Below are 44,512 nucleotides of genomic sequence, written 5' to 3'. Positions count from 1 at the left end.
CTGCGCCTGCCCAGGCGCCGGGCGGCCCGGCGCAGGCTTATGGCGCCGCCGCCGATATTGGCGGATTGACGACGCAGCCCACGGCGATTTCCGCCGGGACGACAAGCATTTATTCCACTGTGGCGCCCGCCGGTGCTGCAGGTGCACCCGGCACGGCCGCCGCCACGGGCGCTCACTCTCACAAAATCATTCCCGCGGTCAGCAGCGTCTATTCGGCGCCCATGCAGGCGGCGCAACCGCAGCCTCAGCCGGTATCAGCGCCGGTTCAGGTCCCGCCAGCCGGACAGGTGCCAGCGGAACAGCATAGCGAAAACCGTCAGCCGGTTCCTGTGCCCGCGCCGCAGTCCGCCTCGGAACAGCTCGCGGCTGTTGCGGCGCAGCCGGCCGTGGACGCTGCCAAGATGGTGGGCGAGGCGCAGGGAGGTGACGGTAAGGGCGTGACGCTTGCGGCATTTTTTGCCGGCGCGGCCAAGAAGCGCCTGCCCAAGATGATTGAAAGCGGCACGGCGGACAATACGCAGGTCGCATCATTGCCCGGAGCCGCGGACGGGACGATGGGCATTGCGCTTTCCGGCCGCTCTGTCATGTCCGACGAGTTTGACGATGCCCATCTCGATGAAGAGGATGACCAGCCGACAGGCCTGATGAAACTCGCCTCGCTCTCCGGCCTGAGCCGCGTCGCCCCGAACGGGCTTTTCCTGCAGACGGATCGCGTCGAAGTTGGCTGCTTCAAGCCGGAACTGGTGCGGATGATCAAGGATGTGGAGCGCCACTATAACAGCCCGGCGATCGTCACTTCGGGCTATCGCCCGCCAAAGGGCATAAGGCAGGGCTCCAAGCACTATACCTGCGATGCCGCCGACATCCAGATCAAGGGCGTCTCCAAATGGGAGCTTGCGACCTATCTGCGTTCCCTGCCGGAGCGCGGCGGTGTGGGCACCTATTGCCATACCGAATCGGTCCATATGGACACGGGTGAGCCAAGAGACTGGAACTGGCGCTGCCGCCGTACCGCCCAGCGCAAATGATCTTTGGCCGGGTTTGTCGGAATATCAAACCCGATGCTTTCCGAGCCTGAAACTTTATGCCTGAGGACTGTTCCAAACGTTTTAGAGACGGTCCGGTCGTCCTGGGGAGTTGGTGTTTGAGCCGATAGCCCTGATTGTTGCTACGGCGGTGTGGGGGCCGGTTGCCTGATTGATGCGCGCAGCGGGTATTCTGAAACCAGGCTTGCCATGGATACAGCCTAAGACTGCAAACGCATCTTTTCCGCTCACATCAGAGTCCTGTCACTCGTGGTGATAACTCTTTGCAGAATATCAGAAAGTGTAGATTTGAGGTGGTGAGAGCGCAGGGATTCGAACCCTGGACCTACTGATTAAAAGTCAGTTGCTCTACCGGCTGAGCTACGCTCTCCCGTGTCGGGGCTTGGTTGCCCTTCGGAAGTGCGCGGAACATATGTAGAGCGATCCGTTCGGTCAACCCAAAAAAAGCGCTTTCTACAATCAATCCGGTTTTTTTTGTCGCACCCCCGAAAAGGTGATTGGAGAGAGGGGCCGGCTGGGGATAAAACCGGCTGCAGACATGTCGGCCAGACGGGTGAAATCCTTTTGCAGCAATGACATGCATGAAAATGAAGCGTGAGGCGGCGGCGAATCCTAGGAATCGCGGCGGCTTTGCGGGATGCGGAGTTCTTTCTTGTCGATTGCCGATATTTCCCTGTTCAGCGCGCTTCTGGCCGGCGCTCTTTCCTTTCTGTCGCCCTGCGTCCTGCCGCTGGTGCCGCCCTATCTCTGTTATATGGCGGGCGTTTCGGTCGAGCAGTTCAGGACGGAAGATACAGCACCCCGACCGGAGATTCGCAGGGCCGTGCTGTTTTCGGCCTTTTTCTTCACGCTTGGTTTCGCGACTGTTTTCGTGGCGCTTGGAGCAGGGGCCTCGACGATCGGTACGCTCCTGCGTCAGAATCTGGATATTCTCGCCAAGATCGGCGGTTTCATCATCATCCTTATGGGCCTGAATTTCCTCGGTGTCTTCCGCATCGGCCTGTTTTCGCGCGAGGCGCGGTTTCAGGGGGCGGGCAAGCCGGCCACGCTTTCGGGGGCCTATGTCATGGGCCTTGCCTTCGCTTTCGGCTGGACGCCCTGTATCGGTCCGGTGCTGGGTGCGATCCTGGGTGTCGCTGCCGCGCGTGATACGGTTGGTGATGGTGCGGCGCTGCTTGCGGTCTATTCGCTCGGCCTTGCCGTGCCGTTCTGGATCGCGGCTGCGTTCTCCGGCTCTTTCATGCGTTTCCTCGTCCGCTTCCGCCGCCATCTCGGCCTCGTGGAAAAGCTGCTGGGCGTATTGCTGGTGCTGACCGGTCTCGCTTTCATGTCCGGTTTTATCACCAATGTGGCGATCTGGTTCCAGGAGACCTTTCCGATCCTCATGAAAATCGGTTAAGCCTCCCGCCGGAGTTGCTTGCGGGGGAAACATAGTGACCGATATCGTCGGATTGCTTTTGCCGTTTTTCGGCCTGATCTTCATCGGTTATGGTGCGGCGCGCATAACGAAACAGCCGGTCGAGGCGATGGGCTGGCTGAACACCTTCATCATCTATGCGGCGCTGCCGGCGCTGTTTTTCAAGCTGGTGTCGAAAACGCCAGTTGAAGAGCTGGCGCGCATGGATTTCGTCGCTGCCAGCCTTGCCTGCACCTATGGCATTTTCCTGCTGGTATTTCTGATCGGCCGGTTCGTGCGGAAAAACAGTCTTGCCGAAACCACTATCCAGAGTTTTGCGGCCAGCTACGGCAATATCGGCTATATGGGGCCGGGCCTTGCGCTTCTGGCGCTCGGCGAAAAGGCGGCAGTGCCGGTGGCGCTGATCGTCTGCCTTGAAAACGCCGCCCATTTCATCGTCGCCCCGGCGATGATGGCGGTGGCGGGCGGCGACAAACGCTCTCCGGCAAGGCTTGCGCTGGATGTGGCGCGCAAGGTCATCACCCATCCCTTCATCGTATCCGTCATCGCCGGTTTTCTGGCCGCATCGCTGTCATGGCAGCCGCCGGAGGCGGTGCAGCGGCTGGTGGATTATCTGGCGCAATCAGCAGCACCCTGCGCGCTATTTGCCATGGGCGTGACGCTGGCGCTTCGGCCGATGAAACGGGTGCCGGTGGAAATCAGCTATATCGTGCCGGCAAAGCTGATCCTGCATCCGCTCGCCGTCTGGCTCGTGCTCTCGTCGCTCGGGCGATTCGAGCCGGTGTGGATCTATTCGGCCGTGCTGCTGGCAGCGCTGCCGACCGCAACGAATGTCTTCGTCATCGGCCAGCAATATCACGTCTGGCAGGAGAGGGCGTCTGCGACGATCCTGATTTCGACGGTGCTGTCGGTCTTCACGCTGACCGGCGTGGTGTATTTCATCCAGCCTTTTTGAAGCTGCCGAACAGCAGTGAGGGCAGGGCCTTCAGCCCGCGTCCGGGCTCGATGCCTTCGCGCATGACCATGCTTCGGAGCGTGCCGATGCCGGAAAGCACGTGCAGGCCCGCCGCGCGCGCCATCTGCACCGGCAGCAGGTCGGAAAGCAGCGAACGGTTGAGGAGATCGACGCTGAGCGTGCGGCTATAGACGTCCGCACGCCGCCTGCGGTCGAAGCTGCTGCCGGCATCGGCCGCAATCGGGCGGTCGGAGACCGCGCCCAGCAGTTCCGTCAGCGCGATGATGTCGCGCAGGCTGAGGTTCAGCCCCTGCGCGCCGATGGGTGGAAAACCATGCGCGGCCTCGCCGATCAGGGCCACGCGGCCCTTGCCGAAGCGGTGTGCCGTCATGGAAGAGAGCGGCCAGGCCTGCACGCTGTCCTCTACGGTTACCGCGCCCAGCATGGACTGCATGCGCTCCTCGATCCGGAGGCTGAGTGTTTCCAGCGGCAGCGCCGTCAATTCCTCCGCTTGTTGCGGGGTAACGACCCAGACGAGGCTGGAGCGGTTGCCGGGCAGGGGAACCTGGGTGAAAGGACCGGTTGGCGTGTGGAATTCCGTCGAGACATTGCCATGCGACCGGCTATGGCCGAAGTTCAAAACAATGGCCGTCTGCGGATAGGACCAGGATTTGACGCCGATGCCGGCTGCATCCCGCACCATCGACTTCCTGCCATCAGCGCCGATGAGGAAATCGGCCGAGAGTGTTTCGCCGTCTGCAAGTGTCACCGATACGCGGTCGTTGCCGATGTCGATCGTCTCGGCCGTGGCGTCGAGGCGGGTAATATTGTGTTCCTGCTCAACCGCTTCGCTCAGAACGCCAAGCAGCGCTTCGTTGGGAATGTTCCAGCCGAAGGCATCGAGCCCGATTTCGGAGGAGCGGAACTGCACGGTTGGCGCGCGTAGAAGCCGGTCGGTGCCGTCAATGATCTGCATGGTGGAAAGACGTGCGGCTGATGGCGCGATGCGTGACCAGAGGCCGAGACGGTCCATGAAGCGGATGGACTGGTCCATCAGCGCCGTGGTGCGCTGGTCCTTCCTGTCGCTTGAAGGTGCAATGAGCGCCACGTGGCGGCCCGCCCGCGCCAGCGCGATGGCCGCGATCTGGCCCGCAAGTCCCGCACCTGTTATGGCGATATCGAAGTGTCTCATGGTCCTGATCCGTTGTTATTTCCAAAGCATCATAATGGCTTTGCGCGGGTAAATCCACTTCGGCTCCGGAACATCCGGTTGCGAAGATTCGTTGGTTGCCCTGTTATATTAGTCTTAGGATAAGCGGATTGAGCCGGTTGCAAAGCGTGGTGAATGGCCGCATACCGGAATAAGCAGGGCGGATGAAAAACGGGGCGCAGACGCTGACCATGAAAATTTTCAACTACAAGCGTGTTCCCTACGCGGAAATCCGCGCCTTTTCCGTTCATATGCTCACGGCTTCCGGTTCGTTTCTGGCCTTTCTCGGCGTCGTTGCCGCGGCTGAACACCGTTTCGTCGACATGTTCTGGTGGCTAGGGCTTGCGCTTCTGGTCGATGGTATCGACGGACCCATCGCCCGTAAGGTTCGGGTGAAGGAAGTTCTGCCCAACTGGTCCGGCGATACGCTCGACAATATCATCGACTACGTCACCTATGTGCTCTTGCCCGCCTTTGCGCTTTACCAGAGCGGCATGATCGGCGAGCCGCTGTCCTTCGTGGCGGCCGGCATGATCGTGGTGTCCAGCGCCATCTATTATGCCGATATGGGCATGAAGACGGACGAATATTTCTTCTCCGGCTTTCCGGTGGTGTGGAACATGGTGGTGTTCACCCTGTTCGTCATGGATGCCAGCGCAACGACGGCCATGATCGTCGTTACCGTCTCGGTGTTCCTGACATTCCTGCCGATCAATTTCCTGCATCCGGTGCGGGTGAAACGATTGCGGCCGCTCAATCTGGCTGTCGTGTTCATCTGGTGCGCGCTTGGCGGTTATGCGCTGCTGACGCACTTCGAAACCCCGAGCTGGGCCGTGATCGGCTTCGTGGTCAGTGGCATCTATCTTTATTGCGTCGGTGGAATATTGCAGTTTTTCCCCTCGCTCGGTGCGAAATAAGAAAAAGGTAAAGCCGTTTATTGCTTGTGCAAATCGCATTTAAGCGACTTCTTTTTCAGTTGTGCGCAGCAGCAAAACCGTTATCAATAAGTCTTGATTGGATGAAATTGCATACGCATTGGCGTCCGATTGGGAACAATGACCGCGATCGTTAGAAACGCCTCGAAGAAGGCATGGATGGTCGGTGAGAGAGGGAACTCGTGACTGGAACTTTGGCGCCGGAGGCCGTGCCTCTCCTGTCCGTTCGCAAGCTGACCAAGCTGTTCGGCAATTTCGCCGCCTGCAACGGCATCGATCTCGATATTGCGCCGGGCGAAATTCATGCGCTTCTGGGTGAAAACGGTGCGGGCAAATCCACGCTCGTCAAGATGCTGTTCGGTGTTCTCGCACCAACCGAGGGTGATATTATCTGGCAGGGCCAGCCGGTTTCCGTGGGCTCGCCAAGCGAGGCCCGCCAACTCGGCATCGGCATGGTCTTCCAGCATTTTTCCCTGTTCGAGGCGCTGACGGTCGCTGAAAACATCGCCCTGTCGCTCGACCCTAAAATTTCATTGAAAGAAATCGCCAGGGAAGCGGAAACGCTGTCGCGGGCCTATGGCCTGCCGCTCGATCCCTATGCGCATGTAGCCGATCTTTCGGTTGGTGAGCGCCAGCGGATCGAGATCGTCCGCGCCCTGCTGCAGAACCCGCGCCTCATCATTCTCGACGAACCGACCTCGGTGCTGACGCCGCAGGAGGCTGACAAGCTGTTCGAAACGCTGGAGAAGCTGAAGGCCGAAGGCCGCTCTGTGCTTTATATCAGCCACCGTCTGGAAGAGGTGCAGCGCATCTGCGACCGCGCCACTGTTCTGCGCCATGGCAAGGTGACCGGCGCCTGCGATCCGCGCAAGGAAACGCCGGCATCGCTGGCGCGCATGATGGTCGGCAGCGATGTCGCAAGCGTTTCGCGCCCGACGGGCGAGGCGCTCGGCCAACCGCAGATCGAGGTCATGGGGCTTTCCGTTGCGCCACGCACGCCCTTTGCCGTGGCGTTGAAATCGATTTCCATGCAGGTGCGCGCCGGGGAAGTGCTGGCGATTGCCGGCGTGGCCGGCAACGGGCAGGGCGAGCTGTTCGATGCGCTTTCGGGCGAATATCCGGTCTATAACAACGATGCTATTCACCTGCGCGGCAAGCCGGTCGGTCGCATCGGCATCAATGGCCGTCGCCTGATGGGCGCGGGTTTTGTGCCGGAAGAACGTCACGGCCACGCCGCCGTTCCCGGCATGAGCCTTTCCGACAACCTGCTGCTGGCGCGGGCGCGCTCCGACCGCAAGGCGTTTCTGACCGGCGGTTTCCTGCGCATCGTCAGGGGCTCGGCGATCAGGGCGGCGGCGCGGCGCATTTCGGAAACGATGGATGTGCGCAAAAGCGGGGCCGATCCGCTGGCGGGCTCGCTTTCCGGCGGCAACCTGCAGAAATTCATCGTCGGGCGCGAGCTTGATCGTCAGCCGACCGTGCTTGTTGTCAACCAGCCGACCTGGGGTGTGGATGCCGGTGCCGCAAGCCGCATTCGTCAGGCGCTTGTCGATCTTGCCAAGGCGGGCTCGGCCGTCATCGTCATCAGCCAGGATCTCGATGAAATCTTCGAGGTTGCCACCAATATCGCGGTCATTTCCGACGGCAAGCTTTCCGAGGCCTATCCGGTGGAAGACATGACGCTTGAAAAGATCGGCCTTTTGATGGGCGGCATTAACGCGTCACATTCGGGAGCCGCCCAGCATGCGCATTGAGCTTGAAAAACGGGCAGGGGTCTCGAAGCTTTTCACCCTTATTTCGCCGCTTCTGGCGCTTGTGCTGACGCTGCTCGTCGGCGCCGTCATGTTCGCCATGCTCGGCAAAAATCCGGCTCATGCGCTTTATGCCTTTTTCGTTGAACCGCTGCTCGAAGTCTGGTCGCTGCACGAGCTGGCGATCAAGGCCGCACCGCTGATCCTGATCGGCGTTGGGCTATCGATCTGTTATCGCTCCAATAACTGGAACATTGGCGCGGAAGGGCAATTCACCATCGGCGCGATCACCGGTTCCATTCTGCCGGTTCTTTATCCCGACTGGCATTCGCCGCTCATCCTGCCGTTGATGATGGTGATGGGCGCCATCGGCGGCGCGCTTTATGCCGGTATTCCGGCGCTGTTGAAGACGAAGTTCAACACCAACGAAATCCTCGTCAGCCTGATGCTGGTCTATGTCGCGCAGCTTTTTCTCGACTGGCTGACGCGCGGCATCTGGCGCGATCCCGGCGGCTACAACTTCCCGCAGACCAAGCCCTTCAACGAAAGCGCCGTCTTGCCGGAAATGCTGGCGTCGGGCCGTGCGCATTGGGGTTTCGTTTTCGCCATCGTCGCGGCAATCGCGCTGTGGTTCATGATGCGCTACATGCTGAAAGGCTTCGAGGTCACCGTGCTTGGGCAATCGGCGCGGGCCGGGCGTTTTGCCGGTTTCTCGTCAAGCCGCATGGTGTGGTTTTCGCTGTTGCTGTCAGGTGCACTGGCAGGGCTTGCGGGCATATCTGAGGCCTCCGGCTCCATCGGCCATCTACAGCCCAGCATTTCGCCGGGCTATGGTTTCACCGCCATCATCGTCGCCTTTCTCGGCCGTCTCAATCCGCTTGGCATCATTCTGTCAGGGCTGGTGCTGGCGCTGACCTATCTGGGCGGCGAGGCGGCGCAGCTTTCGATTGGTGTGTCGGACAAGGTGACGCGTGTGTTCCAGGGGCTGATGCTGTTCTTCGTGCTGTCCTGCGATACGCTGATTTTCTACCGCATCAGGGTCGTCTTCACCGGCAAGGCGCATAACAGCCAGGGAGCGGCATGATGGATATGCTTCAGGCCATTCTCCTCACCGTCATTACCGCCGCGACACCGCTGGTCATCGCCGCCTCCGGCGAGCTGGTGACGGAGCGATCCGGTGTCCTCAATCTCGGCGTAGAGGGCATGATGATCATGGGCGCGGTCTGCGCTTTTGCCACTGCACATATGACGGGGTCTCCCTATCTCGGCATTCTGGCCGGCATCGCCTCCGGCGCGGTTTTCTCGCTGCTGTTCGGCTTCCTGACGCTGACGCTCGTCACCAATCAGGTGGCGACGGGCCTTGCGCTTACCATTCTCGGCCTCGGTGTTTCCGGCATGCTGGGCGAAAGTTTCGTTGGCCTGCCGGGCGTCAAGCTGCAGCCTATCGTCTTTCCGCTGCTGTCGGAGATTCCCTTCTTTGGTCCGCTGCTATTCCGGCAGGATCTGATCTTCTACATGTCCATCGCGCTGGTCTTTGGCACTGGCTGGTTTCTGTTCAAAAGCCGCGCGGGCCTGAAAATCCGCGCTATCGGCGACAGTCACGCTTCCGCCCATGCGCTTGGCATCAACGTCATCCGCACGCGTTATCTGGCTGTCATGTTCGGCGGCGCCTGTGCCGGTCTTGCCGGGGCGCAGCTGTCGCTCGTCTATACGCCGCAATGGGTGGAAAACATGTCGGCCGGGCGCGGCTGGATTGCGCTGGCGCTCGTCGTTTTCGCGTCATGGCGTCCATGGCGGGTTCTGGCGGGCGGTTATCTGTTCGGCGCCGTCTCCATCGGGCAATTGCATGCGCAGGCATTCGGCATCGGGGTGCCGTCGCAACTGCTTTCGGCGCTACCTTACCTTGCAACTATTGTCGTGCTGGTCATCATCTCGCATAATCGCCGCACGACCTTGATCAATACACCGGCATCGCTGGGCAAATCCTTCGTGCCGGACAGGTGAAGCATTCTCACGTCTCCAAACCAACAGGGGTAAAAATGAAAAAACTGGTCATCGCACTTGCCGCTTCCATCGCGGCGCTTGGAGGCGTTGTTTCCTCCGCTGAAGCCGCCGACGCCAAGAAGGTCTGCTTCATCTATGTCGGCAGCCGCACCGATGGCGGCTGGACGCAGGCGCATGAAATCGGCCGCGAAGAGCTGCAGAAGCACTTCGGCGACAAGATCGAAACGCCGTTCCTCGAAAGCGTTCCGGAAGGCCCGGATGCCGAACGCGCCATCGAGCGCATGGCCCGTTCCGGCTGCGAACTGGTGTTCACCACCTCCTTCGGCTTCATGGATGCGACCGTGAAGGTTGCCCAGAAGTTCCCCAAGGTGAAGTTCGAGCACGCCACCGGCTTCAAGACCGCTGAAAACGTCGCGACCTACAATTCGCGTTTTTATGAAGGCCGTTACATTCAGGGCCAGATCGCCGCGAAGATGTCGAAGAAGGGTGTTGCCGGCTACATCGCGTCCTTCCCGATTCCGGAAGTGGTGATGGGCATCGACGCCTTCGTTCTCGGTGCGCAGTCCGTCAATCCCGAATTCAAGGTCAAGGTCGTCTGGGCCAATACCTGGTTCGACCCCGGCAAGGAAGCCGATGCCGCCAAGGCGCTGATCGACCAGGGCGTCGACATCCTGACGCAGCACACCGACACGACAGCACCGATGCAGGTTGCAGCCGAACGCGGCATCAAGGCCTTCGGTCAGGCTTCGGACATGATCAAGGCCGGTCCGGAGACGCAGCTGACCGCGATCAAGGACACTTGGGGCGCATATTACATCAAGCGCACGCAGGCTCTTCTGGACGGCACCTGGAAGTCCGAATCCATCTGGGACGGCCTGAAGGACGGCATCCTGACCATGGCGCCCTACACCAACATGCCTGATGACGTGAAGAAGATGGCCGAGGAAACCGAAGCCAAGATCAAGTCGGGCGAGTTGCATCCTTTCACCGGTCCGGTGAAGAAGCAGGACGGTTCGGAATGGCTGAAGGCTGGCGAGAAGGCTGAAGACAAGGTTCTGCTCGGCCTCAACTTCTACGTTGCCGGCGTGGACGACAAGCTGCCGCAATAATGCGGATTATCTATCCTTATTGAGGCAAGGCCGCACATGTGTCATGTGCGGCCTTGCTTATTTTCATGCGTTTTACTGCATGGATGAAGTTTACCTTTGCTTTTCACGCGACTTGATGTTTTTCACTATAATCTGACTTGAGATACACACGTCTGGCGCGATTTTTTCGAGATCGCCAGCCGAACGGAAGGATATGGCACTTGCAGCGCGGAATGCTCGATGCGGCGATCGGTTTTCGAAAGCTGCGGACAAATCATGCACAGGTCGTTCACAAGCTCGGTCTCGATATCGTCTCCGGCACCTTCAAGACGGGTGACATCCTTCCCGGTGATGCCGAGCTGATGGAGCGGCTGAAAGTGTCGCGCACAGTGCTGCGCGAAGCGATGAAGACGCTCACCGCCAAGGGCATGATTTCACCCAAGGCGCGTATCGGCACCCGGGTGACGGAGCGCGAGAGCTGGAACATGTTCGACAGCGAAGTGCTGCTCTGGCATTTCGAGGCTGGTGTCAGCGACGAGTTTCTGCTGCATCTTTATGATATCCGTCAGGCTTTCGAACCCTATGGCGCGGGCCTTGCCGCTATCAGGGCAAAGGACACCGATATCACCAAGCTCGCCGCCTATGCTAACGAGATGGGCAACACGGCCTATTCCAAGGAAAAGCGCGCTCTTGCGGATATGAACTTCCATGTGCTCATCACCGAAATGTCGGGCAACCCGTTCATGCGCACCGTCGGTTCGCTGATAAAGGCGGCTCTGGTTGGTATTTTCCGGATGAGCAACCCGGATACCGATCCCAATGAGATTTCCGACGTTTCCGCCTCCCACCTGAGGCTCGTCGAGGCGTTTCGCCTGCGCGATGAGGCCGCGGCGCGCCGCGAAATGGAAAGGCTGATTGAGAACGGCCGCCAGCAGGTGCTGGAATTCACTGCCCGCAATACCCCGCGATAACTCAAACTGCGGGAGCGGGATGCGACCCTCTTCCAATCACGTTTGATGAAAATCGGTGCGGAAATTTGGTGCAGATTTGCATGGTTTCTTAAGTGGGCCGCCGTTATAGCAATTCCGGAATGAAATTACCGATGCGCCCGTTTGTTTGCCGGACGGCGTGAAGTCAAACATATGCCGCCGTCCTGGCCGCCATGCGGCCGGCGACAGGGTGTTGGAGGTCTTATGGAGCGCAGCTCTCTAGCCATTATTCTCGCAGCGGGCGACAGCACGCGCATGAAATCGTCGAAGTCCAAGGTGCTGCATCCGGTCGCCGGGCGTCCGATGATCGCGCATGTGGTGGAGGCGGTGGCTGGATCTGGCGTCGGCACGGTGGCGCTGGTGGTCGGGCGCGATGCCGACAATGTCACTGCGGCCGCAAGCATGAAGGGCATTCAGGTCGAAGCTTTCCTGCAGACGGAACGCAAGGGCACTGGCCACGCGGTTCTTGCCGCACGCGCCGCCCTCGAACGCGGTTTCGATGATCTCATCATTGCCTATGGCGATGTGCCGCTTATCACCTCCGCAACGCTCGACCGGGCGCGTGAGGCGATTGCCGCCGGCGCCGATGTCGCTGTCATCGGTTTCCATACCGATCGCCCGACCGGTTACGGCCGGCTTCTGGTCGAGAATGGTGAACTTGTCGCGATCCGCGAGGAAAAGGACGCCACCGATGCGGAGCGCAAGGTCACCTGGTGCAATAGCGGCCTGATGGCCATCAACGGCCGCAACGCGCTGGACCTGCTCGACCGGATCGGCAACAGCAATGTGAAGGGCGAATATTATCTGACTGACGTCGTCGAGATCGCCCGCTCTCTCGGACGCCGCGCCGTCGCCATCGATGCGCCGGAAGCCGAGCTGGTCGGCTGCAACAACCGCGCCGAACTGGCCTTTATCGAGAAGCTCTGGCAGGAGCGCCGCCGCCACGAATTGATGGTGGACGGCGTTTCGATGGTTGCCCCCGAAACCGTCTTCCTCTCCTTCGACACGAAGATCGGTCAGGACGTTCTGATCGAGCCGAATGTCGTCATCGGTCCCGGCGTCACGATCGAGCCGGGCGCCGTCATCCACGCCTTCTCGCATCTGGAAGGGGCCCATGTCGCGGAAGGTGCGGCCGTTGGTCCCTATGCGCGGTTGCGCCCGGGCGCGAACCTGCATGCCAATTCCAAGGTGGGCAATTTCTGCGAGGTCAAGAAGGCCGAGATCGGCGAGGGCGCCAAGGTCAACCATCTGACCTATATCGGTGACGCCTTTATCGGTGCAGGCAGCAATATCGGCGCGGGCACCATCACCTGCAATTACGATGGCTACAACAAGGCCGAAACGCGCATTGGTGCGAACAGTTTTATTGGTTCGAACTCGTCGCTGGTCGCTCCTGTCACCATTGGAGAGGGGGCCTATATCGCCTCCGGCAGCGTGATTACCGATGACGTGCCTGATGATGCGCTGGCTTTTGGACGCGCGCGTCAGGAAGTGAAACCGGGCCGGGCAACCGTCGTGCGCGAGCGGGCAAAAGCGCTGAAGGAAGCGAAGAAAAAGTCCTCTTGAAAGACGTTACCAAGCGATACCGAAAGTGACCGGCGGCGTAATTGCCGATTTCAGGGAAACAATTAGTAGTTGCGGCGAAGAGATCGCCGTCTGGAGAAATATATGTGCGGAATTGTCGGAATTGTCGGAACCCAGCCCGTTGCTGAACGGCTTGTCGATGCGCTGAAGCGTCTCGAATATCGCGGTTACGATTCGGCGGGTGTCGCCACCATCGACAATGGCGCGATGGACCGCCGCCGTGCGGAAGGCAAGCTGTTCAATCTGGAGAAAAGGCTCTCTGAAGAGCCGCTGCCTGGTGTCGTTGGCATCGCACACACCCGCTGGGCGACCCACGGCGTTCCGAACGAAACCAACGCCCACCCGCATTTCGTCGATGGCGTTGCCGTCGTCCATAACGGCATCATTGAAAACTTCTCCGAATTGCGCGACGAACTGAGCGCCGAGGGTGCAACCTTCACCACCCAGACCGACACCGAAGTGGTGGCGCAGCTTCTGGCGAAATATACTCGCGAAGGACTTGGCCATCGCGAGGCGATGCTGAAGATGCTGAACCGCGTGACAGGCGCCTATGCGCTGGTGGTGATGTTCAAGGACGATCCCGGCACGCTGCTTTCGGCGCGCTCCGGCCCGCCGCTTGCCGTCGGTTACGGCAGGGGCGAAATGTTCCTGGGGTCCGATGCCATCGCGCTGTCGCCCTTTACCAACGAGATCACCTATCTGGTGGATGGCGACTGTGCCATCGTGACCCGTCAGGGTGCTGAGATCATCGATTTCTCGGGCAAGCCGGTGAAGCGCGAGCGTCAGATCTCGCAGGCGACGGCCTTCGTGGTCGACAAGGGCAACCATCGCCACTTCATGGAAAAGGAAATCTACGAGCAGCCTGAAGTCATTTCCCACGCGCTCAGCCATTACGTGGATTTCGCCTCCAAGACCGTGAAGCAGGCCGACACGGCAATCGACTTCGCCAAGCTTTCCGGCCTTGCGATTTCCGCCTGCGGCACGGCCTATCTGTCCGGCCTGATCGGCAAATACTGGTTCGAACGTTACGCGCGTCTGCCGGTGGAAATCGATGTCGCCTCGGAATTCCGCTATCGCGAAATACCGCTTGTTCCCACGCAGGCCGCGCTGTTCATTTCGCAATCGGGGGAAACTGCCGATACGCTGGCGGCCTTGCGTTATTGCCAGCAGGAGGGCCTGAAGATCGGCGCGGTGGTCAATACGCGTGAATCGACCATGGCGCGTGAATCCGATGCGATCTTCCCGATCCTCGCCGGTCCGGAAATCGGCGTGGCCTCCACCAAGGCCTTCACCTGCCAGCTTGCCGTGCTCGCTTCGCTTGCCGTTGCCGCCGGAAAAGCGCGAGGCACCATCACGCTTCAGCAGGAAACCGAGCTGGTTCGCCATCTCACCGAGATGCCGCGCATCATGAGCAAGGTTCTCAACAGCATCCAGCCGCAGATCGAGGCGCTGTCGCGCGATCTGTCGCGTTTCAAGGACGTGCTTTATCTCGGCCGCGGCACCAGCTTCCCGCTGGCGCTGGAAGGCGCGCTGAAGCTCAAGGAAATCTCCTATATCCACGCCGAAGGTTATGCCGCCGGCGAGCTGAAGCATGGGCCGATCGCGCTGATCGACGAAAATATGCCCGTCATCGTCATCGCGCCGCATGACCGCTTCTTCGAAAAGACCGTTTCGAACATGCAGGAAGTCGCTGCACGCGGCGGCCGCATCATCTTCATCACCGACGAGAAGGGGGCCGCCGCCTCCAAGCTCGACACCATGGCGACGATCACGTTGCCCAATGTCGACGAGCTTATTGCTCCGATGGTTTTCTCGCTGCCGATCCAGCTGCTGGCCTATCACACCGCCGTCTTCATGGGCACGGATGTGGACCAGCCGCGCAATCTGGCGAAATCGGTAACGGTGGAATGATTGTCCGACCGGAACAGCAGGGCGACGAGGAAGCGATCGCTCGCGTTACGGAAGATGCTTTCCGTGACGCCGAGCACAGCAGCGGGACAGAACAGCTGATCGTCGCGCGGCTGCGGAATGCCGGCGCACTGACGGTTTCACTGGTGGCGGAAGACAGCGAAGGCGTCATCGGCCATGTCGGCTTCTCGCCGGTGACGCTGTCGGGCGGCGAGACCGGCTGGTTCTGCCTCGCGCCGCTCTCCGTGACACCGGAAAGGCAGGGAGAAGGTGTCGGTTCGCGGCTGGCGCGTGAAGGGCTTGCCGCACTGGAGCGGCTGAGCGCTGCCGGCTGCGTCGTTGTCGGTGATCCCGCCTATTACGGCCGCTTCGGTTTTCGCCATGTCGAAGGGGTGAGTGCGGAAGGGATTCCTGACGAATATTTCACAGTTCTTCGCTTGCATGGTGGAACTCCATCCGGCATTGTCGGTTTTCATCCGGGTTTCGATGGCGACAACGCTTAATTCCGAACGGTAAATGACCGATATTCCAGTCAAAATTTCATTCGCAGCCCGCCTGCGCAACAGTTTCCTCACGGGCGTTCTGATCCTCGCGCCCGTCACCATCACCATGTGGCTGGTGTGGAGTTTCCTGCAATGGGCGGATAGCTGGGTGAAGCCCTATATTCCGGCCCGTTACGATCCCGAGCAATATTTCGATGTGGCAATCCCCGGTTTCGGCCTGCTGATCGCCGTCATTGGCATCACGCTCATCGGCTTTCTAGGTAATAACCTCATCGGCAAATGGATTTTCGGCGTCGGCGAATCCATCCTTAATCGCATGCCGCTGGTGCGGCCGATCTACAAAAGCATCAAGCAGCTGTTCGAATCCGTCCTGAAAGAGCATTCGAACTCCTTCAAAAAGGTCGGCCTGATCGAGTTTCCATCGTCAGGGACCTGGGCCATGGTTTTCGTCGCCTCCGAGGCCAAGGGCGAACTTGCTCACCGTTTCAACGAAATGGGCCAGCAGATGGTCGCCGTCTTCCTGCCGCCCACACCGGTGCCGACGGCAGGTTTTCTGCTCTTCGTGCCCAAAAACAAGATCGTGATGCTGGACATGACACCGGAGGATGCGGCGAAACTGCTGATTTCCGGCGGTCTGGTGGCGCCCGATTTCACGCCGCCCAAGATGATCGCGCCGGTTTGACGGTTAGAGAGCGCCGAGGATGTCCGTCTGCGAAAAGTCGTTGCCGACATAAAGCAAAGGGCAGCCCTCGGTTTTCGCCAACTCGTAGGCAAAACAGTCACCGAAATTCAGCCCTGCGGGATGAATGCCTTTGCCCCAGATACGATAGGCTTCGGAAATGCCTTGTGCTGATTTCGGGGTGACATTCCTGATTTCAACTACGAGTCCTTCGATCAGCATGTCCAGTTCCTGACCGCGCCCACGGCGCTGCGCCACGATCATCGCTTCTGCCAGGGTGCCTGCGGAAATGAGGAGAGGTTCGTCCGTTTCGAGCGCCGCCGCGCAAGCATCCGCTTTGGGTTCGTTTAGCAGGATCGCCATCAGTGCTGAAGTATCGATGACGATCATTCAGGCAGGCCGTTTTCGTCATAGAGGAAATCCTGACTATGCGCGGCATCGGGGCCATCATTGGTTTTGTTTGCGACTGCCTTGCGCACCTTTTCCAGCGTGGCACTGCGGGATTTCTTGTCCGCTACGGCAGCGACCGGAACAAGCAGCACTGCTGCATGACCATGCCGGGTGAGAATGATTTCATCTCCCGCCTCGGCGCGGCGCACCAATTCGGTCAGTTGGCCCTTTGCGTCAGTGACAGAAATCTGCATGGCTTGCTCCAGGAATTAAGGCACTCCGCAGACTAGTCCATTCAATGGACCATATCAATCCTCGTCATCCAGATCATCCACTTCCGTTCCCGCATTGGTCGCGTGGAAAACGGGAACGAAAAGCCGCATATAGACTAGGCGCACGCTCCAGCCTGCCTCCAGCGCCTCGCTCCAGGCCTTCTTGCGGCCGGGCTTCTTGAACGCCTTGCCGATCGCCTTTTTCTCACTCTTCGCAAATGTCTCGGGTTGCAGGATATTCTGCGGCGAGCACAGCGCATAACCCTTGCGGAAGGCGGGTGGTGGGCGGCGGGGGTCGATCATGTTCATGACAGGTCACTTTCAGCCGGCGTGCAGGAAGCGGATCGCTTCGTCGCGGCGGTGCAGGTAGAGCAGGGTGCGCAGCGCATTGCCGCGCGGGCCCGTCAGTTCGGGGTCGCGCTCGATGACGTAGGCCGCGTCCTTGCGGGCGATTTCCAGAAGGTCGGCGTGGGCTTCCAGGCTGGCGATGCGGAATCCCGGCGTGCCGGACTGGCGGGTGCCGAGCAACTCGCCTTCGCCGCGCAGCTTCAAATCCTCTTCCGCGATCAGGAAGCCATCCTCGCTGTCACGCAGGATGGAAAGCCGGGCGCGGCCGTTTTCGCTGAGCGGGCCTTTGTAGAGCAGGATGCAGGTGGAGGCCTCGTCACCGCGTCCAACCCGGCCACGCAGCTGGTGAAGCTGGGCAAGGCCGAAACGTTCGGCATGTTCGATGACCATGATCGTCGCGTCAGGCACATCGACGCCCACTTCCACCACCGTCGTTGCCACCAACAGCCGGGTTTCGCCGCTCTTGAAGGCGAGCATGGCGGCGTCCTTCTCCGGGCCGCTCATGCGGCCATGGATGAGGCCGATATTGGCGCCCAGCATCTGCGAGAGAACTGCGTGCCGCTCCTCCGCCGACATAAGGTCGGATTCTTCCGTTTCTTCCACCAGCGGGCAGATCCAGTAGGCCTTCTTGCCATCCTTCAGCGCGGAACGCAGCCGCTCGACAATGTCGCCGATCCGTTCGGTGGGGATCGTCACCGTCTGGATAGGCTTGCGGCCGGCCGGCTTTTCGGTGAGCTTGGAGACATCCATGTCGCCGAAGGCGGCCAGAACCAGCGTGCGCGGAATGGGCGTGGCAGTCATGACCAGCATATGCGGGGTGATGCCCTTGGCGGTGAGGCGCAGGCGTTGATGAACGCCGAAACGGTGCTGTTCGTCCACCACGGCCAGCACGAGGTTCTTGTAACTCACGCTGTCCTGAAACAACGCATGGGTGCCGATGACGATCTGCGCTTCACCTGATGCGACGCGCTCCTCGATCTCGCGCCGCTCCTTGCCCTTGGTGCGGCCGGTCAGCACTTCGACGGTAATGCCCGCGGCCTGAGCGAGCTTGCAAATGGTGGCGTAGTGCTGCCGGGCGAGGATTTCGGTCGGGGCCATCAGCACCGCCTGTCCGCCGGCCTCCACGGCCGTTGCCATCGCCATCAGCGCCACCAGCGTCTTGCCTGCGCCGACATCGCCCTGCAGCAGGCGAAGCATGCGGTCTTCGCCGGCCATGTCAGTCAGAATATCCTTCACCGCAGCGCTCTGGCTCGGTGTCAGCGAGAAGGGCAGTTGCGACAGGATTTTTGCGGCGACATCACCCTTGGCGCGGATCGGCTGGCCCGCCACTTTGCGCAGCCGCTGACGCACCAATGCGAGTGACAGCTGCCCGGCGAGGAATTCGTCATAGGCAAGCCGCCTGCGCGCTGGAGCCTGCGGCTCGATATCGGCGCTGTCACGCGGGTCGTGCAACTCACGGAAGCTCGAAGCGACATCGCCGAAGCCTTGCCGGGTCTTCAGCGTTTCATCGATCCACTCCGGAAAGACCGGCAGCTTCGATAGCCCGCCTTCGATCGCCCGCCGCAGCACCTTGGGGGACAGTCCGGCGGTCATGGGATAAACGGCTTCCACAAGTGGCAGGTTTTCGGCCTCGGAAAGCTTCACCATGAAATCCGGATGCACCATGGAGGCGCGGCCATTAAACCAGTCCACCTTGCCGCTGACGAGAACCTCCTCATCGACGGGCAGCGCCTTGGACAGCCAGTCGCCCTTGGCGCGGAAGAAGGTCAGCGCCAGTTCGCCGGTCTCGTCATGCAGGAAGACGCGATAGGGCGCGGAGCGGTTTCCCGGCGGTGGCGGCTGGTGGCGGTCCACTCGTCCCTGAATGGTGACAATGGCGCCGGGTGCGGCAAGCGCGATGCCGGGGCGGTTGCGGCGGTCGATGACGTTGGACGGCGCGTGGAACAGGAGATCGATCACGCGGGTGTCATCGGCGTTTTCCCGGCTCAAGAGCTTGGCCAGAAGATCGGCAAGCTTCGGCCCCACACCGGCAAGGGTGGAGACGGAAGCAAACAGCGGATCGAGAATGGCCGGGCGCATGGTCAGCAAAATCGGGGAAGGGCACGGCTTATGCAAGACTTCGCAGGTCACAAAGGCGGGTTATCACCGGCAGTTTTTAGCGGCCGTGGCATTATTTCGATAAAAACTGGTTCCCAAGCGTTCGCCTCCTGTTCTATAGGAGGTCGCAGTCAACATCCTGTTGAATAGCCAACCGAAAGGTGAATGCGATGACTGGACTGGTGCGCACGAGTGCCGACCTCGATCCGAGACGCCGGCGGATTCTTTACCGCTGCTGGCACCGGGGCATTCGCGAGATGGATCTGGTGCTCGGGCAATTTGCGGAAGACAATATTGCCGGGCTTTCCGATGATCAGCTCGATGAGCTTGAGATCATCATGGCGGAAGAGGATAACGACCTCGTCAAGATGGTGACGGGTGCCCTTGCCATACCGGAAAAATTCCAGACCCCGCTGTTTGAAAAGATCGCCTCCTACCGTCCCGATTTTGATCTCGTCACCGCCGAAACCCTGAAGGCCTGAAACATGATAGCCGGATTCGATGCAAAGCTGGTGGCGTCGGCAGATACGCCGCTGACCATCGGAAATGTGCCCTCCGGCATGGAAGCCCTGCTTCTGGCTGATATGGCGCGGGCAGGGACGTCGGTCGCCTATGTCATGTCGGATGGCCAGCGGGTCGCAGATATCGAACAGATCCTCGGTTTCGTCGCGCCTGACATTCCGGTCATGACGCTGCCGGCCTGGGACTGCCTTCCCTATGACCGCGTGTCACCGAGCGCCGACACCTCGGCGCGCCGGCTGGCGGCGCTTTCCGGTCTCATCAGCCACGCCAGGAAACCGCATCCGGCCATCGTTCTCGTCACCGTCAACGCCATGCTGCAGAAGATGGCGCCGCGCGACATTATCGAGAGCCTCGGCTTTTCGGCGAAGCCCGGCAACCAGATCCGCATGGACGACATCGCCGCGCGGCTGGAGCGCAACGGTTTCGACCGGGTGGCGACGGTGCGCGAAGTCGGTGAATTCGCCGTGCGCGGCGGCATTCTGGATGTCTTCGTGCCGGGCACGGAAGAGCCCGTGCGGCTCGATTTCTTCGGCGATACGCTGGAAAGCATCCGTACCTTCGATCCGGCCAGCCAGCGCACCATCGGCCAGGCGCGCTCGCTCGATCTGAATCCGATGAGCGAAGTGACGCTGACGCCGGATACGATCAGCCGTTTCCGCAAGAATTACCTGTCGCTCTTCGGTGCCGCGACGCGCGACGACGCGCTTTATCAGGCCGTCTCTGAAGGCCGCCGTTATGCCGGCATGGAGCACTGGCTGCCGCTGTTTTACGAGAGACTGGAGACCGCATTCGATTATCTCGAGGGTTTCCGCATCGTCACCGATCACACGGCGCGGGAGGCGGCAAAAGAGCGCTCCAAGCTGGTGCTCGATTATTACGATGCGCGCCGCAGCTCCGGCGAAACCAAGGGATCGACGCAGGGCGCGCCCTACAAGCCGGTTTCGCCCGGCCAGCTCTATCTCGACGGCAAGAGTTTCGATGCCGCACTGGCCGCCGTCAATGCGGTGCGTCTGACACCCTTCAACGAGCAGGATAGCGAAGGCCGCCCGGTTGCCACGCTCGACGCCCATGTCGGGCCGCGCTGGGCGCGTCCGCCAACCGAAGGCGAGAGCGAAGAACGGGTCAATGTTTTCGATCTGGCGGTGAAGCATATTGCCGAGCGCCGGGCCAAGGGCTGGAAGGTGCTGATAACAGGCTGGTCGGAAGGTTCGCTCGACCGGCTGCTGCAGGTGCTGAACGAGCACGGGCTTGAGAAGATCAAGCCGGTCGCCTCGTTGAAAGAGGTGGAGAAGCTCGGCAAGGGCGAGGCGGCCTCGGCGGTGCTGAGCCTTGAGGCGGGTTTCGAAACCGGGACGCTCGCGGTCATCGGCGAGCAGGATATTCTCGGCGACCGCATGGTGCGGCGCTCGAAACGCCGCAAGCGCGGTGCGGATTTCATCTCGGAAGTGGCGGGGCTGGACGAAGGCTCGCTGGTAGTCCATGCCGAGCATGGTATCGGTCGCTTCGTCGGCCTGCGGACAATCGAGGCAGCGGGTGCGCCGCGCGCCTGCCTGGAACTGCATTATGCCGACGATGCAAAGCTGTTCCTGCCGGTTGAAAACATCGATCTTCTTTCCCGTTACGGCTCCGATGCGGCGGAAGCCACGCTTGACAAGCTCGGCGGCGGCGCATGGCAGATGCGCAAGGCCAAGCTCAAGAAGCGCCTGCTCGACATGGCCGACGAGCTTATCCGCATCGCGGCCGCGCGCCTGGTGCGGCACGCGCCGGTTCTGGCGGCACCCGATGGGCTTTACGACGAATTCGCCGCCCGTTTCCCCTATGACGAGACGGAAGACCAGCTGAACGCCATCGAGGCGGTCCGCGAGGATCTGGGTGCAGGCCGGCCGATGGATCGCCTCATCTGCGGCGATGTCGGTTTCGGCAAGACCGAAGTGGCGCTGCGCGCCGCCTTCCTCGCTGCCATGAACGGCGTTCAAGTGGCGGTGGTGGTGCCGACTACTTTGCTCTCTCGCCAGCATTTCCGCACCTTTTCCGAACGTTTCCGCGGCCTGCCGATCCGGGTGCAGCAGGCGTCGCGCCTCGTCGGCTCCAAGGAACTGACGCTGACGAAAAAGGAAGTGGCTGACGGAAAGACCGATATCGTGGTCGGCACCCATGCGCTGCTCGGCGCAGGTATCAACTTTGCCAATCTCGGCCTGCTCATCATCGACGAAGAGCAGCATTTCGGGGTGAAGCACAAGGAGCGGCTGAAGGAACTGAAGAGCGATGTGCATGTGCTGACGCTCTCTGCGACGCCCATTCCGCGCACCCTGCAGCTGGCCATGACGGGCGTGCGCGAACTGTCGCTCATTACCACGCCGCCGGTGGACCGCATGGCGGTGCGCACCTTCATTTCGCCGTTTGATCCGCTTGTCATCCGCGAAACGCTGATGCGTGAGCATTATCGCGGCGGCCAGAGTTTCTATGTTTGCCCGCGGCTTGCCGACCTCGCCGATATCCATGCCTTCCTGCAATCGGATGTGCCGGAGCTGAAGGTGGCGGTGGCGCATGGGCAGATGCCGGCAGGCGAACTCGAAGACATCATGAACGCCTTCTACGACGGCAAGTATGACGTGCTGCTTTCGACCACCATCGTCGAATCCGGCCTCGACGTGCCGACCGCCAATACGCTGATCGTGCACCGCGCCGACATGTTCGGTCTTGCCCAGCTTTACCAGCTGCGTGGTCGCGTCGGTCGTTCCAAGGTGCGCGCCTTCGCGCTCTTCACCCTGCCGGTCAACAAGGTGCTGACGACGATGGCGGAGCGGCGGCTGAAGGTGCTGCAATCGCTCGATACGCTCGGCGCCGGTTTCCAGCTGGCGAGCCACGACCTCGATATTCGCGGCGCGGGCAATCTGCTCGGCGAAGAACAGTCCGGCCATATCAAGGAAGTCGGCTTCGAGCTTTACCAGCAGATGCTGGAAGAGGCGGTTGCCGAAGTGAAGGGCGACGAACAGGTGCAGGATAGCGGCTGGTCGCCGCAAATCTCGGTCGGCACCTCCGTTATGATCCCGGAGGATTATGTTCCCGATCTGCATCTGCGCATGGGCCTTTACCGCCGTCTCGGCGAGCTTGCGGATATCAGCGAGATCGACGGTTTTGGCGCGGAAATGATCGATCGTTTCGGCCCCTTGCCGAAAGAGGTTCAGCACCTGCTCAAGATCGTCTACATCAAGTCGCTCTGCCGTATCGCCAATGTCGAAAAGTTGGACGCCGGGCCGAAGGGCGTCGTGGTGCAGTTCCGCAACAAGGAATTCCCCAATCCGGCAGCGCTTGTTGGCTATATCGGCAAACAGGGCACGATGGCGAAGATCCGGCCGGATCACAGCCTGTTCCTCACCCGCGATCTGCCCACGCCTGAAAAGCGGTTGACGGGTGCGGCGATGGTCATGACGCAGCTTGCGGAACTGGCGCGCTCCTGACCATGGCACCGGCAGAGTGCGGGCTGTCGTCCATATTACAGCGATGTAACTAAACGGACATGTGCCGGTAGTTTTCGCGGGCGTAATCTCCATTTCATACCCGGTGCGGCGGATCTGTAGATGCCGCCGGGTCATGAAGGAGCAGGACGATGTGGACCAACATCAACAGGTTTGCCACCGCTGGTCTGGTTGCTTTGACAATTGCGGGCACCACAATTGCCACCACCAGCCAGGCGGAAGCGCGCAATAATTTCGGCCGCGGCCTTGCGGCCGGCATTGCCGGCACGATCATTGGCGGAGCGCTGATTGCGGGTGCAAGACACCCGGGTTACGCCTACGCTCCGGCCTATGGTCCGGCTTACGGTCCTCCCGTCTACGCTGCGCCTGTTTATGGCCCGCCGGTCGCGTATGAACCCGTCTATCCGCGCTGCCACGTTGCCTGGCGACAGAATGCCTGGGGCGACATGTATCGGGTCAGGGTTTGCGACTGACAGCTGAGAGCGCCGGCGGCAGGAACAGTCGCCGGTCGTTCCGTATTCTTGTGACCTAAGTCTCGTCTTCCGGTGTGATGCCGACGGCCACGTTCTGATCGGTTGCGGCGATCGAGGCGGGCAGCGGCACTTTTCTCTGCTTCTCGCGGATCAGCGTCAATAGGCCGGAGCCGACGATGAGGGCGATGCCGAAGAGCATCCAGCCATCGATACGGTCGCCGAAAATCAGATAACCGAAAAGGATGGCCCAGAGCATCTGGCTATATTGCGTCGGGCCAATCATGGCGGCGGGCGCATATTGGGCGGCATACATGACCAGCACGTTGCCAAGTGCGCCGAGCAGGCCATACCCCGCCAGCAGCAGCCATTGCTCACCGCCCGGCATGATGAAGGTGGGGACCATGGCGATGCCGCTGATGGTGAGACAGCCCAGCACGCCAGCGCCATAAAGCGAGACATTTTTTTCCGAGGGCCCCATGGCGCGGAAGATGACGATGCTGAGCGCGCCGCTGAAGCCGCCGATGATGGCGCCGAGATGGCCGATACCCAGTTCACGGAAGCCCGGCCGCAGGATGACCAGTACGCCGAGGAAACCGATGATGACTGCGGACCAGCGACGGATGCCCACCTGTTCCTTCAGAAATACCACCGACATGATGGTGACGAAGGAGGGCAAAAGGAAGATCAGCGCAAAGGCTTCGGCCATGGAAAGATGGGTAAAGGCGGTCACGCTGCCGACAGCACCGGTGCCGGCGGCAAAAAAACGGATGATCCACAAAGGACGGTTCGTCGTCTTCACCACATCCACCCAGCGATCGTTGCGCTTGCGGATGAAGGGCAGGGCGACGAGCCCGAACAGGGCGCCGAAGAAGGCCGATTCGATCGGCGAAATCTGGCCTTCTATGAGTTTAACGCTGGCATCGCTCCAAGCGTAGGCAGCGAAGGCGGCAAAGGCGAGCAGAATGCCTTTCAGGGTCTGGTCGGACACGGAAACACCGGGGGAAAATCGAGTTGCAGAAAACCGCCGGTGGTTTGGCCGTCAGTTCATCGATCTATGCTCGTCCGCCTTGATTTTTGCAATATCCCGCAATGCAGCAATCAGGACATCAGGCGTTTGTGCACCGCTTATGGCGTATTTCTGGTCGATGATGAAGAAGGGTACGCCGGCGACGCCCATCTGCTGCGCCGCATCAATTTCGGCGATGACCGTGTCCTTGTCCGCCTCCGAAGCGAGAAGCCGTGCCACCACCTGCGCGTCCATACCCGCCTTTTCGGCCACATCGATCAGCACGGCGTGGTCGCCGATATTGCGGCCTTCTTCGAAGTTGGCCCTGAACAGCCCGGTCACGACCTTCTCCTGGACGTCGCGGCCTTCGGAATGGGCCCAGAGCGACAGGCGGTGTGCATCAAGCGTGTTCGGACCGATCTTGATCGCATCAAAATCGTAGTCGATGCCGACTTCCTTGCCGAGCTGCACCAGTGTGGCGTGGGCCTGTTCCAGACGCTCCTTGCCGAGTTTTTCCTCGAGAGCTGCTTTCTGGTCGACGCCTTCAGGCGGATAGTCGGGGTTGAGGCGATAGGGACGCCAGTTCACGTCGACGCTGATTTCATCCTGCACCTCGGCTATGGCAAGATCGAGCCTTGCCTTGCCGAGATAACACCAGGGGCAGACCATATCCGATACGACGTCGATAACGATGCGTTCCATGGCTTTATCTTCCCTTGTCCTGGACCGGGCAGGGGCGGGTTACTGCGCCCGCGCATCCCACCAGGTCTGTTTCTGATTGCCTGATATTGGCGTCATATCCGGGCGGTCGATATATTTCCAGCGCGCAACCCATTGCGCGCCGATATAATAGAGCGGAATGATGTAGTGGCCGGCAACCAGAAGGCGGTCATAGGCGCGCACGGCGGCCTGAAAATCTTCCGTCGAGCGCGCCTGCAGCAGCGCTTCGATCATCCGGTCAATATCGGGATTGGCGGCGCCCGCATAGTTGAAGCTGCCCTGCGCATCGCGTGAGAGCGAATTCCAGCGGTTGAGCTGCTCCATGCCCGGCGAAAGCGACGACGGCAGGGAGCGGATGATCATGTCGTAATCGAAGCTGTTCGAGCGGGCCTGATATTGCCCGTCATCGACCGAGCGGATGCCCATGGCGACGCCGATCAGATTGAGAGAACGCTGATAGGCAAGCGCGATGCGCTCCTGAGCGGGGTTCTGTGTCATGATCTCGAAGGCGAGCTGGCGGCCGTTGGCGTCGGACATCCTGCCGTTCCTGATGCTGTATCCGGCCTCTTTCAGCTTGTCGACGGCCATTTTAAGGACCTTGCGGTCCGCACCGGTGGCGTCGGTGGTCGGCAAGGCATAGGTGCCGGTCAGTAGCTGCGGAGGCATGGTCTTAGCCGCGTCGCCGAGCAGCGCCAGCTCGCGTTCGTCTGCGGCATTGCCATAGGCGCCGAGCGGCGAATTCTGCCAGTAACTCTGTGTGCGCTTGAAGGAGCCGCCGAGAATGTTTCTGTTCATCCACTCGAAATCGAACGCGTAGGTAAGGCCTTCGCGCACCTTCTCGTCGGCGAAGACGGCGCGGCGGGTGTTGAAGACGAGACCGAACATGCCTGTCGGCAGGCGCGGCTGGAAGACGTCCTTGACGATGTCGCCGCGATGGACGGCGGGGAAATTGTAAGCCTGTCCCCAATGGGAGGTGTCGGAGGTGCCGTTGATGGCGTCGCCTTCGGGATAGATGTCGATATCGCCCTTCTTGAAGGCCTCGAACATGGTGGTGACCTGCAGGAAATAGGTCACGCTGATCTCGTCGTAATTGTCGAAGCCGACCTTGCCCGGAATGTCCTTGCCCCAATAATCCGGATTGCGCTCCCAGATGATTCGTTCGCCCGGCCGCAGGGTTTTGATTCGGTATGGACCCGAGCCGACGACTGCGCCGAGGCCCGCCTGTTCGAATTTTTCCGGATCGATCGCATGTTTTGGCAGGATCGGGGTGGAGGAGGCGAGAATGAGCGGCGTTTCGCGGTTGGCCTTGTCGTTGAAGGTGAAACGCACGCTGCGATCACCGATCTTTTCCAGCTTCGCCACACCGTCCAGACGACTGTTGAAGGGCGGGCGGCCTTTTTCCTTCAGAAGATTGAAGGTGAAGATCACGTCATCTGCGGTCACCGGCTCGCCGTCGGACCATTTTGCCTTCGGGTTGATGTTGAACTGGACGAAGCTTCGCTCCTCATCCCACTCCACTGTTTCGGCCAGCAGGCCGTAAAGGCTGAAAGGCTCATCGCTGGAGCGCAGCATCAGGGGTTCGTAGAGAAGATTGCCGAATTCCGGGTCCCAGACGCCGCGCGCCGTGGTGCGCATTCCCTTGAGAACGAAGGGATTGAGGCTGTCGAAGGTGCCGACGACGCCATAGGAGATGCGGCCGCCTTTCTTCACATCCGGATTGACATAAGGAAGGTGCCTGAAGTCTGCGGGGAGCTCCGGCGTGCCGTGCATGGAAATGCCGTGCAGCGGCTGCGCCAGGGCGTTCCCGGCGGGAAGCAGGGATGATCCCAAAAGGAACAATGCGGGGATGAGGGCCGCAAGGTTGCGCATGTCACTGTCCTGTCTCAACTGTCCGTCCGATGTGCGTCACGACCGTTTATCATCATGATTCTGGCAGATATGTAGCACACGGACATGGTGCGACCCATCCAAGCGCGGGAAATCTTGGGTCAGCTCAAGAAAAAGTTAAAGAAGTGCTGGATATCGCCGCGATCGGCATGTAACAGGGTGGCCGGAAGAGACGGGTCACGCATTTGCCTCATTTAAACGACAGTTGAACGGGCAGAAGGATACCGCCATCGACGAACAGGGCCTTAACGGTTCTGTTCTGGCAGACATTCAGGAGACGGAACTCTTATGATGCAAAAGGCAAACACATTCACCCGGACGGCTCTGTCCGCTCTGGTCCTCTCTCTGGGCGCGGTTTCCGCTCCGGCCATCTCGCAGGCACAGGATGCTGCTCCCGCCGCTCAGGGCGCCGGCGCTCCGCCGCTCGGCTGGTTCAAGACCTGCTCCAAGCAGGAAGACAACGATGTCTGCGTCGTGCAGAACGTGGTTCTCGCCCAGAACGGCCAGATGATCACTGCCGTTGGCCTCATCACCGTTGAAGGCAAGGTCAACCGCAAGCTGCTGCAGGTTTCCGTTCCGACCGCGCGTCTCATTCCTCCGGGTGTGATGATGCAGATCGACGGCGGCAAGGGCCAGAAGCTCGATTACGCCGTTTGCCTTCCCGACAAGTGCACGGCTGAAGTTCCGCTGACGGACGCCATGATCGCTTCCCTGAAGAAGGGTAGCGAGGTGGTCTTCACCTCCATCAACTTCCGCCGCGCGCCGAACCCCATCAAGATCGCGCTCTCCGGCTTCACCGGCGCCTTTGACGGTCCGGCGATCACCCAGTCGCAGCTGGCCGAAAGCCAGCGCAGCCTGCAGGAAGGCATGCAGAAGAAGGCTGAAGAGGCTCGCAAGAAGCTGGAAGCCGCTCAGGATGCCGCCAAGGGCGCTCCGAAGCCCTGATTGCAGCGTAAGCGCTAAAAACAGAAAACCGGTCTGGCGACAGACCGGTTTTTTTATGTCCCTGGGAGGGTGGGGAGATGGTTGGCGGGCGTCAATGCGCCGTTGACATTTTCGGGCGCCATTCGCCGTTCGGCGCCTTGTCGAAGATGCGGCCGATATTGGGGTTTCGGAGCGGCGTCTCGTTTTCGTCGTGGACGAGGTTCTGCTCGGAAACATAGGCGACATATTCCGTCTCCTCGTTTTCGGCCAGAAGATGATAGAAGGGCTGGTCGCGATCCGGCCTGATTTCCGCGGGAATGGCGTTCCACCATTCCTCGGTATTGGCATATTCCGGGTCGACGTCGATGACCACACCGCGGAACGGAAACACCTTGTGGCGGACGATCTCGCCAAGCGTGAATTTTGCGTCTCTTTGTTTCATGGCATGAACTTCCTTTCCCACTAATAGTTGGGTGCGGAACGCAAAATATCAAGGGCTAGGGGGTATCCCGGCCCTTTCTCTCTATATGGGCTCAGGCCCGGCGGCCGAGCGGCGCGGTGGCGATGATGACGCCGCCGGTGACCAGCACGATGCCGATGGCGTGGTAGGTCTCGAACGTCTCCCCGAGGAACAGCGTGGCCATCAGGATCGAGACGGGCGGCATCATGTAAAGCGTGATGCCGGCCGTGGCGGGGCCGAAGACGCGCACCGTGTGGGTGAAGCAATAAAAGGCAAGCAGCGAAGCGAACAGGATGATGCCGCCGATCTTCGCCCATGCCATTGGCGTAGCGGGCAGCATGCCGCCCTGCGCCAGTTCCAGCGCCGCCGGCGGCAGAAGCACCAGCGCGCCGGAAAGCGCGATCAGACCGAAAAGGCTGAAGGACGCCATCTGCCGCGCCGCCGGCTCGCGCAGCAGCAGCGAATAGACGGCAAAGGCGATGGCCGCCGTCAGTATGGCGAAATCGCCGATGTTGAAGTTCATGTGCCGGAGAGCTGCGATATCGCCCTTGAGCACGATGGCCGCCACGCCGGCAAAGGCGATGATCATGCCCGCCACTTCGAGCTTTCTGATGGGACGGCCCTGAAAGATGCGCTGGAACAGGATGATGAACAGCGACGAAGTCGTGTAGATGAGCGTGCCGTTGGCGGCCGTGGTCATTGTGAGGCCCCAATAAACAACGCCGCCGCAGATGCCCATGCCGAGAACGCCGAGAACGAGCCAGAGCAACGTTTTCCGGCGCAGGAAAGCGATGCAGTTGCGCCAGTCGGCGATCATGAACGGCGCGATGATGAGTGTCGAGCCCATCCAGCGGATGAAGGCGGCGATGAAGGGCGAGACTTCGCCGACGACGCCACGGCCGAAAATGACATTGCTGGAGAAAAAGAACGGCACCGCCAGAAAGATGAGCCAGTCCGTGAGGCGTGTTTGCTGAGTGGCTGGCTTGATTGACATTCTTCGCGACATGGCTGGGCTTCAAAAGAAAACGGCGGCTTTCCAGGGAAAACCGCCGAGATGGATCGAGCGCCCCGGAGAGCGCTCGAAAGGCCGATCAGGCCGAGTAGTACATGTCGAATTCGACCGGATGCGGGGTCATTTCGAAACGCATGACTTCCTGCATCTTCAGCTCGATGAAGCTATCGATCTGGTCGTCATCGAACACGCCGCCGGCGGTCAGGAACTTGCGATCCTTGTCGAGGCTTTCAAGCGCTTCACGCAGCGAACCGCAGACGGTCGGGATCTTCTTCAGTTCCTTTGCAGGAAGGTCGTAGAGGTCCTTGTCCATCGGCTTGCCGGGGTGGATCTTGTTCTTGATGCCGTCGAGGCCGGCCATCAGCATGGCCGCAAAACCGAGATAGGGGTTCTGGGTCGGGTCCGGGAAGCGGACTTCGACGCGCTTTGCCTTCGGGTTGGAGCCGAAGGGAATGCGGCAGGATGCGGAACGGTTGCGCGCGGAGTAGGCGAGCAGAACCGGCGCTTCATAACCCGGCACCAGACGCTTGTAGGAGTTGGTGGTGGGGTTGGTGAAGGCGTTGATGGCCTTGGCGTGCTTGATGATGCCGCCGATGTAATAGAGGCAATTCTCGGAGAGGCCCGCATATTCGTCGCCAGCAAAGGTCGGCTTGCCGCCCTTCCAGATCGACTGGTGAACGTGCATGCCCGAGCCGTTGTCGCCGAAGATCGGCTTCGGCATGAAGGTTGCCGTCTTGCCATAGGCATTGGCGACCTGGTGCACAACGTACTTGTAGATCTGCATCTTGTCGGCGCTGGAAACCAGCGTGTCGAACTTCACGCCCAGCTCGTGCTGTGCGGCAGCCACTTCGTGGTGATGCTTTTCAACAACGACGCCCATTTCGGCCAGAACCGTCAGCATTTCGGAGCGCATGTCCTGAAGGCTGTCGATCGGCGGAACCGGGAAATAACCGCCCTTGACGCGCGGACGGTGGCCGAGGTTGCCGGTTTCATAGTCGGTGTCGTCGTTGGACGGCAGCTCGGACGAGTCAAGCTTGAAGCCGGTGTTGTAGGGGTCTGCCTTGTACTTGACGTCGTCGAAGACGAAAAATTCGGGCTCGGGGCCGACGAAGACGGTGTCGCCGATGCCCGAGGCCTTGAGGTAGGCTTCGGCCTTCTTGGCGGTGCCGCGCGGGTCGCGGTTATAGGCTTCGCCCGAGACCGGGTCGAGAATGTCGCAAAGGACGACCAAGGTGGACTGGGCGAAGAACGGGTCGATATGGGCGGTGGCCGGATCGGGCATCAGCACCATGTCGGACTCGTTGATGGCCTTCCAGCCGGCGATCGAGGAGCCGTCGAACATGACGCCGTCGGCGAACATGTCTTCGTCCACACAGACAACATCCATGGTGACGTGCTGCAGCTTGCCCTTGGGGTCGGTAAAGCGCAGGTCCACGAACTTGATGTCGTTATCCTTGATCTGCTTCAAGATATCGTTTGCGGTCGTCATTTAAACGTTTTCCTTGAGTGTGATGATGACGAGGTGAAAACCCAAGCCTCCCCGGCTCGGGACGTTCTTGATTATATGGCGTCCACGCCTGTTTCACCGGTACGGATGCGGATGACTTCCTCGATATTGGAAACGAAAATCTTTCCGTCGCCGATACGTCCGGTCTGCGCCGCATTGCGGATCGCCTCGATGACGGCTTCCGCATTCTCATCCGCCAATACGACTTCGACTTTCACTTTCGGCAAAAAGTCCACAACGTACTCTGCACCGCGGTAGAGTTCCGTATGGCCCTTCTGACGACCAAAGCCTTTTGCTTCCGTGACCGTGATGCCCTGAAGTCCGACTTCCTGAAGGGCTTCCTTCACTTCATCGAGCTTGAAAGGCTTAATGATCGCTTCGATCTTTTTCATGAGAAAATATCTCTCCGCTTCTCCCGTTAAAGCAGGTTATTCCCGCTCTGCCACAAGAATGCACGTATTGTGCCAGATCGGAAGCGGGCTTGAAGAAAAAACTTCGATCCCCCGGCCTTCCGACACAAAATGCATTCGGTTTTGGCGGTTTTCCAGCCAATTTCTCTCGGGAACCCGAAAAATCCATCAGCATTTCTGCCAATTCTTATTATTTTAGATGGTTTGAATATTTGAGAATGCGCGAGTGCGATGAAGTTGGTTTGTTTATATTTTATGCATTTGATTATTATTTGGACTTCGCTATCTGCTTATTTTTGTATCGATTGCCTTTCCGGCGTTTTGAAGGGATGATCGAGGCATGACATCCCTCTCTCACCTTTCCCTTTTTGACCCATCTGTTATGGCCCGCATCGATGCGGCGGCCGGTCAATCCGGCATTCCGCTTTATGATCTGATGGAGCGGGCGGGGCAGGCGGTTGCCGCCTTAGTGCTGCGGCACTATCCGCAGGCGCAACGTTTCGTCGTGCTCTGCGGCGGCGGCAACAATGGCGGCGACGGTTACGTGGCGGCGCGGGCGCTTATGGAAAGTGGCGCGGTCGTTGTGGTTCATCATCTCGGTGACGCCGGCACGCTCAGGGGCGATGCGCGGATGGCTTTCGAGCGCAGCGGGGTGGCGCCGCTGCCGCTTGGCGACTACGCGCCTCTTGCCGGCGACGTGGTGATTGACGCGGTCTTCGGGGCCGGATTGTCCCGCGATATTCCTCAGGAGCTTGCACGGATAATCGAGGTGGTGACCAGCGCGAAGGTGCCGGTTCTCGCCGTCGATCTGCCCTCCGGTCTCTGCGGCCGGCGGGGCGTGCCGCTTGGTGCCTCGTTCAGGGCCGAACGGACGGTGACCTTCATGGCGCGCAAGCCGGGTCATCTGCTGATGCCGGGGCGGGAGCTTTGCGGGGCGCTCGAGGTGTTCGATATCGGCATTCCCTCCCGCATCCTTACCGATCACGCAGGCTCGGTTGCGGAAAACCATCCGCTTGTCTGGCGTGATGCCTTGCCCGCCAGCGATATCGAGACGCATAAATTCCGCCGCGGGCATCTGACCGTCTTTTCCGGCCCGGCCCATGCGACGGGTGCAAGCCGCATGACGGCGCTTGCGGCGCTGAAGGCAGGCGCGGGTATCGTCGCTGTCGCCGCTCCGAGGCAGGCGCTCGACGTGCTGTCCGTGACGCTGACGGCCGTGATGAATGCGCCGATGGACGATGCCGATGATCTGCGGCTCTGGCTGGACGACCGGCGTCATGGAGCCTTCGTTCTCGGTCCCGGTTTCGGCGATCTAGAAAAGGCGCGGCAATTCGTATCCCTGCTTGGAGACAAGGCGGTCGTGCTGGATGCCGATGCAATCACGGCTTTCAAGGATCACACGGAGACCCTGTTCGAGCGTATCACCTCAGGCGCGGGCAAATTCATCCTGACGCCGCATGAGGGCGAGTTTGCGCGATTGTTTCCGGATCTTGCCGCCGACAGGGTGCTGAGCAAGATCGAGAAGGCGCAGGTCGCCTCGGCGCGCAGCGGTGCGGTGCTGGTCTATAAAGGCGCGGATACCGTGATCGCTGCGCCTGATGGCCGGGCGCTGGTCAACACCAATGCGCCGGCGAGCCTTGCGACGGCCGGATCGGGTGATGTGCTGGCCGGCATCATCGGTGCGCTGCTGGCGCAGGGAGCCCCCGCCTTCGAAGCGGCTGCGGCCGGCGTCTGGCTGCATGGGCAGGCGGGCCACAGGGCAGGTGACGGCATGACGGCGGAGGACCTTGCCCATGCGGTTCGGCCGTTTGGGTGAATTGGTCTCCGATTATGTTCGCTGTTTGCTGGCCGCTGACAGATCCGGTGGTTTGGCACAGTTCCATCATTCTCACTCCGTCACCCCGGACTTGATCCGGGGTCCAGTGCGATCAAGTCCTTGATCGCGAAAGGCTCGTTCACGGCGCAGGCGCGCGTGGCTGGATGCCGGATCAAGTCCGGCATGACGGGGAGAGGTTTCTACCTCCGAATCGAGGCCTTTTGCGTTTGTGGCCCTTGCCACGCACTCAATGCGCGGCTTTGCCCTGGCTTGCCATTGCCATCCGCGAGGCGCTGATCAAGAGCTTGCGTTCGGCACGCTCCTGCTGCGGCGTGCGATTGTAGATTTCGCGATAACACTTGGAAAAATGCGAGGCGGAGACGAAACCGCAGGCGACGGCGACTTCGACCACCGGCATGGCAGACTGCACCAGCAGGTGGCGGGCGCGGTCGAGACGGATTTCGAGGTAATAGCGGGCAGGTGAACGGCCCATTTCCTGGCGGAAAAGGCGTTCCACCTGCCGGCGCGACAGATCGGCGGCATCGGCGATATCGAGCAGCGACAGCGGCTCGGCGAGATTGCCTTCCATTAATTCGATGATCGACAGGACCTTGCTGTTCTGGACGCCGAGGCGGGCGCGCAGCGGCAGGCGCTGGCGGTCGTTCGGGCTGCGCACCCGGTCGGTCAATTGCTGTTCGCAGACGCGGTTGACGAGGTTTTCGCCGAAATCCTGGCCAATCAGGCTCAGCATCATGTCCAGCGAGGCCGTTCCGCCGGCGCAGGTGTAGATGTTGCTGTCGACTTCGAAGAGGTCGGCATAGACTTCCACCTGCGGGAAGGCTTCGGAAAAGCCGGGCAGGTTTTCCCAGTGGATCGCGCAGCGCTTGCCGTTCAGGAGGCCAGCCTGTGCGAGGATATGGGCGGCGGTACAGAGGCTGCCGATGGCGATGCCGCGATTATAGGCTTCGCGCAGCCAGGCATTGACCGACTTGTTGATGTGTTGATCCACATCGATGCCCGAACAGATGATCGCCATTTCCGGGCGGTTTTCGCCGCTGACATAACGCCGCTCGTCGGCAAGACAGGTATCGGCCTCAAGACAGATGCCGCTTGACGACATGACCTTCTGGCCGTCTAGGGAGGCAAGGCGCCATTCATAGGCCTGATAGCCCAACATTCGGTTGGCGATGCGAAGCGTTTCAACCGCTGCGGCGAATGGCAGCATGGTAAATTGCGGAATGAGAAAAAAGACGATTGAGCGTTTCTTCTGGGAGTTTCTGCTCATTTGCCCGTGCTCCGTTGCGAATACGCAATTCCTCCCTTGGAATTGGTCTTCTGGATGTCCTGATTACGACATCTTTAACGAAAAATACGCCTCGGAATCGGAGCTGTCAAAAAATAGCTTTTGAAATATGCAAATTTCGCGACAAGCCTTTAAAAAAGGCGATGTGTCGCATGCAAAACAGGCAGGCTGTTTTGCGCCCTCGTCCTGCCGTTCGGGCGCGGGCAGGGATGGCTCGCAAGACGCGCAATGGTTGCGAGCCATCGGTTGGACATCATTTGCGGATGGTGTGTATGCGGGTGGTGTCGGTGGTCGGCCATCCGATATCCTTCAATGTTTCAGGCGGCAATGCCTCCAGTGCGCGGAGCATCCTGGCGCGGCGCCATTCTGCGTAACGGGCGGAAACCTGGTCGGACAGGCGATGGAGCCAGCCAATGGGTGAAGGACGGTGCGTAGAACGGTTCGTCACCGGGAGATAATGTATCATGGTCATGTCTTGATCCTTTCGTGAACCACGATCCTGTTTGCGACTTCGATATGCGCTTGCCTGTTTCATCAAGCAAGATAATGAATCTTATGTCATTCATCATCTTTTGGAATGAATTGCCGGCGACGCCTGCGGGGAAAATTCCAATCCGCGAGATCGTCAGCGCTTCATTCCGACGAGGCTCAATTCGCCCCGTCAATCGATGTCCCGGATGGTGCGCGCTTGTTGACATTCAATCAAACGAAATGATATCCATCTATAAATCAAAATATTTGAAGGTGCGTGCCATGACCGTGACTTTCCGCCAACCGCTGCCGTTGCTGGATAACGACATATTGAGAACCTTCGTCGCCATTGCGGAAACGGGAAATTTCTCCACCGCCGCTGAAGTGGTGTTCAGAACGCCTTCCGCCGTTTCCATGCAGATCAAGAAACTCGAGGAGCAGTTGAAGACGACGCTGTTCCTGCGCGATGCCCGCTCAGTCACATTGACGGCGCATGGGGAGACGCTGCTGACCTATGCGCGGCGCATGATTGCGCTCTCCAACGAGGCCGTATCGCGTTTCGTCATGCCGGAACTCTCAGGGGTCGTCCGGCTCGGCGCGCCGGAGGATATTGGCGAGCGTGGCCTGCTGCCGGGTATTCTCAAGCGTTTTGCCGAGGCTTTCCCCGGCATCATGATCGACGTCACCATCGATTCCAGTTCCAATCTCTACAAGCGCATGGACGAGCAGCGGCTCGATCTCGCCCTCGTCAACTGTGCCTCGCATCCGCTGCGCGACACCGGCGAGGTGCTGATGCGCGAACGTCTGGTCTGGGCAGGCGCGAAATGTGGTACGGCCTATCTGCGCGATCCGCTGCCCATTTCCATCTGGGAAGAGGGCTGCATCTGGCGCTCGGAAGCGATCAATTCGCTGGAACGGCGCGGGCGCAATTTCCGCGTGGCCTATCTCAGCGGCCATACCATGGCGCAGCGCGCGGCGATTGCCGCCGATCTCGCCATTGCGCCGTTGCCGCGATCCTATGTGCTGAACGACATGGTCATTCTGGGCGACAAGGAAGGCCTGCCGGAACTCGGCTCTTTCGATATCCGCCTGATCATGGGCGACAAGGCGTCGCGCCCTGTTCTTGCCGTGGCTGAAAGCATTCGAAACGCTTTTGTCGAGGTCGCCAAGGCGGCCTGAGGTCCTGATAATGCGCGGCGGCCGTGGCCCGTCGCGCTGTCAGGATGGCGGCTTTTAGCCCGCCATCGAATCCTGTGATGTCGAACGGTCCGCGCCGCCGGTTTGCCAGCTTCTACGCTTGACCAGCCAGTCGGCTGAATTCTGCAATCCGCCAAAGGGAAAGACGTGAATCTGCCGTATAGGCCCCTGCGGATTGGCCTGCCAGCGCCGCTCGATCGGCCCGACGATGCTTTCCGGCGAATGGCCCTTCGCCAGCGTCGTCAGGGAAAGCGCGTTTTTCTTGAGATAGGCAATGGAATTGCCGACGCCGCAGAGTGCGGCATATTTCAAGAGCGTCGTGATCTTGGCCGGGCCGGAAACGCCGATATGCACCGGCAAATCGATGCCTGACGCCGTTAGTCCTTCCGCCCAGGCGATGAAACGCGCGGGATCAAAACCGAACTGCGTGACGATGCGCATTGCGGCATCGCTTCTTTCTGCAAAATCGCGTTTCAGCCTGAGTGCGGCCATCGCCGTGTCGTCGTTGAAATCCGGGCTGCCTTCCGGGTGGCCGGCGATGGCGATCTGCCTTATTCCGCAACGGTCGAAAATGCCTGACGACAGCATGTCCATGCTGGATGCGAAGGGACCGGCCGGCCGGTCGACACCGCCGCCGACAACCAGAACGTCCGTGACACCCGCTTCTCCGGCAAGCCGTCTCACCTGTTCCTCAAACCCCGTGCGGGAAGGTATGCGCCGCGCTGCAAGATGCGGCACTGGCTCGTAACCGAGGTCGCGCAAATGTCCTGCGGCATCAACGAGCCTTTCCTGCGAGGCAGCTCCGGTGTCGGTGAGATAGACGCGGACACCCTGCGGAAAGAGACCGGCAAGGTCGCTCGCACCAAGTACCTGAGCGGGCGAGGCTTCGATGGAGGCGGGAATGATGGAAGCGGCGGAAATATCGGGCAATTTGTGCATGATCCTTTTTATTATCATGCACCGATTTTTCGGCGAAGTCTGTGCCTGTTGCGGCAAGACAGGCTTGCATCTGCGACGAAGCTCAACCCCGGTTCGGAGAGTTTCGGTTTCACCAGATCCGTTTCGTCAGGCCGTTCCACAGCCAGGTCCAGATGGTCGGTGGAAAACGCAGCACCGATTTTCCGGGCGAGGGCGGCTGCGGCGCGAGGCTGCCCGAAAGGGCGTCCTCGATGGCGCTGACGGCGATATCCACCGAAGCGGCGGTCAGAAGCAGCGGATAGGTGGCGATCGTGTCGGAAGGCGATGGTTTCAGCCGCTTCTCGTAGAGTGTGGCGCCGGTATCCACACCCTTGTCGACCAGATGTACGGTCGCGCCGAAATTGCCTCGGTCCTTTTCCACCAGCGCCCAGTAGCCGCCCATCTGCCCGCGATAGGCGGGGTTGATGCCGGCGTGGAAATTGATGACCGGGCATTGCAGGGCCTGCAGCGTGGCAGGTCTCAGCAGACGGCAGGAAATGGTGAAGATCGCCGCCGGTTGCAGCAGATTGGCGGCCTTGCGGCATTCCTCATCGTTGAGCGAGGCGAATTGCGTAACGGGAAGGCTGTGGTGGAGATCGGGAGAAAGGCCGTGCTCGGTGATGATCTCGTTGCTTCTGCGAACCGTGAAACGTTTGCCGAGCCGCGAGGCGATCATCGTCGCTATCTGGCCCGCAGCGACAATCCAGCCCAGCCGTCTCGCGCGTCGCCTGAGAATGACCGACTTGCTTTCCGGCTGCTCCATGAAGACGTGGATATCGGGAAATCGGGCAGCCAGAGCATTGATCATGACATTGGGGTTCACGCCGCCCGCCGTCATCACCAGAAGCCGATTGTTGATGTCAGTCATATCACCCACGGGATTTTCCTAAGCCATGATGCAGTTGCCGAGTGTCACTCGTGAACTTCAAAACCATGTTAATTTTCATCGACAGGATTTTTTGAAATGCTGCTGGAACCGTTTTTTGGGACTCACGTTATTGTGACGCATATCACATTGGCGCTTGCCTTTGGACGGCAAGTCATAGGGGAGTAGTTTCACATGATCACACGCATTCTTTCGACCGTTTTCGTGGCTTTGCTGACTGTCGTCACCCTCAGCTCCTGCGGTAATACCATTCGCGGCATGGGCCGGGATACGGCAAACGCCGTTGACGCGACGCAGGATGCCGGCCGCAACGTGGACCGCGCAGCGCGTCGTTAATCAAGGCTCCCCTCCCGGAAAGGCGTTACCCGAAAACCCGGGTGACGCCTTTTCTTTGACCGAATTTCCCTGCGAATGTTCGCCTGACGAGAATCAAAGGGGCGGGCATGATTTCATCGATGAAGAAACTGGCAAAGGCGCTGCTGCCGTTGTTGTTGCCATTCTCCGCGCAGGCCGGTGGGCAGCCGGATTTCTGCAAGGCCATCGACCATGCGGGCGGGCGCTACACCGTCTGCAGTTTCGATCCGGCAAGGAACGCCATCCGCATTTATGACCGCGACCATGTCTCCGGGCAGGGATACCGCAGTTTCGCCGATCTGTCGTCGGCCTTGTGGCGGCAGCACATGTTCAGCATCTTCGCCATGAATGGCGGCATGTATCATTCCGACTATTCGCCCGTCGGCCTCTACATTGAAAATGGGGTGGAGCGTTCGCCGCTCAGCACCCGGGGCGGCTGGGGCAATTTTCACCTTTTGCCGAACGGCGTGTTTTATCTGAAGGGTGCAAAGGCTGGCGTGCTGGAAACCGCAGCCTATCTGGCGGCGAATCCGAAAGCCGATTTCGCCACCCAATCCGGGCCGATGCTGGTAATCGACGGCAAGCTGCATCCGCGCTTCCTGCCCGATAGCGACAGCCTGAAGCGGCGCAACGGCGTCGGCGTCTCCCGCGACGGCATGGTGCATTTCGCCATTTCGGAAAATACCGTGCGCTTTTACGATTTCGCCACGCTGTTCAGGGACGTGCTGGATGCGCCGAATGCGCTCTATCTCGACGGCACCATATCCAGCGTCGATATTCCCGCGATGAACCGCCGGGATTCGCTGTTTCCCATGGGGCCGATCATCGCCGTTGTCGATCGGGTGCCGGATTAGCTGGAAAGATCAGATCGGCGCCTTGGGATAGGCTTTTTCGAGACCGGCCGATGCCGTCAGCCCTTTGCGGAAGGCGAGATAGGCGGGGTGCTGACTCGCTCTTGCGGTTTCCGTGATGCGGATCTGCAACCGGGAAGGGGCATTGCCGCCAAGCCATTCGCCGGCCGTTTCCAGCTTCAGGCTGTTCAGGAAACGGGCATTGGTCTGCTGGTCGAGATAAAGATTGAGGCCAGCCAGCAGGTTTTCGTCCTGCAGGGCGTTTTCCATCAACAGCAGCACCCACGCTTTATCTTCGCTTGTCAGCGAAGTGAGCTTCGACGCGACCGTTTCACGGTCGGGAAAAGAGGATGCCTGCTGCATTGGGTGACTCGCATCGTTGCCGTTGCCATCGTCGATAAAGCAGCACTGGCGGCCTTTCAAGGCGCGACGCTTCAGTGGAAGAAATTCGACTGCAACGTGTTCGGTCGCGAGGGTTTTCAACAGGCGTTTGTAGGAAAGCTTTACATAACGGTTACACTTTAGCCTAAATTGCGGCGAAGCCCGAAATGACGTCTTTTTGCGTGCCGCGCTAACACCTTGTTTTTTCACATACCTATGCACGGGGCGAATGGCAGCCCATCGAAAACGCCTTCATTTAGCCGCTTTTTGCATTTGCGTTCGCCGCCGGATTTTAATAAATGCTTGCCTCAACGGGCCGGGTCTTGAAGATCCCCCGGAGAGTGAATAGCTGGAGTAATCATGGAAGAAACCGCTCAGAAATCCTGCTGGGGCGTCACCTTGCGCGCACTTGCAGGCTTTGCCGCTTTTCTCGCATTGACGTACATTTTTGGCAGCCCATAAGCATCTCTCCTGAATGACGGGTTTTGAAACGGCGCGGTTTTCCTCTGGAAACCGTGCTGTTTTCGTTTCTGGGACGCTCATGTCGCAGCTGCGCAAACCGCTGACGCTCTTTTGTGGCGATCCGTTTCGGCTTTGGATATGATGATGCAGGAATCCATTCTTATTCAGGGCGAACTTCATGTTTCTTTCGGTCTTTGACGTCTTCAAGATCGGTATCGGTCCTTCGAGCTCCCACACGATGGGGCCGATGACGGCTGCAAACCGCTTCCTGGCGCTGATCCTCAGCGATGAGTGGCCGCGGCCGGCGGGTGCAGCCGTTGCGCAGCTGAAGGTCAGCCTGCATGGCTCTCTCGCCTTTACCGGCATTGGCCACGGCACAGGGCGTGCCGTCATTCTGGGCCTCACCGGCGAGCGGCCGGACCTTGTCGACCCCGATGCGATGGACGCCATTATCGATGCGGTGGAAAAGGCAGGCACGGTAACGCCGCCCGGCCATCCGTCCTATGAGTTTCGGCCCGCAGAGGATCTGATCTTCGACAAGAAGAACCCGCTGCCCGGCCATGCCAACGGCATGATCTTCTCCGCCTTCGACAATCAGGGCAGGCTGCTCATCAAGCGCATCTATTATTCCGTCGGCGGCGGTTTCGTCGTGACCGATACGGAACTGGAGGCGATCAAGCAGCGCGGCAAGACCATCGATAATGGTCCGCGCGTGCCTTATCCCTTCGGGACGGCGCGGGAAATGCTTGAGATGGCGGCCCGTTCCGGCCGCACCATCGCCCAGATGAAGCGCGCCAATGAGGAGACGGTGGTTTCCCGCGAAGAGCTGAACGAGCGCCTCGACCAGATCTGGGAAGCCATGAACGGCTGCATTGAGCGCGGTCTGAAAGTGGACGGCATCATGCCTGGTGGCCTGAAGGTGCGCCGCCGCGCCCGCTCCATTTACGAGAAGCTGAATGCGGAATGGCGCAGCAACCGGCTGAACCCTGTGATGGCCAATGACTGGCTGAGCGTTTACGCCATGGCCGTGAACGAGGAAAACGCCGCCGGCGGCCGCGTGGTGACCGCGCCGACCAATGGTGCGGCAGGTGTCGTTCCGGCGACCGTCAGATATTTCCGGCATTTCCACGAGGATGCGAGCGTCGACGACGTGCGCGACTTTTTGCTGACGGCGGCCGCCATCGGCGGCATCATCAAGCACAATGCCTCGATTTCAGGCGCGGAAGTGGGCTGTCAGGGCGAGGTGGGTTCGGCTTCCGCGATGGCGGCGGCGGGTCTCGCCGCGGTCATGGGTGGATCGCCGGAACAGGTGGAAAATGCCGCGGAGATCGCGCTCGAGCATCATCTCGGCATGACCTGTGATCCGATTGCCGGGCTTGTGCAGGTGCCGTGCATCGAACGTAATGCCATGGGCGCAGTGAAAGCGGTGACGGCAGCCTCGCTGGCGCTAAAGGGCGACGGCCAGCATTTCGTGCCGCTCGACGCCTGTATCGAGACGATGCGCCAGACCGGCAATGACATGAGTGAGAAATACAAGGAAACCTCCACCGGCGGCCTTGCCGTGAACGTTGTGGAGTGCTGAGCGGGCAGGGCGTCCGGCATGGTTGCCATGCTTGACGCCCGCTGCAAAAAGGCATTGATAGAACCATGCCTTTACATCTCATCAAACTTTGCGTCGGTGCGGATTCAATCCAGGACTTGAGAGACTGGGTCGCGCATCGCGCGCTGACCGCAATTGCCGCAGGCCTTGAGCCGCACAGTGTTCACACCACCCGGATGATCCCGAAACGGGTCGAGGAATTGCTCGAGGGCGGTTCGCTCTATTGGGTCATCAAGGGGCAGGTACAGGCGCGGCAGAAACTTCTCGATATCCGCTCCTTCAAGGGCGAAGACGGTATTTCCCGCTGTGACCTCATTCTCGGCCCGGAGGTTATCGAAACCTCACCGGCGCCGAAGCGCCCGTTTCAGGGCTGGCGTTACCTGAAGGACAATGAAGCGCCCCGCGATCTCGGCGGCGGCACGGGCGGCGAGGACATGCCTTCCGATCTCAGGCGTGAACTGGCCGAGCTTGGTCTGCTCTGACGCCTGACGGATGAAAATGAAAAAAGCCGGCCCCTTTTAGGGAGCCGGCTTTTTTCGTTTGGGGAGACGGGTTGTTTTCTGGCTTCAGTTGATGCCGCCGACCGCGGTGGTGGCGCGACCATCCTGAATTTTGACCCAGCGGCCGGGGTTGGCGGTGTCCTGACGCTTCAGGTAGGTATATTCGGTTTCCGACCAGTTCATGACCTTGTTGCGCATGTTGTCGAGAACGAAATCGCCACGATCGGTGCGGACGGTCAGAACGGCATGGCCTTCGCCATTCGGCTGCAGAACGACCGTGATCAAGAGGTTGGAGGCGGAGAAGCCCTTGTTCATCAGCATCTTGCGCTTCAGAAGCACGAAGTCTTCGCAATCGCCCACCGTGGTGGGATAGGCCCAGCGCTCTTCGACGCCATAGATTTCCATGTCGGTCATCGGCGTGATGGTGGTGTTGACGGTGTAGTTGACGTCGAGCATCGTCTTCCAGCGCTCTTCGGTCAGTTTCATCGGGCCGTTGTCCAGCGATGTCGGCTGGCATTCGCTCTGATAGGTCTGGCAGAATTCATAGTGGCCGATTGGCGGATTGGCCTTGCCGATGACGCGCATGACGGCGGCCGGCGACGCGCTTGCCTGATGCGCGAAGGCGCTGACGATGAATGCGATCAGAGTGAAAACGAAACGGTTGTTCTTGTTCATTGCTTGTCTCCCCGTGTTGAGGAGACATTCGCAGGTATATTTTGACCCGGCGGAAATTTGCGAAGCGCAATTTGAGCTTAAATTTCAGCAAATTAGCCGTTGTTTTGAACTGTATTCGAGTTAGTTTTTATGCGTGTTTGAAGCAAATTTTATTACAATTTTACGCATCTCACCCTTAGGCTTTTGGTAGCCATTTAGGCCCCTGTATTGAAAGCAATTTTCGGCACGGGGGTATTTCCGGAGCGCTGTACAGCCAGTTGGCGAACGGTACCGCAGGCGTGGATTTCTCGTTTTGGGATGGCTGTTTCAGGCTGGGACAGGCCGGAAAAAGCGGCAAAAAAAACTTCTAAAAAACTGCATTTTTTCTGGAAAAAAGTTTTGCGGGTCGATTTTCGTGCCGTGGATGATCTGATCAAGGGCGCGACATGTTCCGCCGCGCTTATCCTTTTGCCGAATATGGTGGACCGATCTGCCGCACAGCTGTCCCTGGTAGTTACGTTTTCCGACCGGCACGCTGAGCGTGCGCAGGATGTCGTGCGCGGTCAGGGCATGAAAATGGAAAAGTTCGGCAGCGAGAAGTAGAGAATGGAGCGCCGGAAGCTATCCGCGGCTCGTGAACCCGATACAGCCGCGAAGGACAAAGCATAGACTGCCAAACTGCGGTCCGGGAATCGTCTCAATCATGCGACTAGGTTGAGCGCAAAGCACGCCAAATGCCGCACTTATTCGTACGGGCTCAGAACCTGCCGCGTTTGGTGAAGCGTCCTAGAGAAATTCAATCAGTGCGTCGGGCGACTGGACGCGGTCGAATTCGACGGCGACGCCTTCCATGAAATGGCGCACGATCTTGCCGCTCATGTTCTTGCCGAGCTGGACCCGGCTTCCGAGCGGCGGCCGGTTTTCGATCTCGATTGCCGCACCCGACAGGGAAAGGTCAATCAGTCGGCAGGCGACAAGCACGCCGTCTTCCAGAACAAGCTGGGCTCTCGCGTTGCGCGGCGTCAGGCGGTCGTGACGGCGGTCTTCCGGCAGGCCGAGCAATTGACGCTTGGCGATCCATGCCAGCTGGGCGGCGAGTTTTTCCCGCTTGCGCTCCGGCGCGTTGATGGCGATGAGGAAGCCCGATGCGGTGAGCGATGTCACCGTGCCTTCGATCCGGCCGATATGCTGGAGATAGGCGATGACGCGGTCTCCGTGGCGGGCAATACCCGAGCAGGTGAACTGCGCTCTTTCGGCGGTCATCTCGGTCGCGGTGCAATCATATTCTTCATGGTCGGGCAGCATCAGGCGGCCGGTGAAGGACACACGGACGGCGTCGTCAAGATGAGCTTCCTCAACCGGACGCAGGATTTGGGCGGTGTTGACCGAACGGGACGAAAACATGAGCAGCGCAATTGTAATGATGATGACGCTAAGTTTCTACCTTGCACGAGTTAACAGACTGTATTGTTTAATCTCTACAATTTTTCTGATCGGCAATATC

The 44,512-nt window shown here is 59.9% G+C and carries 45 protein-coding genes and 1 tRNA gene; 24 read left to right on the top strand and 22 right to left on the bottom strand.

The features are described 5' to 3' along the window. On the top strand, positions 1-1,028 hold a 1,028-nt coding region (locus tag DA915_RS09135; protein WP_107675646.1), incomplete at its 5' end, for a YcbK family protein. A gap of 312 nt (positions 1,029-1,340) precedes the next feature. Here the strand turns inward: DA915_RS09135 and DA915_RS09130 are convergent. Further along, a tRNA-Lys gene (locus tag DA915_RS09130) sits at positions 1,341-1,416 on the bottom strand. A 282-nt stretch (positions 1,417-1,698) separates the two neighbouring features. On the opposite strand from DA915_RS09130, the gene DA915_RS09125 reads away from it, so the two are divergent. Both DA915_RS09125 and DA915_RS09120 read left to right on the top strand, forming a co-directional pair. Beyond that, positions 1,699-2,445, top strand: a complete 747-nt coding sequence (locus DA915_RS09125) for a cytochrome c biogenesis CcdA family protein (RefSeq protein ID WP_003507996.1) — start codon at positions 1,699-1,701, stop codon at positions 2,443-2,445. 34 nt (positions 2,446-2,479) lie between these two features. Next, positions 2,480-3,418 (top strand): AEC family transporter, encoded by a 939-nt coding sequence (locus tag DA915_RS09120; RefSeq protein WP_003507998.1) that lies wholly within the window; start codon positions 2,480-2,482, stop codon positions 3,416-3,418. On the opposite strand, the gene DA915_RS09115 is transcribed toward DA915_RS09120, so the two are convergent. After that, complete coding sequence (locus DA915_RS09115; RefSeq protein ID WP_107675645.1) at positions 3,402-4,610, bottom strand: UbiH/UbiF family hydroxylase; 1,209 nt, start codon at positions 4,608-4,610, stop codon at positions 3,402-3,404. The two genes, DA915_RS09120 and DA915_RS09115, sit on opposite strands and share 17 nt — an antisense overlap. A gap of 209 nt (positions 4,611-4,819) precedes the next feature. On the opposite strand from DA915_RS09115, the gene pcsA reads away from it, so the two are divergent. From pcsA to DA915_RS09065, 10 genes are all read left to right on the top strand, one after another. Then, a complete protein-coding gene (gene pcsA / locus DA915_RS09110) occupies positions 4,820-5,545 on the top strand; it encodes a phosphatidylcholine synthase (RefSeq protein WP_107675678.1) in 726 nt (241 codons plus the stop codon). A 212-nt stretch (positions 5,546-5,757) separates the two neighbouring features. Next, on the top strand, positions 5,758-7,317 hold the full coding sequence (locus tag DA915_RS09105) for an ABC transporter ATP-binding protein (RefSeq protein ID WP_060724298.1): 1,560 nt from the start codon (positions 5,758-5,760) through the stop codon (positions 7,315-7,317). Then, positions 7,307-8,398 (top strand): ABC transporter permease, encoded by a 1,092-nt coding sequence (locus tag DA915_RS09100; protein ID WP_020809232.1) that lies wholly within the window; start codon positions 7,307-7,309, stop codon positions 8,396-8,398. The genes DA915_RS09105 and DA915_RS09100 overlap by 11 nt, the downstream gene beginning before the upstream one ends. Continuing rightward, positions 8,398-9,318, top strand: a complete 921-nt coding sequence (locus tag DA915_RS09095; RefSeq protein WP_003508011.1) for an ABC transporter permease — start codon at positions 8,398-8,400, stop codon at positions 9,316-9,318. Before DA915_RS09100 ends, DA915_RS09095 begins: the two co-directional genes overlap by 1 nt. Before the next feature lie 35 nt (positions 9,319-9,353). After that, positions 9,354-10,427 (top strand): BMP family ABC transporter substrate-binding protein, encoded by a 1,074-nt coding sequence (locus DA915_RS09090; RefSeq protein WP_003508013.1) that lies wholly within the window; start codon positions 9,354-9,356, stop codon positions 10,425-10,427. 212 nt (positions 10,428-10,639) lie between these two features. Then, positions 10,640-11,377 carry a FadR/GntR family transcriptional regulator gene (locus DA915_RS09085; protein WP_003508015.1) on the top strand — a complete coding sequence of 246 codons (738 nt, stop codon included), beginning with the start codon at positions 10,640-10,642 and terminating at the stop codon, positions 11,375-11,377. Between the two features lie 222 nt (positions 11,378-11,599). After that, positions 11,600-12,961, top strand: a complete 1,362-nt coding sequence (gene glmU / locus DA915_RS09080) for a bifunctional UDP-N-acetylglucosamine diphosphorylase/glucosamine-1-phosphate N-acetyltransferase GlmU (protein ID WP_107675644.1) — start codon at positions 11,600-11,602, stop codon at positions 12,959-12,961. Positions 12,962-13,063: 102 nt separating this feature from the next. Further along, positions 13,064-14,890, top strand: a complete 1,827-nt coding sequence (gene glmS / locus DA915_RS09075) for a glutamine--fructose-6-phosphate transaminase (isomerizing) (protein WP_107675643.1) — start codon at positions 13,064-13,066, stop codon at positions 14,888-14,890. Further along, positions 14,887-15,390 (top strand): GNAT family N-acetyltransferase, encoded by a 504-nt coding sequence (locus DA915_RS09070; RefSeq protein WP_107675642.1) that lies wholly within the window; start codon positions 14,887-14,889, stop codon positions 15,388-15,390. Before glmS ends, DA915_RS09070 begins: the two co-directional genes overlap by 4 nt. Positions 15,391-15,403: 13 nt before the next feature. Next, entirely contained in the window at positions 15,404-16,072 is a 669-nt protein-coding gene (locus DA915_RS09065; RefSeq protein WP_003508022.1) for a DUF502 domain-containing protein, read from the top strand. 3 nt (positions 16,073-16,075) lie between these two features. Here DA915_RS09065 and DA915_RS09060 read toward each other — a convergent pair whose 3' ends face one another. The 4 genes from DA915_RS09060 to recG are packed head-to-tail and all read right to left on the bottom strand — an operon-like array spanning position 16,076 to position 19,158. After that, positions 16,076-16,459, bottom strand: coding sequence for a type II toxin-antitoxin system VapC family toxin (locus DA915_RS09060; protein ID WP_003508024.1), 384 nt, complete (start codon positions 16,457-16,459; stop codon positions 16,076-16,078). Continuing rightward, a complete protein-coding gene (locus DA915_RS09055; protein WP_003508026.1) occupies positions 16,456-16,713 on the bottom strand; it encodes a type II toxin-antitoxin system Phd/YefM family antitoxin in 258 nt (85 codons plus the stop codon). Before DA915_RS09055 ends, DA915_RS09060 begins: the two co-directional genes overlap by 4 nt. 54 nt (positions 16,714-16,767) lie before the next feature. After that, positions 16,768-17,040 (bottom strand): hypothetical protein, encoded by a 273-nt coding sequence (locus tag DA915_RS09050; protein ID WP_003508029.1) that lies wholly within the window; start codon positions 17,038-17,040, stop codon positions 16,768-16,770. A gap of 12 nt (positions 17,041-17,052) precedes the next feature. Then, the gene (recG, locus tag DA915_RS09045) at positions 17,053-19,158 is read right to left on the bottom strand and encodes an ATP-dependent DNA helicase RecG (RefSeq protein WP_107675677.1); all 2,106 of its coding nucleotides are present in this window, start codon (positions 19,156-19,158) and stop codon (positions 17,053-17,055) included. Between the two features lie 188 nt (positions 19,159-19,346). On the opposite strand from recG, the gene DA915_RS09040 reads away from it, so the two are divergent. From DA915_RS09040 to DA915_RS09030, 3 genes are all read left to right on the top strand, one after another. Next, entirely contained in the window at positions 19,347-19,658 is a 312-nt protein-coding gene (locus tag DA915_RS09040) for a succinate dehydrogenase assembly factor 2 (RefSeq protein ID WP_003508031.1), read from the top strand. A 3-nt stretch (positions 19,659-19,661) separates the two neighbouring features. Next, the gene (gene mfd, locus DA915_RS09035) at positions 19,662-23,159 is read left to right on the top strand and encodes a transcription-repair coupling factor (RefSeq protein ID WP_107675641.1); all 3,498 of its coding nucleotides are present in this window, start codon (positions 19,662-19,664) and stop codon (positions 23,157-23,159) included. A gap of 149 nt (positions 23,160-23,308) precedes the next feature. Then, positions 23,309-23,650 (top strand): hypothetical protein, encoded by a 342-nt coding sequence (locus tag DA915_RS09030; protein ID WP_020809531.1) that lies wholly within the window; start codon positions 23,309-23,311, stop codon positions 23,648-23,650. A gap of 55 nt (positions 23,651-23,705) precedes the next feature. Here DA915_RS09030 and DA915_RS09025 read toward each other — a convergent pair whose 3' ends face one another. Genes DA915_RS09025 through DA915_RS09015 form a run of 3 tightly spaced genes read right to left on the bottom strand, consistent with a single transcriptional unit; the run spans position 23,706 to position 27,245 of the window. Continuing rightward, positions 23,706-24,638 (bottom strand): DMT family transporter, encoded by a 933-nt coding sequence (locus DA915_RS09025; protein ID WP_020809530.1) that lies wholly within the window; start codon positions 24,636-24,638, stop codon positions 23,706-23,708. 51 nt (positions 24,639-24,689) lie between these two features. After that, positions 24,690-25,358 (bottom strand): DsbA family oxidoreductase, encoded by a 669-nt coding sequence (locus tag DA915_RS09020; RefSeq protein ID WP_107675640.1) that lies wholly within the window; start codon positions 25,356-25,358, stop codon positions 24,690-24,692. A gap of 39 nt (positions 25,359-25,397) precedes the next feature. After that, entirely contained in the window at positions 25,398-27,245 is a 1,848-nt protein-coding gene (locus tag DA915_RS09015) for an extracellular solute-binding protein (protein WP_107675639.1), read from the bottom strand. 306 nt (positions 27,246-27,551) lie between these two features. Here DA915_RS09015 and DA915_RS09010 point away from each other — a divergent pair, with 306 nt between their 5' ends. Then, positions 27,552-28,208, top strand: a complete 657-nt coding sequence (locus tag DA915_RS09010) for an invasion associated locus B family protein (RefSeq protein WP_003508037.1) — start codon at positions 27,552-27,554, stop codon at positions 28,206-28,208. Positions 28,209-28,299: 91 nt separating this feature from the next. Here DA915_RS09010 and hspQ read toward each other — a convergent pair whose 3' ends face one another. From hspQ to DA915_RS08990, 4 genes are all read right to left on the bottom strand, one after another. Continuing rightward, positions 28,300-28,629, bottom strand: coding sequence for a heat shock protein HspQ (hspQ, locus tag DA915_RS09005; RefSeq protein ID WP_003508038.1), 330 nt, complete (start codon positions 28,627-28,629; stop codon positions 28,300-28,302). Between the two features lie 91 nt (positions 28,630-28,720). Beyond that, positions 28,721-29,641, bottom strand: a complete 921-nt coding sequence (locus DA915_RS09000; RefSeq protein WP_107675676.1) for a DMT family transporter — start codon at positions 29,639-29,641, stop codon at positions 28,721-28,723. A gap of 97 nt (positions 29,642-29,738) precedes the next feature. Next, positions 29,739-31,148, bottom strand: coding sequence for a type I glutamate--ammonia ligase (glnA, locus tag DA915_RS08995; RefSeq protein ID WP_003508040.1), 1,410 nt, complete (start codon positions 31,146-31,148; stop codon positions 29,739-29,741). Positions 31,149-31,219: 71 nt separating this feature from the next. Next, positions 31,220-31,558, bottom strand: coding sequence for a P-II family nitrogen regulator (locus DA915_RS08990; RefSeq protein WP_003508042.1), 339 nt, complete (start codon positions 31,556-31,558; stop codon positions 31,220-31,222). A gap of 89 nt (positions 31,559-31,647) precedes the next feature. On the opposite strand from DA915_RS08990, the gene DA915_RS08985 reads away from it, so the two are divergent. Together DA915_RS08985 and DA915_RS08980 are read left to right on the top strand one after the other, a co-directional pair. Further along, positions 31,648-31,920: a hypothetical protein gene (locus DA915_RS08985; RefSeq protein ID WP_107675638.1), complete on the top strand. Its 273-nt coding sequence runs from the start codon at positions 31,648-31,650 to the stop codon at positions 31,918-31,920. Further along, positions 31,917-33,392: an NAD(P)H-hydrate dehydratase gene (locus DA915_RS08980; protein ID WP_107675637.1), complete on the top strand. Its 1,476-nt coding sequence runs from the start codon at positions 31,917-31,919 to the stop codon at positions 33,390-33,392. The genes DA915_RS08985 and DA915_RS08980 overlap by 4 nt, the downstream gene beginning before the upstream one ends. Before the next feature lie 247 nt (positions 33,393-33,639). Here DA915_RS08980 and DA915_RS08975 read toward each other — a convergent pair whose 3' ends face one another. Further along, entirely contained in the window at positions 33,640-34,677 is a 1,038-nt protein-coding gene (locus tag DA915_RS08975) for a GlxA family transcriptional regulator (RefSeq protein WP_060724311.1), read from the bottom strand. Between the two features lie 271 nt (positions 34,678-34,948). Beyond that, complete coding sequence (locus DA915_RS08970; RefSeq protein WP_003508045.1) at positions 34,949-35,167, bottom strand: DUF1127 domain-containing protein; 219 nt, start codon at positions 35,165-35,167, stop codon at positions 34,949-34,951. A gap of 239 nt (positions 35,168-35,406) precedes the next feature. Between DA915_RS08970 and DA915_RS08965 the strand changes: the two genes are divergently transcribed. After that, positions 35,407-36,345 (top strand): LysR family transcriptional regulator, encoded by a 939-nt coding sequence (locus DA915_RS08965; protein ID WP_003508046.1) that lies wholly within the window; start codon positions 35,407-35,409, stop codon positions 36,343-36,345. 54 nt (positions 36,346-36,399) lie between these two features. Here the strand turns inward: DA915_RS08965 and DA915_RS08960 are convergent, their stop codons facing one another. Together DA915_RS08960 and DA915_RS08955 are read right to left on the bottom strand one after the other, a co-directional pair. Continuing rightward, positions 36,400-37,320, bottom strand: coding sequence for a methylenetetrahydrofolate reductase (locus tag DA915_RS08960; RefSeq protein ID WP_107675636.1), 921 nt, complete (start codon positions 37,318-37,320; stop codon positions 36,400-36,402). Positions 37,321-37,411: 91 nt separating this feature from the next. Next, positions 37,412-38,188 carry a formyl transferase gene (locus tag DA915_RS08955; protein ID WP_107675635.1) on the bottom strand — a complete coding sequence of 259 codons (777 nt, stop codon included), beginning with the start codon at positions 38,186-38,188 and terminating at the stop codon, positions 37,412-37,414. 192 nt (positions 38,189-38,380) lie between these two features. Between DA915_RS08955 and DA915_RS08950 the strand changes: the two genes are divergently transcribed. Together DA915_RS08950 and DA915_RS08945 are read left to right on the top strand one after the other, a co-directional pair. Further along, positions 38,381-38,542, top strand: a complete 162-nt coding sequence (locus tag DA915_RS08950; protein WP_003495552.1) for an entericidin A/B family lipoprotein — start codon at positions 38,381-38,383, stop codon at positions 38,540-38,542. 107 nt (positions 38,543-38,649) lie between these two features. Continuing rightward, positions 38,650-39,414 (top strand): phosphodiester glycosidase family protein, encoded by a 765-nt coding sequence (locus DA915_RS08945; RefSeq protein ID WP_107675634.1) that lies wholly within the window; start codon positions 38,650-38,652, stop codon positions 39,412-39,414. Between the two features lie 9 nt (positions 39,415-39,423). Here the strand turns inward: DA915_RS08945 and DA915_RS08940 are convergent, their stop codons facing one another. Continuing rightward, a complete protein-coding gene (locus tag DA915_RS08940) occupies positions 39,424-39,774 on the bottom strand; it encodes a hypothetical protein (RefSeq protein ID WP_060724332.1) in 351 nt (116 codons plus the stop codon). Between the two features lie 270 nt (positions 39,775-40,044). Next, positions 40,045-40,434 carry a hypothetical protein gene (locus DA915_RS08935; RefSeq protein WP_161974088.1) on the bottom strand — a complete coding sequence of 130 codons (390 nt, stop codon included), beginning with the start codon at positions 40,432-40,434 and terminating at the stop codon, positions 40,045-40,047. On the opposite strand from DA915_RS08935, the gene DA915_RS08930 reads away from it, so the two are divergent. Both DA915_RS08930 and DA915_RS08925 read left to right on the top strand, forming a co-directional pair. Further along, positions 40,433-41,836: an L-serine ammonia-lyase gene (locus tag DA915_RS08930; protein ID WP_003508052.1), complete on the top strand. Its 1,404-nt coding sequence runs from the start codon at positions 40,433-40,435 to the stop codon at positions 41,834-41,836. The genes DA915_RS08935 and DA915_RS08930 overlap by 2 nt on opposite strands. A 65-nt stretch (positions 41,837-41,901) precedes the next feature. Continuing rightward, entirely contained in the window at positions 41,902-42,336 is a 435-nt protein-coding gene (locus DA915_RS08925; RefSeq protein WP_107675633.1) for a DUF1489 family protein, read from the top strand. Positions 42,337-42,420: 84 nt separating this feature from the next. Here the strand turns inward: DA915_RS08925 and DA915_RS08920 are convergent, their stop codons facing one another. From DA915_RS08920 to DA915_RS08905, 3 genes are all read right to left on the bottom strand, one after another. Further along, a complete protein-coding gene (locus DA915_RS08920; protein ID WP_003523403.1) occupies positions 42,421-43,029 on the bottom strand; it encodes a transglutaminase-like cysteine peptidase in 609 nt (202 codons plus the stop codon). Positions 43,030-43,335: 306 nt separating this feature from the next. After that, entirely contained in the window at positions 43,336-43,557 is a 222-nt protein-coding gene (locus DA915_RS29440; RefSeq protein WP_371412709.1) for a hypothetical protein, read from the bottom strand. Positions 43,558-43,794: 237 nt separating this feature from the next. Next, positions 43,795-44,412: a PilZ domain-containing protein gene (locus tag DA915_RS08905; protein ID WP_003508056.1), complete on the bottom strand. Its 618-nt coding sequence runs from the start codon at positions 44,410-44,412 to the stop codon at positions 43,795-43,797. Positions 44,413-44,512 lie beyond the last annotated feature (100 nt).

Origin of the sequence: Agrobacterium sp. LAD9 (genome assembly GCF_003031125.1) — a bacterium.
GTDB classification, from domain to species: Bacteria; Pseudomonadota; Alphaproteobacteria; order Rhizobiales; family Rhizobiaceae; genus Agrobacterium; species Agrobacterium radiobacter.
This window is presented reverse-complemented; position numbering and strand designations above follow the sequence as displayed.

Coding starts and splice junctions, on each gene's coding strand:
- DA915_RS08930 (WP_003508052.1), top strand. CDS start 40,433: ATGTTTCTTTCGGTCTTTGACGTCTTCAAGATCGGTATCGGTCCTTCG.
- DA915_RS09100 (WP_020809232.1), top strand. CDS start 7,307: ATGCGCATTGAGCTTGAAAAACGGGCAGGGGTCTCGAAGCTTTTCACC.
- DA915_RS09015 (WP_107675639.1), bottom strand. CDS start 27,245: ATGCGCAACCTTGCGGCCCTCATCCCCGCATTGTTCCTTTTGGGATCA.
- mfd (WP_107675641.1), top strand. CDS start 19,662: ATGATAGCCGGATTCGATGCAAAGCTGGTGGCGTCGGCAGATACGCCG.
- DA915_RS09020 (WP_107675640.1), bottom strand. CDS start 25,358: ATGGAACGCATCGTTATCGACGTCGTATCGGATATGGTCTGCCCCTGG.
- DA915_RS09090 (WP_003508013.1), top strand. CDS start 9,354: ATGAAAAAACTGGTCATCGCACTTGCCGCTTCCATCGCGGCGCTTGGA.
- recG (WP_107675677.1), bottom strand. CDS start 19,158: ATGCGCCCGGCCATTCTCGATCCGCTGTTTGCTTCCGTCTCCACCCTT.
- DA915_RS08980 (WP_107675637.1), top strand. CDS start 31,917: ATGACATCCCTCTCTCACCTTTCCCTTTTTGACCCATCTGTTATGGCC.
- glmU (WP_107675644.1), top strand. CDS start 11,600: ATGGAGCGCAGCTCTCTAGCCATTATTCTCGCAGCGGGCGACAGCACG.
- DA915_RS09055 (WP_003508026.1), bottom strand. CDS start 16,713: ATGCAGATTTCTGTCACTGACGCAAAGGGCCAACTGACCGAATTGGTG.
- DA915_RS08945 (WP_107675634.1), top strand. CDS start 38,650: ATGATTTCATCGATGAAGAAACTGGCAAAGGCGCTGCTGCCGTTGTTG.
- DA915_RS09060 (WP_003508024.1), bottom strand. CDS start 16,459: ATGATCGTCATCGATACTTCAGCACTGATGGCGATCCTGCTAAACGAA.
- DA915_RS08955 (WP_107675635.1), bottom strand. CDS start 38,188: ATGACTGACATCAACAATCGGCTTCTGGTGATGACGGCGGGCGGCGTG.
- DA915_RS08940 (WP_060724332.1), bottom strand. CDS start 39,774: ATGCAGCAGGCATCCTCTTTTCCCGACCGTGAAACGGTCGCGTCGAAG.
- DA915_RS08950 (WP_003495552.1), top strand. CDS start 38,381: ATGATCACACGCATTCTTTCGACCGTTTTCGTGGCTTTGCTGACTGTC.
- DA915_RS08920 (WP_003523403.1), bottom strand. CDS start 43,029: ATGAACAAGAACAACCGTTTCGTTTTCACTCTGATCGCATTCATCGTC.
- glnA (WP_003508040.1), bottom strand. CDS start 31,148: ATGACGACCGCAAACGATATCTTGAAGCAGATCAAGGATAACGACATC.
- DA915_RS09050 (WP_003508029.1), bottom strand. CDS start 17,040: ATGAACATGATCGACCCCCGCCGCCCACCACCCGCCTTCCGCAAGGGT.
- hspQ (WP_003508038.1), bottom strand. CDS start 28,629: ATGAAACAAAGAGACGCAAAATTCACGCTTGGCGAGATCGTCCGCCAC.
- DA915_RS08925 (WP_107675633.1), top strand. CDS start 41,902: ATGCCTTTACATCTCATCAAACTTTGCGTCGGTGCGGATTCAATCCAG.
- DA915_RS09095 (WP_003508011.1), top strand. CDS start 8,398: ATGGATATGCTTCAGGCCATTCTCCTCACCGTCATTACCGCCGCGACA.
- DA915_RS08935 (WP_161974088.1), bottom strand. CDS start 40,434: ATGAAGTTCGCCCTGAATAAGAATGGATTCCTGCATCATCATATCCAA.
- DA915_RS09000 (WP_107675676.1), bottom strand. CDS start 29,641: ATGTCAATCAAGCCAGCCACTCAGCAAACACGCCTCACGGACTGGCTC.
- DA915_RS09010 (WP_003508037.1), top strand. CDS start 27,552: ATGATGCAAAAGGCAAACACATTCACCCGGACGGCTCTGTCCGCTCTG.
- DA915_RS08905 (WP_003508056.1), bottom strand. CDS start 44,412: ATGTTTTCGTCCCGTTCGGTCAACACCGCCCAAATCCTGCGTCCGGTT.
- DA915_RS08965 (WP_003508046.1), top strand. CDS start 35,407: ATGATATCCATCTATAAATCAAAATATTTGAAGGTGCGTGCCATGACC.
- DA915_RS08990 (WP_003508042.1), bottom strand. CDS start 31,558: ATGAAAAAGATCGAAGCGATCATTAAGCCTTTCAAGCTCGATGAAGTG.
- glmS (WP_107675643.1), top strand. CDS start 13,064: ATGTGCGGAATTGTCGGAATTGTCGGAACCCAGCCCGTTGCTGAACGG.
- DA915_RS09085 (WP_003508015.1), top strand. CDS start 10,640: ATGCTCGATGCGGCGATCGGTTTTCGAAAGCTGCGGACAAATCATGCA.
- DA915_RS09040 (WP_003508031.1), top strand. CDS start 19,347: ATGACTGGACTGGTGCGCACGAGTGCCGACCTCGATCCGAGACGCCGG.
- DA915_RS09030 (WP_020809531.1), top strand. CDS start 23,309: ATGTGGACCAACATCAACAGGTTTGCCACCGCTGGTCTGGTTGCTTTG.
- DA915_RS09070 (WP_107675642.1), top strand. CDS start 14,887: ATGATTGTCCGACCGGAACAGCAGGGCGACGAGGAAGCGATCGCTCGC.
- DA915_RS08960 (WP_107675636.1), bottom strand. CDS start 37,320: ATGATAATAAAAAGGATCATGCACAAATTGCCCGATATTTCCGCCGCT.
- pcsA (WP_107675678.1), top strand. CDS start 4,820: ATGAAAATTTTCAACTACAAGCGTGTTCCCTACGCGGAAATCCGCGCC.
- DA915_RS09115 (WP_107675645.1), bottom strand. CDS start 4,610: ATGAGACACTTCGATATCGCCATAACAGGTGCGGGACTTGCGGGCCAG.
- DA915_RS08975 (WP_060724311.1), bottom strand. CDS start 34,677: ATGAGCAGAAACTCCCAGAAGAAACGCTCAATCGTCTTTTTTCTCATT.
- DA915_RS09065 (WP_003508022.1), top strand. CDS start 15,404: ATGACCGATATTCCAGTCAAAATTTCATTCGCAGCCCGCCTGCGCAAC.
- DA915_RS08970 (WP_003508045.1), bottom strand. CDS start 35,167: ATGACCATGATACATTATCTCCCGGTGACGAACCGTTCTACGCACCGT.